This is a genomic window from Allobosea sp. GW821-FHT03A12 (assembly GCF_058986765.1).
The window spans coordinates 1-55,672 of the sequence record NZ_JBYSVZ010000010.1 but is presented as its reverse complement, the minus strand read 5'-3'; the positions used below and the strand labels follow the sequence as shown (position 1 = coordinate 55,672).

General features: G+C 64.7%; 54 protein-coding genes and 1 tRNA gene (1 of these 55 cut by a window edge). 20 read left to right on the top strand and 35 right to left on the bottom strand.

The annotated features are described in order from the left end of the window. The 3 genes from AC3WLC_RS29770 to AC3WLC_RS29760 form a co-directional block, all read right to left on the bottom strand. Positions 1–569: the 5' end (the start) of an aldehyde dehydrogenase gene (locus tag AC3WLC_RS29770; RefSeq protein WP_493687512.1), read on the bottom strand. 943 nt of this gene lie to the left of the window's left edge; the window shows 569 of its 1,512 coding nt (coding positions 1–569); its start codon is at positions 567–569; the stop codon falls past the left edge of the window. After that, positions 566–1,567 (bottom strand): flavin reductase, encoded by a 1,002-nt coding sequence (locus tag AC3WLC_RS29765; RefSeq protein ID WP_493687511.1) that lies wholly within the window; start codon positions 1,565–1,567, stop codon positions 566–568. The genes AC3WLC_RS29770 and AC3WLC_RS29765 overlap by 4 nt, the downstream gene beginning before the upstream one ends. A 110-nt stretch (positions 1,568–1,677) precedes the next feature. Continuing rightward, positions 1,678–3,480, bottom strand: a complete 1,803-nt coding sequence (locus AC3WLC_RS29760; protein ID WP_493687510.1) for a helix-turn-helix domain-containing protein — start codon at positions 3,478–3,480, stop codon at positions 1,678–1,680. A 136-nt stretch (positions 3,481–3,616) separates the two neighbouring features. Between AC3WLC_RS29760 and AC3WLC_RS29755 the strand changes: the two genes are divergently transcribed. Then, the gene (locus AC3WLC_RS29755; protein WP_493687509.1) at positions 3,617–4,222 is read left to right on the top strand and encodes an amino acid synthesis family protein; all 606 of its coding nucleotides are present in this window, start codon (positions 3,617–3,619) and stop codon (positions 4,220–4,222) included. A 147-nt stretch (positions 4,223–4,369) separates the two neighbouring features. Here the strand turns inward: AC3WLC_RS29755 and AC3WLC_RS29750 are convergent, their stop codons facing one another. From AC3WLC_RS29750 to AC3WLC_RS29740, 3 genes are read right to left on the bottom strand one after another with little or no spacing between them, the layout of a single operon-like run. Beyond that, positions 4,370–5,599, bottom strand: coding sequence for an MFS transporter (locus tag AC3WLC_RS29750; RefSeq protein WP_493687508.1), 1,230 nt, complete (start codon positions 5,597–5,599; stop codon positions 4,370–4,372). Then, positions 5,596–6,993 carry an FAD-dependent oxidoreductase gene (locus AC3WLC_RS29745; RefSeq protein WP_493687507.1) on the bottom strand — a complete coding sequence of 466 codons (1,398 nt, stop codon included), beginning with the start codon at positions 6,991–6,993 and terminating at the stop codon, positions 5,596–5,598. The genes AC3WLC_RS29750 and AC3WLC_RS29745 overlap by 4 nt, the downstream gene beginning before the upstream one ends. 56 nt (positions 6,994–7,049) lie before the next feature. Further along, entirely contained in the window at positions 7,050–7,364 is a 315-nt protein-coding gene (locus tag AC3WLC_RS29740) for an ArsR/SmtB family transcription factor (protein WP_493687506.1), read from the bottom strand. 141 nt (positions 7,365–7,505) lie between these two features. On the opposite strand from AC3WLC_RS29740, the gene AC3WLC_RS29735 reads away from it, so the two are divergent. Beyond that, the gene (locus AC3WLC_RS29735) at positions 7,506–7,865 is read left to right on the top strand and encodes a lamin tail domain-containing protein (RefSeq protein WP_493687505.1); all 360 of its coding nucleotides are present in this window, start codon (positions 7,506–7,508) and stop codon (positions 7,863–7,865) included. A 10-nt stretch (positions 7,866–7,875) separates the two neighbouring features. On the opposite strand, the gene arsB is transcribed toward AC3WLC_RS29735, so the two are convergent. Genes arsB through AC3WLC_RS29715 form a run of 4 tightly spaced genes read right to left on the bottom strand, consistent with a single transcriptional unit; the run spans position 7,876 to position 10,237 of the window. Continuing rightward, positions 7,876–8,928, bottom strand: a complete 1,053-nt coding sequence (gene arsB / locus AC3WLC_RS29730; RefSeq protein WP_493687504.1) for an ACR3 family arsenite efflux transporter — start codon at positions 8,926–8,928, stop codon at positions 7,876–7,878. Positions 8,929–8,935: 7 nt separating this feature from the next. Continuing rightward, positions 8,936–9,361: an arsenate reductase (glutaredoxin) gene (arsC, locus tag AC3WLC_RS29725; RefSeq protein ID WP_493687503.1), complete on the bottom strand. Its 426-nt coding sequence runs from the start codon at positions 9,359–9,361 to the stop codon at positions 8,936–8,938. Beyond that, positions 9,361–9,888, bottom strand: coding sequence for an arsenate reductase ArsC (locus AC3WLC_RS29720; protein WP_493687502.1), 528 nt, complete (start codon positions 9,886–9,888; stop codon positions 9,361–9,363). Before AC3WLC_RS29720 ends, arsC begins: the two co-directional genes overlap by 1 nt. Continuing rightward, on the bottom strand, positions 9,881–10,237 hold the full coding sequence (locus tag AC3WLC_RS29715) for an ArsR/SmtB family transcription factor (protein WP_493687501.1): 357 nt from the start codon (positions 10,235–10,237) through the stop codon (positions 9,881–9,883). The genes AC3WLC_RS29720 and AC3WLC_RS29715 overlap by 8 nt, the downstream gene beginning before the upstream one ends. 254 nt (positions 10,238–10,491) lie before the next feature. Between AC3WLC_RS29715 and AC3WLC_RS29710 the strand changes: the two genes are divergently transcribed. Then, a complete protein-coding gene (locus AC3WLC_RS29710) occupies positions 10,492–11,457 on the top strand; it encodes an MBL fold metallo-hydrolase (RefSeq protein WP_493687500.1) in 966 nt (321 codons plus the stop codon). Between the two features lie 73 nt (positions 11,458–11,530). Here the strand turns inward: AC3WLC_RS29710 and AC3WLC_RS29705 are convergent, their stop codons facing one another. The 6 genes from AC3WLC_RS29705 to AC3WLC_RS29680 all read right to left on the bottom strand — a co-directional run bounded on the left by AC3WLC_RS29705 (position 11,531) and on the right by AC3WLC_RS29680 (position 15,197). Beyond that, positions 11,531–12,106, bottom strand: coding sequence for a TetR/AcrR family transcriptional regulator (locus AC3WLC_RS29705; RefSeq protein ID WP_493687499.1), 576 nt, complete (start codon positions 12,104–12,106; stop codon positions 11,531–11,533). Between the two features lie 391 nt (positions 12,107–12,497). Further along, positions 12,498–12,785: a hypothetical protein gene (locus tag AC3WLC_RS29700; protein ID WP_493687498.1), complete on the bottom strand. Its 288-nt coding sequence runs from the start codon at positions 12,783–12,785 to the stop codon at positions 12,498–12,500. 142 nt (positions 12,786–12,927) lie between these two features. Further along, entirely contained in the window at positions 12,928–13,719 is a 792-nt protein-coding gene (gene ppk2, locus AC3WLC_RS29695; RefSeq protein WP_493687497.1) for a polyphosphate kinase 2, read from the bottom strand. A gap of 18 nt (positions 13,720–13,737) precedes the next feature. Continuing rightward, a complete protein-coding gene (locus AC3WLC_RS29690) occupies positions 13,738–14,226 on the bottom strand; it encodes a hypothetical protein (protein ID WP_493687559.1) in 489 nt (162 codons plus the stop codon). Positions 14,227–14,302: 76 nt separating this feature from the next. After that, positions 14,303–15,001 carry a hypothetical protein gene (locus AC3WLC_RS29685; protein WP_493687496.1) on the bottom strand — a complete coding sequence of 233 codons (699 nt, stop codon included), beginning with the start codon at positions 14,999–15,001 and terminating at the stop codon, positions 14,303–14,305. Beyond that, positions 14,958–15,197 (bottom strand): hypothetical protein, encoded by a 240-nt coding sequence (locus AC3WLC_RS29680; protein ID WP_493687495.1) that lies wholly within the window; start codon positions 15,195–15,197, stop codon positions 14,958–14,960. Before AC3WLC_RS29680 ends, AC3WLC_RS29685 begins: the two co-directional genes overlap by 44 nt. Positions 15,198–15,333: 136 nt before the next feature. On the opposite strand from AC3WLC_RS29680, the gene AC3WLC_RS29675 reads away from it, so the two are divergent. From AC3WLC_RS29675 to AC3WLC_RS29660, 4 genes are all read left to right on the top strand, one after another. After that, positions 15,334–17,178, top strand: coding sequence for an adenylate cyclase (locus AC3WLC_RS29675; RefSeq protein WP_493687494.1), 1,845 nt, complete (start codon positions 15,334–15,336; stop codon positions 17,176–17,178). A gap of 249 nt (positions 17,179–17,427) precedes the next feature. Beyond that, complete coding sequence (locus tag AC3WLC_RS29670) at positions 17,428–17,895, top strand: hypothetical protein (protein WP_493687493.1); 468 nt, start codon at positions 17,428–17,430, stop codon at positions 17,893–17,895. A 53-nt stretch (positions 17,896–17,948) separates the two neighbouring features. Next, the gene (locus AC3WLC_RS29665) at positions 17,949–18,569 is read left to right on the top strand and encodes a response regulator transcription factor (protein ID WP_493687492.1); all 621 of its coding nucleotides are present in this window, start codon (positions 17,949–17,951) and stop codon (positions 18,567–18,569) included. Positions 18,570–18,609: 40 nt separating this feature from the next. Next, on the top strand, positions 18,610–19,263 hold the full coding sequence (locus AC3WLC_RS29660; RefSeq protein ID WP_493687491.1) for a hypothetical protein: 654 nt from the start codon (positions 18,610–18,612) through the stop codon (positions 19,261–19,263). Positions 19,264–19,277: 14 nt separating this feature from the next. On the opposite strand, the gene AC3WLC_RS29655 is transcribed toward AC3WLC_RS29660, so the two are convergent. The 6 genes from AC3WLC_RS29655 to AC3WLC_RS29630 form a co-directional block, all read right to left on the bottom strand. After that, on the bottom strand, positions 19,278–20,948 hold the full coding sequence (locus tag AC3WLC_RS29655) for a SulP family inorganic anion transporter (protein ID WP_493687490.1): 1,671 nt from the start codon (positions 20,946–20,948) through the stop codon (positions 19,278–19,280). A gap of 79 nt (positions 20,949–21,027) precedes the next feature. Next, positions 21,028–21,318, bottom strand: a complete 291-nt coding sequence (locus AC3WLC_RS29650; protein ID WP_493687489.1) for an HdeA/HdeB family chaperone — start codon at positions 21,316–21,318, stop codon at positions 21,028–21,030. 20 nt (positions 21,319–21,338) lie between these two features. Continuing rightward, positions 21,339–21,629 (bottom strand): HdeA/HdeB family chaperone, encoded by a 291-nt coding sequence (locus AC3WLC_RS29645; protein ID WP_493687488.1) that lies wholly within the window; start codon positions 21,627–21,629, stop codon positions 21,339–21,341. A 37-nt stretch (positions 21,630–21,666) separates the two neighbouring features. Beyond that, positions 21,667–22,629, bottom strand: a complete 963-nt coding sequence (locus AC3WLC_RS29640) for a DUF2950 domain-containing protein (protein WP_493687487.1) — start codon at positions 22,627–22,629, stop codon at positions 21,667–21,669. A 49-nt stretch (positions 22,630–22,678) separates the two neighbouring features. Then, positions 22,679–24,220, bottom strand: a complete 1,542-nt coding sequence (locus tag AC3WLC_RS29635; RefSeq protein ID WP_493687486.1) for a DUF3300 domain-containing protein — start codon at positions 24,218–24,220, stop codon at positions 22,679–22,681. Positions 24,221–24,435: 215 nt separating this feature from the next. Then, on the bottom strand, positions 24,436–24,696 hold the full coding sequence (locus tag AC3WLC_RS29630) for a hypothetical protein (RefSeq protein ID WP_493687485.1): 261 nt from the start codon (positions 24,694–24,696) through the stop codon (positions 24,436–24,438). Positions 24,697–24,981: 285 nt separating this feature from the next. On the opposite strand from AC3WLC_RS29630, the gene AC3WLC_RS29625 reads away from it, so the two are divergent. From AC3WLC_RS29625 to AC3WLC_RS29605, 5 genes are all read left to right on the top strand, one after another. Beyond that, positions 24,982–27,744 carry a decarboxylase gene (locus AC3WLC_RS29625; RefSeq protein ID WP_493687484.1) on the top strand — a complete coding sequence of 921 codons (2,763 nt, stop codon included), beginning with the start codon at positions 24,982–24,984 and terminating at the stop codon, positions 27,742–27,744. A gap of 39 nt (positions 27,745–27,783) precedes the next feature. Continuing rightward, positions 27,784–29,475 (top strand): aspartate-alanine antiporter, encoded by a 1,692-nt coding sequence (gene aspT, locus AC3WLC_RS29620; RefSeq protein ID WP_493687483.1) that lies wholly within the window; start codon positions 27,784–27,786, stop codon positions 29,473–29,475. A gap of 49 nt (positions 29,476–29,524) precedes the next feature. Further along, positions 29,525–31,150 (top strand): bifunctional aspartate transaminase/aspartate 4-decarboxylase, encoded by a 1,626-nt coding sequence (locus AC3WLC_RS29615; protein ID WP_493687482.1) that lies wholly within the window; start codon positions 29,525–29,527, stop codon positions 31,148–31,150. Positions 31,151–31,269: 119 nt separating this feature from the next. Then, the gene (gene aspT, locus AC3WLC_RS29610; RefSeq protein WP_493687481.1) at positions 31,270–32,952 is read left to right on the top strand and encodes an aspartate-alanine antiporter; all 1,683 of its coding nucleotides are present in this window, start codon (positions 31,270–31,272) and stop codon (positions 32,950–32,952) included. Between the two features lie 243 nt (positions 32,953–33,195). Beyond that, positions 33,196–34,938 (top strand): adenylate cyclase, encoded by a 1,743-nt coding sequence (locus AC3WLC_RS29605; protein ID WP_493687479.1) that lies wholly within the window; start codon positions 33,196–33,198, stop codon positions 34,936–34,938. Between the two features lie 66 nt (positions 34,939–35,004). On the opposite strand, the gene AC3WLC_RS29600 is transcribed toward AC3WLC_RS29605, so the two are convergent. Next, the gene (locus AC3WLC_RS29600) at positions 35,005–35,259 is read right to left on the bottom strand and encodes a hypothetical protein (protein WP_493687478.1); all 255 of its coding nucleotides are present in this window, start codon (positions 35,257–35,259) and stop codon (positions 35,005–35,007) included. 795 nt (positions 35,260–36,054) lie between these two features. On the opposite strand from AC3WLC_RS29600, the gene AC3WLC_RS29595 reads away from it, so the two are divergent. Beyond that, positions 36,055–36,633, top strand: coding sequence for a DUF3489 domain-containing protein (locus AC3WLC_RS29595; protein WP_493687477.1), 579 nt, complete (start codon positions 36,055–36,057; stop codon positions 36,631–36,633). Continuing rightward, entirely contained in the window at positions 36,630–36,854 is a 225-nt protein-coding gene (locus tag AC3WLC_RS29590; protein ID WP_493687476.1) for a hypothetical protein, read from the top strand. Before AC3WLC_RS29595 ends, AC3WLC_RS29590 begins: the two co-directional genes overlap by 4 nt. A gap of 283 nt (positions 36,855–37,137) precedes the next feature. Here the strand turns inward: AC3WLC_RS29590 and AC3WLC_RS29585 are convergent. Both AC3WLC_RS29585 and glpK read right to left on the bottom strand, forming a co-directional pair. Continuing rightward, positions 37,138–37,211 (bottom strand) — tRNA-Gln (locus AC3WLC_RS29585). 170 nt (positions 37,212–37,381) lie between these two features. Further along, on the bottom strand, positions 37,382–38,884 hold the full coding sequence (gene glpK / locus AC3WLC_RS29580; protein ID WP_493687475.1) for a glycerol kinase GlpK: 1,503 nt from the start codon (positions 38,882–38,884) through the stop codon (positions 37,382–37,384). 230 nt (positions 38,885–39,114) lie between these two features. Between glpK and AC3WLC_RS29575 the strand changes: the two genes are divergently transcribed. Both AC3WLC_RS29575 and AC3WLC_RS29570 read left to right on the top strand, forming a co-directional pair. Further along, complete coding sequence (locus tag AC3WLC_RS29575; RefSeq protein ID WP_493687474.1) at positions 39,115–40,215, top strand: Ppx/GppA phosphatase family protein; 1,101 nt, start codon at positions 39,115–39,117, stop codon at positions 40,213–40,215. Next, a complete protein-coding gene (locus AC3WLC_RS29570; RefSeq protein WP_493687473.1) occupies positions 40,212–40,934 on the top strand; it encodes an RlmE family RNA methyltransferase in 723 nt (240 codons plus the stop codon). Before AC3WLC_RS29575 ends, AC3WLC_RS29570 begins: the two co-directional genes overlap by 4 nt. Before the next feature lie 5 nt (positions 40,935–40,939). Here AC3WLC_RS29570 and AC3WLC_RS29565 read toward each other — a convergent pair whose 3' ends face one another. Genes AC3WLC_RS29565 through AC3WLC_RS29555 form a run of 3 tightly spaced genes read right to left on the bottom strand, consistent with a single transcriptional unit; the run spans position 40,940 to position 43,863 of the window. Beyond that, positions 40,940–41,617 (bottom strand): ABC transporter ATP-binding protein, encoded by a 678-nt coding sequence (locus tag AC3WLC_RS29565; RefSeq protein WP_493687472.1) that lies wholly within the window; start codon positions 41,615–41,617, stop codon positions 40,940–40,942. After that, positions 41,614–42,861, bottom strand: coding sequence for an ABC transporter permease (locus tag AC3WLC_RS29560; RefSeq protein WP_493687471.1), 1,248 nt, complete (start codon positions 42,859–42,861; stop codon positions 41,614–41,616). The genes AC3WLC_RS29565 and AC3WLC_RS29560 overlap by 4 nt, the downstream gene beginning before the upstream one ends. 3 nt (positions 42,862–42,864) lie before the next feature. After that, complete coding sequence (locus tag AC3WLC_RS29555) at positions 42,865–43,863, bottom strand: efflux RND transporter periplasmic adaptor subunit (RefSeq protein ID WP_493687470.1); 999 nt, start codon at positions 43,861–43,863, stop codon at positions 42,865–42,867. A 159-nt stretch (positions 43,864–44,022) separates the two neighbouring features. On the opposite strand from AC3WLC_RS29555, the gene AC3WLC_RS29550 reads away from it, so the two are divergent. Further along, complete coding sequence (locus AC3WLC_RS29550) at positions 44,023–44,712, top strand: TetR/AcrR family transcriptional regulator (protein ID WP_493687469.1); 690 nt, start codon at positions 44,023–44,025, stop codon at positions 44,710–44,712. Positions 44,713–44,739: 27 nt separating this feature from the next. On the opposite strand, the gene glpX is transcribed toward AC3WLC_RS29550, so the two are convergent. Together glpX and AC3WLC_RS29540 are read right to left on the bottom strand one after the other, a co-directional pair. Then, positions 44,740–45,738, bottom strand: a complete 999-nt coding sequence (glpX, locus tag AC3WLC_RS29545) for a class II fructose-bisphosphatase (protein ID WP_493687468.1) — start codon at positions 45,736–45,738, stop codon at positions 44,740–44,742. Between the two features lie 95 nt (positions 45,739–45,833). Next, positions 45,834–47,174, bottom strand: coding sequence for a homoserine dehydrogenase (locus tag AC3WLC_RS29540; protein WP_493687558.1), 1,341 nt, complete (start codon positions 47,172–47,174; stop codon positions 45,834–45,836). Between the two features lie 108 nt (positions 47,175–47,282). Here AC3WLC_RS29540 and AC3WLC_RS29535 point away from each other — a divergent pair, with 108 nt between their 5' ends. Then, positions 47,283–47,630, top strand: a complete 348-nt coding sequence (locus AC3WLC_RS29535) for a VOC family protein (protein WP_493687467.1) — start codon at positions 47,283–47,285, stop codon at positions 47,628–47,630. Here AC3WLC_RS29535 and AC3WLC_RS29530 read toward each other — a convergent pair. The 5 genes from AC3WLC_RS29530 to AC3WLC_RS29510 all read right to left on the bottom strand — a co-directional run bounded on the left by AC3WLC_RS29530 (position 47,617) and on the right by AC3WLC_RS29510 (position 51,079). After that, the gene (locus tag AC3WLC_RS29530; protein ID WP_493687466.1) at positions 47,617–47,943 is read right to left on the bottom strand and encodes a DUF6881 domain-containing protein; all 327 of its coding nucleotides are present in this window, start codon (positions 47,941–47,943) and stop codon (positions 47,617–47,619) included. The two genes, AC3WLC_RS29535 and AC3WLC_RS29530, sit on opposite strands and share 14 nt — an antisense overlap. 3 nt (positions 47,944–47,946) lie before the next feature. Continuing rightward, complete coding sequence (locus AC3WLC_RS29525) at positions 47,947–48,378, bottom strand: hypothetical protein (protein ID WP_493687465.1); 432 nt, start codon at positions 48,376–48,378, stop codon at positions 47,947–47,949. Positions 48,379–48,649: 271 nt separating this feature from the next. Further along, complete coding sequence (locus AC3WLC_RS29520; RefSeq protein WP_493687464.1) at positions 48,650–49,870, bottom strand: LL-diaminopimelate aminotransferase; 1,221 nt, start codon at positions 49,868–49,870, stop codon at positions 48,650–48,652. Between the two features lie 150 nt (positions 49,871–50,020). Continuing rightward, positions 50,021–50,647, bottom strand: coding sequence for a glutathione S-transferase family protein (locus AC3WLC_RS29515; protein WP_493687463.1), 627 nt, complete (start codon positions 50,645–50,647; stop codon positions 50,021–50,023). Between the two features lie 78 nt (positions 50,648–50,725). Further along, a complete protein-coding gene (locus tag AC3WLC_RS29510; protein WP_493687462.1) occupies positions 50,726–51,079 on the bottom strand; it encodes a hypothetical protein in 354 nt (117 codons plus the stop codon). 200 nt (positions 51,080–51,279) lie between these two features. Here AC3WLC_RS29510 and AC3WLC_RS29505 point away from each other — a divergent pair, with 200 nt between their 5' ends. Further along, entirely contained in the window at positions 51,280–53,028 is a 1,749-nt protein-coding gene (locus tag AC3WLC_RS29505) for a PHA/PHB synthase family protein (RefSeq protein ID WP_493687557.1), read from the top strand. Positions 53,029–53,195: 167 nt separating this feature from the next. Then, positions 53,196–55,672, top strand: a 2,477-nt coding sequence (locus tag AC3WLC_RS29500) for an autotransporter-associated beta strand repeat-containing protein (RefSeq protein WP_493687461.1), incomplete at its 3' end; no start/stop codon positions are given.

The window sequence follows — 55,672 nt, the reverse complement described above, 5'->3', positions numbered from 1 at the left end:
GTCGCGTGCTCGGAGGGCTTGACCACAATCGTGTTGCCGATGGCCAGGCACGGCGCCAGCGTGCCGGTCAGCATCATCAGCGGCGAGTTCCACGGGATGATCATCCCGACTACGCCGATCGGCTCACGCAGGTTGAAGTTGAGCGTGTCGAGCTTGTTGACCGGGATCGTATCGCCCTGGAGCTTGTCGGCCATGCCGGCAAAATAGCCGTAGGAATCCGGGATCGCCCGCATCTGGGCGCGCATTTCCTTGATCAACTTGCCGTTGTCGCGGCATTCGAGCTGAGCCAGCTCCTCGGCATGAGCGAGCACCAGCTCGCCGAGCCGGCGCACCAGCTTGCCGCGGTCGGTCTGCGTCAGCCGCCGCCAGGCCGGGTTGAGCAGCGCCGCCTTCGCCGAGCGCACCGCCGCATCGACATCACGCGCATCGCCCTGCGCGAACTCGTACCACGGCTCCGCCGTGGTCGGGTCGTAGCTCGGCGCATAGACGCCGCCTTGCGGCGCGACGAAAGCGCCATCGATGAAATGCCCGATGCGCGAGCCCTGGAGGGTCTGGACCGTCGTCTTCATGCTGCGCCACCGCGCTCCCATTGTTGCGGTACCCCGTCCCAGGGCTGCGTGTCCTCGACCATCGCAAAGCGCCCGCCATCATGGGAATCGACGTAGATTCCAAAGCGCCGCCGGCTGCTTTCGCTGACATAGCGGCGCAGCATCGTGCGGGTTTCGCGGGTGAGGATCTGCTCGTAGGGCAATTCGTCGAAGGCGAAGAAGCGCACCCCGTCCGGCAATGCCAGGCCGGCAGCGTCGCCTGCGAGCCGCGCCCGGTAGACCAGATGGCCGGGGTCGCCGTCGGCGATGTCGAAGACCGAGTAGAGGAAGGTCGTTTCCGGCAGCAGCGGCAGCCCTTCGCCGCCGGGAACCGGCAGCCGACCATCGACGATCCGGCGTGCCGCGTGCGGCAGCGCCCAGCCGCCATCCTCGTTGCGGCAGAGCAGGAGCCTTCCGTCGCTCTCGACCAGATAGTTGACGATCATGCTGCTGGAGGCGAGCCAACCAGGCGGCAGCGGGTCCTTAACGGCCGCATAGCGTCCACGGCAGAAGGCGAGCGGGGCGGACGGGCTCGTGCCGAAGGCCCTGACCCGGCCAATCAGGATGAGGTGGTCGCCTGCTTCGACACGGTTGTGCACCGTGCAATCGAACCAGCTCAGGCAATCGGCCAGGACCGGCGCGCCGGTATGGACGCTGTCATGCGGCGTGTCGGTGAACTTGTCGGTCGCTTTCGAGGCGAACAGCCCGGAGACCGCCTTCTGCCCTTCATGAAGCAGGTTGACGGCGAAGGCCTGCCCTTCCGCGAAGGCGGGATAGCTTGAGGCGCCCTTGCCGACGCAGACCAGCAGCAGCGGCGGGTCGAGCGAGACCGAGGTGAAGGAGTTCGCCGTCATGCCGCGCGGCCGGCCTTCGGCATCGCGGGTCGTGATCACGGTGACGCCGGTCGGGAAGGTGCCGAAGGCCCGGCGCAACGCGACGGGATCGATCGAAACCGGCTCCTGGGGTGCTGTCGCCAGCATGGCTGGTCCTCCGATGGCCTGCGCCACTTCGGAGTCAGGCTATGAAGGCGACAGCCCGCACGCTTCCTATGAAATAAAGGAACCGTTCGGGAAATTTTCCGCGATTTCGTTCAGGCCTCGGGCGTCGCTCCCTCGATGAGGCCGTGCATCTTGAGCGCCAGTTCCAAAGCGAAGCGCGTATCGGGCGGTTCGGGATCGATGCCGAACAGCTCCTTTATCCGCGTCAAACGATAGCGCAGCGTGGTGACGTGCAGGCCCATGGCATCGGCACAGGCCTGGCTGCGGCAGCCATGGCGCAGATAGGTGGCGAGCGTGTCGAGATAGGGCGTGCCATGCTCCCGGTCATGGGTCGCAACGCGCCCGATGCTGCCGTCCACGAACCGGCGCACCTCGGCCGCATCGGCCGCGCCGATCAGCATCGGCAACGGCCCGAAATCGAGCGCCGAGAGCACGCCGGTCCGCTTGAAGCCACGTGCGATACGCACCATGCGCCAGACCCGCTCCCACTCGCCGGCATAGTCGTCGAGTTCCTGGCACAGCCCGCCGATCACTACGATCGGCTCGCCTTGAAGATCATGGCGCAGGACATCGGCGATGCGCTTGGCAAAGCGTTCGGAGGCTTCGCGCCGCGGCCCTTCCTGTTCCGGCTCGAGGCAGACGAGCCCGGCGCCGACAGCGACGATGTGGCAGCCCAGACCGAACTGGCTGGCAAGGCGCGCGACACTCTGATGCGCCTGCTGCGTACGGTCACGCTCGCCATGGGCGGCAGCGGGCAGGTCCACCACGATCATCCGCAGTGGCCGGGACAGCGAGACGCCGAGATGGCGCGCCCGGCGCAGGATGTCGTCAGGATCGCGCCAGCGCCGCTCGACTATCTCGAAGAACAGCTCCGTCAGCGTCCGCGTCTCGAAACGGAAGCGGATCACGCTGCGCATCATCTGCACGCTCAAGGCAAATTTAGCGCTGTCGACGGTCAGCCGCCGCAGATCGCCGCCCTGCTCCTGGCCGAACAGCACGAGAGCGCCGACCTTTTCCGCCTCGACAGCGAGCGGCTCGATCGCTGCCGTGAGCCGCAGCATGCGCCCGCCATAGGCGATGGGCAGTTCGATCCGGCCTGCCTCCACGCGCGCGACGCCTTGTCTGAGCTGCGCGATCAGCCGGTCAGCCTCGCCCTCGGCGAGCAGCTTACGCCAGGCCGCGGCGTCGAGCACCTCCGGCACGGGGGAGCCGTTGGCGACGAGCGTGTTCGCGGAGAAATCGATCACCAGAACGGCACATTGCAGGAATTCGCCGAGGCGCTCCGCTAGGGCTTCGATCGAGCCACCGGCCAGAACCTCTTGCAGCAGGTCGCTTTGCGCCACCAATGCGTGACGCAAATCCACCGCGACCGCACGTGCGGCCTGCAGGCGGTGCTCACGCTCGACCGCAATGGTGCCGAGGTGCGCGATCATCGCCATGAAGGCGAGATCCTCGGAGGGCACGGGTTTCAGCGCCCGGCAGACCAGGCTCAGCACCATCGGGCGCCCCTGTGCATCGGCGCTGCCGAGCGGCAGGACGATGACGGAGCGGTAGTCGCGCTCGAATGCCTCGCGCCGATATCCGGGGAACTCTTCGGATGTCCTAGCGTCCTCGATGTAGACCGGCTCGCCGGTCCGCAAAGCGAGCAGCGCCGGGCTCGTCGCGAGCTCCCAGCGATCCTCGAGACGCCGGCGTAGCAAGGTCGGATCGTGCCGCGCGACCACGTTGGCGTGGCCGTGCGTCAGGTCGACCGCCATGATCGAGCCCATCGTCCAGCCGCCATGCTCGCAGGCGACCTTGACCAGGTCGAGCAGCAGACCGTCGAGGTCGGAGCCGGAATTGATCCGGCTGGCAACATCGCGCAGCGAAGCGATCTGGGAAACCGGGTCGAGCATCGCGTCTGATCCTGGCTGATGAACTGCGCAGGCTCGCAGCATTGCTCCGCCAGTTCTTCCTAGCAACCGGAGGAAGACAGGCACGCACCGGCAACTAGCTTGGCCAGCGACGACATTTCAAACGCCGGAGGCGAGCATGGATATCGGGCTGCGCAAGATCGCGACCTTCACGGAAGAGACCATGCTCGAGGGCGGCAAGGCCGCGTCGCGGCCGGTCACCATGGTCGTCGTCGCCGCCGTGGTGAAGAACCCCTGGGCCGGCCAGGGCTTCGTCGAGAACCTGCGCCCGGAAATCCTGCGGATCGCCCGCCCGCTGGGCCTGGAGATGACGCGCAGGCTTGTGGCGGCGATGCCGGGAGACCGCGTCGAGGCCTATGGCAAGGCAGCGATCGTCGGCGTCGGCGGTGAGATCGAGCACGCTTCCGCTTTGATTCACACGCTGCGCTTCGGCAACGTCTTCCGCGAGGCCGTCTCGGGCACCGCTTTCCTGAGTTTCACCAACACCCGTACCGCTCCTGGCGCCCTGATCTCCCTGCCGATGATCCACAAGAGCGAGACCGGCAAACGCTCGCACTTCATCACCGCGACCTTCCAGATCGCCGACGCGCCGGGACCGGACGAGATCCTGGTGGCGATCGGCGCATCCGATGGCGGCCGCCTCCATCCGCGCATCGCCGATCGCTTCGAGGACATGAAGGACATGGACAGCGAGGAGGCGGCAGGCGAGGCGGTTTCTGCGTAGCAGGTGCATAGGCCCAAGCCTTGAGCGGCTTAATGCGCCAGGAGCCGACATTGGCATGCTGCCCGGGAGCGGACAACGGAACTCTGTTGATTGGAGTTAGCTCCAAGCTCCAAACTGCCCTGTGCTCGCAAAGGCCAGCGCAGTCGCCTAGCCGTCTGCTGTAGCCGCTCGGGCAAGTAGGAGCAGAGCCAAGGCGGCGATACCGGAGAGTGCGACCAGCACTGCGGCACTGGCTGAAAGCCCGGCACGTTCCATCATCACGGTGAATGCGAGCGGCGCTGCAGCGCGGATTGCGAGCCCCGGCGCTGACAGCTTGCCGAGCATCGCCCCATAGCCCGCGGGGCCGAAGAGCTGGAGCGGGACTGTGCCACGCACGATCGAACTCAGGCCCATGCTGACGCCGTAGGCGATCGCAAATAGCCCAGCCAGGGCAGCCGTCCCGCCGCCGAAGACCAGCAGTGCGAACCCGAGCGGCATGAGGGCGCCGGAGACCCATGCCGTGGTCACTGGAGGCACATTGGTGCCGAACAGCATCTCGATGAGGCGCCCGGTCACTTGCGATGGGCCGACCATGGCTCCGAACGTGACTGCCAGCGCCGCGCTGAAGCCGAAGCCCTGCAGGAGCGTCAGCATATGCACGGACATGGCCGAGACGACGAAGCCCTGCAGCGAGAAGGCCACCGCCAGCAGGACGAAGGCGCGTTGGCGTGCGGAGCCGACGAGGTAGCTGTCACCAGTTGTCGCCACGGTCGATTGAGCGGGCTTGGCGGCATGCCACGATGCGCCGCGAGGCAACAGCAAAGCGTGCAGTGGCAGAGCCAAAAGCAGGTACCCTAGGGCATAGATCTGATAGATCGCGCGCCAGTCCGCCTGCGCCAGCAATGCGGTCGTGAGGGGCCAGAACAAGGTCGAGGCGAAGCCACCGATCAGCGTCAACTTGCTGATGGCGCGCCTGGCGCTCGCGCCATGGGCCTGAGTGAGAGCCGTGAAGGCGGCATCGTACAGAACAAGCGTCGACACGACCTCCAGCACGATCATCGCCGCGTAGTAGCTGATCAGCCCCTCTGCTTTGGACAGAGCAAAGAGCGACAGGCTCGCCAGCACGCTACCGATGCTCATCATCCAACGTGTGCCATACTTGTCGATCAGGCGCCCCGCGAACGGCGCAGCCAGCCCCCCGGCGAGCAGTCCAACGGCGAAGCCGCCATAGGTCCATTCAGGCACCCAGCCGAAGCTTTTGGTCATCTCAGGCGCAAGGACGGCGAACGCGTAGTACAGCGCGCCATAGCCGGCGACCTGGGTGACGCCGAGGGCAAGGATGAGCCCGATCCCCGCATTGGGGACCGGGCTGGTTTCCGAGCGGACAGGTTTCGTCATTGGGCGTGAGCGGTCTCGTCGATCTTGGACGTGCTACCACAGCCGCAGCCAGCCTTGCCCTGTGCCTTGGCGGATGCGTCGTCAGCGCAGCAGGCATCCTCGCTGCTCGGAGCCGGACCGCCACAGCAACCACCAGTGCTTTCAGGTGCGGCCGTGCATACGCCGGTTTCAGGCAAAACGAGCTGGACATCGTCAGCCGCAGCCACGTCGCCAGCGATTGCAGCAACCACCGAACGGACCTGCTCATAGCCCGTCAGCATCAGGAAGGTGGGCGCGCGGCCATAGCTCTTGATGCCGACGGTATAGAAGCCGGGCTCGGGATGGGACAGCTCGCGATGGCCGTGCGGAGGCACCGAGCCGCAGGAATGCAGGTTCGGATCGATCATCGGCCCCAGTGCCTTGGCGCTCTCCAGCCAGGGATCGAGCTCGATGCGCAGCTCGCGGGTCAAGGAGAGGTCAGGCCGCTGGCCCGTGCAAACCACGATCCGATCGATAGCGGAAATTGAGCGCAGACCGTCAGGCGTTTCGCCGTCGAGTGCGAGCTGGCCATTCACCTCCCCCACCGCAGTGGCCGCGAAACTGGTGACGAGCTCGATGCTGCCAGCTTCGACGAGCTGCCGCAGCCTCTGGCCGAGATCGCCGCGGGCCGCGAGCTGGTCGTTGGCGCCGCCGCCATAGACACGGGACAGGTTGGTGCTGCGCGTCAGCCAGATCGCCCTGGTGGCGGGTTCGGTGGTGGCGAGCTCGGCCAGGTCGAGCAGCACATTCGCTGCAGAGTGGCCGGCGCCGACGACGACCGTGGTCCGCCCGCCATGGGTCGCGCGGTCACGGCCGAGGACGTCGGGAATGTTGTAGGCGATCCGGCTGGCATAGGCTTCCTCGCCTTCGGCGGCCACGCCACCCGCCCCGAGCGGGTTTGGCGACGTCCATGTTCCCGAGGCGTCGATCACCGCCCGCGCGAGCTCGCGGCGGACACGGCCGGCACGGTCGACGATCGTCAGTTGGAAGGGGCGTAGCTCGCGGTCACGGCTGACGACCTTGTCGACGCCGCGCCGCCCGATCGCCTTGACGCGTGCGCCATACTCGATCGCCGGCGCCAGCTCGGGCGTTTGCGATAGCGGAGCAAGATAGGCGCTGACGAGGTCGCTGCCGGTTGGATAGGCCGCCTCATCGGGAGCCTGCCATCCCGCCTTTTCCAGCAACGATCGTGCTGCCGGATCGACGTTGTAAGCCCAGGGCGAGAACAGCCGAACATGGCCCCAATCGCTGATGCTCGCGCCAGCCGCAGCGCCGGCTTCGTAGACTTTCACGGAAAGGCCGCGTGCAACGAGATTGGCAGCGGCGGCGAGGCCGACCGGCCCAGCGCCGATGACGGAAATCGGTAGCTCCATCATGATCGTATCTCCAATTCTTCTAGAAGGATGGAATTAGTGGGCAAATAAAAGGGCGGCTATGCCGCCTGATTGGAGGTAGCGCACGCTTCGTCAGCGCAGCACTCATCCGCGAGGAAGCCCACAAGGGCGGCCATGGCGGGATAAACCGCCCGGCAGATTAGGGTGGTGGCCTGGCGCTCTTGCGAGACCAGCCCGTTCTGCACGAGGCGCTGCATGTGGTGCGAGAGGGTCGAGGCTGGAATGCCCAGACGCTCCTGCACCTGATTGACAGGGAGCCCGCTGTGACCGGCGCGAACCAGTACCCGGTAGAGCTCAAGGCGCGTCGCATTGCCCAAGGCCTCAAGCTGAGTAGCGGCTAATTCGATGTTCATGGAAATAGCATGAGCTTGGCTTGGCAGTGGGTCAAGCTTTATTTCCATGATCGCGGAAATATGCCCGCACCGTTAAATGCAGCTGGCATCTTCTAACGTCACTTCACTATCCCCATATCCGCTGCTCAACCTGGGGGGTGCATGGTGAAACTGAAGATTCTTTCGGTCAACGAAAAGGGCAATGCGAGCAAGGAATATGTCTGGCTCGAAGTCGTGGATGATTGCGACGTTGGCAGGTACGCGATCGCCGATTCAACATTTACTGCCGAAGGCAAAATTTCGAACAAGCTGCGTCATTTCTTCTGGTTCCCCGATAAGGCGGTAAAGAAGGGAGAACGTGTCGTTGTCCGTACCGGCACCGGGAAGGATGATGAGTATACTGCGGACTCCGGCAAGAAGGTTCACCGTTTCTTCTGGGGTTTGAAGTCTTCCATCTGGAATGATGACGGGGACGCCGCTGTTCTCCTCGAGCTTGCTACCTGGAAAATCACAAAAGCCTGATCGCACCTATTTACTCGGCCGGGCGTGCTCCCGGCCGAGTAGCCCCGCGCTCGTACCAGCTCTTTGAGCCGTTCACGATCCACACCACGGTCAGCATCACGGGAACTTCGATCAGCACGCCGACGACGGTCGCGAGCGCCGCACCGGAGTTGAAACCGAACAGGCTGATTGCGGCAGCCACAGCGAGCTCGAAGAAGTTCGAGGCGCCGATCAGAGCCGAGGGGCCGGCGACGCAGTGCTGCTCGCCGGCAATGCGGTTCAGCAGATAAGCGAGGCCGGCGTTGAAATAGACCTGGATCAGGATCGGCACGGCCAGGAGCGCGATCACCATCGGCTGCGCCAGGATCTGCTCACCCTGGAAGCCGAAGAGCAGCACGAGCGTCGCGAGGAGTGCGACGAGGGAGGCCGGACCAAGCCGGCCGAGCAGGCGGTCCAGCGCTGCCTGCCCGCCGCTCGCCCGAACGCGGCTGCGGAGGAACTGAGCGACGATCACCGGGATGACGATGTAGAGCACGACCGAGAGGACCAGCGTTCCCCAGGGCACCGTGATCGCCGACAGGCCAAGCAGCAGGCCGACGATCGGTGCGAAGGCGACGACCATGATCGCGTCATTGAGCGCAACCTGGCTCAGGGTGAAATGCGGCTCGCCTTTCGTCAGGTTCGACCAGACGAAGACCATGGCCGTGCAGGGCGCGGTCGCCAGGATGATGAGCCCAGCGATATAGCTGTTGATCTGCTCGGCCGGCAGCCACGGCCGGAACAGCCATGCGATGAAGAACCAGCCCAAAGCCGCCATCGAGAATGGCTTCACCGCCCAGTTGATGAAGAGCGTCACGCCGATGCCGCGCCAATGCCGGCCGACCTGCCCGAGCGCCGTGAAGTCGATCTTCAGCAGCATCGGAATGACCATCAGCCAGATCAGCACGGCGACCGGCAGGTTGACCTTGGCAATCTCGGCCGCGCCGATGGCTTGAAAGACACCGGGTATGACATGGCCGAGCGCGATGCCAACAACGATGCACAAGGCGACCCAGAGGGTGAGGTAGCGTTCGAAAGTGGACATTAGCGCCTCAGGCGGAAGTGACGGGGTGACCGGCGGCGTCGATGACGAGTTCGCCGTCTTCCTTGCGGAATTCGCCCAGTTGCGGCGGCAACAAGGGCAGCACGGCCTCGGAGGGGCGACAGAGCCTCACACCTTTTGGCGAGACGACGAGCGGCCGGTTGATGAGAATTGGGTGGGCCTCGACGGCATCGAGCAAAGCATCGTCAGATAGTTCGGGGGCATTCAGGCCGAGTTCGGCAAAGGGCGTGCCCTTCTCCCGCAGGATGTCTCGCACCGTCAGCTCAGCACGGGCCAGGAGCTGCAGCAGCAGCGCCCTTGACGGAGGCGTTTTCAAGTACTCGATCACATGCGGCTCGACGCCTGCATTGCGGATCAGGCCGAGCGTGTTCCGCGACGTCCCGCACGACGGATTGTGGTAGATGATGACGTCCATCACGCCACCTCGGGGCGACGGCCAGTCGTGCCTTCGAGCGATCCGATTTGCCGGACACGCTGCGCCAGCGCCATCTCGTCAAGGCTGGCAACTGGCAGCGACAACAACACATTGATGCGATTGCGCAGGTAGCGCAGCGCCGTCACGAAGGCCCGCTCGCGCTCGATATCGCTGCCTTCCACATTCGAGGGGTCTTCAATCCCCCAATGTGCAGTAATCGGTTGACCCGGCCAAAGCGGGCAGGCTTCGCCGGCCGCCTGGTCGCAAACCGTGATGACAATGTCCATGACCGGGGCACCTGGCGCTGCGAACACATCCCAGGTCTTCGAAGAGAGCCCCGTGACCGGGATGCCCTCGGCCTCGAGCACTTTCAGCGCCATCGGCTTTGGGCCGGCGCCGCCTTCGCTACCGGCCGAGAAGGCGCAAAAGCGGCCTTCGCCGAGATGATTGAGCAGGGCCTCGGCCATGATCGAACGGGCCGAGTTGTGGGTGCAGAGAAACAGCACGTTGTGGACGCGATCAGGCATCGGTCGTGACCTTCGGAGGGCAACAGGGGGTGAATTCGGCCAACAGTGGCGCGCAGATCTCGGCGCGGCCGCCGCAGCAATCCGTGATGAGGAAGCTGACGACCGAAGCCAGGGCGGTGAGATCAGCGCGGTAGACGATCGAGCGGCTGAAGCGCTCGGAACGGACGAGCCCGGCCCGGCTGAGGATGCCGAGATGCGACGACATCGTGTTGTGGGGCACGTCCAGGCGCCGGGCGATCTCGCCGGCAGGCAGGCCCCCCGGCTCTGCTGTCACCAGCAGCCGAAAGACGTCGAGGCGGGTGCTCTGCGCCAGCGCCGCAAGAGAGAGGATGACTTGTTCGTTTTCCATATGTCGAGACTTACAGACATATTTGAGCTAGCGCAAGGCTCCCACTCTCATCCGGGCCGGCCGCCCAGTATCCCCAATGGAGAGCCTCCTGCCGATCGCATCAGGTCATGCGATGCACAGCAATCCGACCAAGCGACGAGTTGACATTTTTTGATTGCGATCACATTCATTAATTATTGATTGCAGTCGCAATCTCAAATTGCCGACAGAGGTCATCGACCTCGGGCTCCGCAAAACGCCAAATGAGGTTACCGATGCCTGGTTCTGGAAAATCCCAAATCTCAGCCAGCTTGGAGGTCGACCGTCGACACTTAGTGATGGCAATCGCTGCGGGCGTCAGCGTTAGTGCGGCAAGCATTCGCGTTGCCCAGGCCGCAGGTGCGGGCGCGCAAGCAAAACGCGGCGATATCAGCACCCGCGATTTCGGCTCCATCAAGATCCACAGCTACCTCAGCGGGCCGGACGGCTTGACGGTCAACTCCCACATTGTTGAAGGCCCCACCAAGCTCGTTGTCTTCGATGGCCAACTCTTGTTGTCGTACGCGAACGAGTTTGCCGACTACATCCAACGTTTGGATAAGCCGGTAGAGCGCATCATCCTATCGCACGGCCACCCAGACCACTGGTCGGGCTTAGAGGCGCTTCGCAAAAGATTTCCAGATTGCACCATTCAAGCGCTAAGCGGCGTTGCGGAAGCGGTTCAGGCGCGCGGAAACCTCATGCTAGGGCTGATGAGCAAACTGCTCAGCACCGACGTTGCTAAATCCCCTACGGTACCTACGCATATCCTGGCTGAAGGGTCAGAAACGATCGATGGCGTCAGATACGAATTCAAGCGGATCGTAGATGCCGAATACGATTTGCAGTTGCTGGCCCTTCTGCCTGATCAGAAGGTGATGATTGCATTCGACGTGGTGTTCTCGCCGAACGATCACGCGTTCACGGTCGCCAATCATTTCCAGCATTGGATCAGCGTCCTCGAGGATCTCGATCGGTTGACGGGGTATGAGACAATTATCATCGGGCACAGCCGGCCGACGGAACGCCCCGCCATCCGCTCGACGATTGAATACCTCGAGAAGGCGAAAGCGGCCTTCGCCGCGTGCCCGACGCCAGAAGAGTATAGCGCGCGCCTAAAAGCCGAGTTCCCCGGCCGCAGCCATCCCGAGTGGGCCGACTTCTCATCGAAGGTTCTCTACCTCAGCAGGCAAAGGAAATAGCGGAGGTTCGCTCTTTGGGGGCTGTCATCGGCCAACGATCGCTTCGATGACGTTGAAGCCGGTCGGCCCCCAATCATTTGCTGCGTGGTTCAAGCAGCCTCTTCATAGCGTCTAGAACCTGGTTAGCGAGCTCCGGATCAACGTCTCTGACGCCCCGTGCCACAGCTACTGCGCCAATCATCGCAGAAACAACGGCGAAGGCGTCCTCCCGTCGGGGCTTCTCATCACCGCTCTGAGAATTGTTCGCTACGGTATCGGCAAGCTCCACAAATCGCCGAGCGAAATGGTCACGAACAGCCTCGTCCTGCCGAGCGATTTCGCTGGCTGAAGCCGCCATTGCGCAGCCCCCTTCGATGTTCGTCACATGGTCTTGCGAAAGGTAGTAGTCGACGACATGGGCCGCTCCACGGGGGGCCGAGGCCAGTTGCTCCATGGCCGCATTGGCGCCCTGCAGCGCATAATCCAGTGCGGCAGCAGCCAATTCCTGTTTCGACTCGAACTGCGCATACAGGGCGCCATGCGTCAGCTCGGCCGCCTTGCTGATATCAGCGACCCCGACTCCGTCGATCCCCCGCTGTCTAAACAAGCTAGCCGCAGCTTTGATGAGAGCGAGCCGATTCTCAGCAGATTTCTCTTTCGTAACCTTCACGCAGTTCACCAGCCAGCAAACAACCAATCGTCGAAGATAAATCTAATGTATTAATGGCGATCAGTCTCATTAATTTGTGGGCTTCTGGGAAGAAGCTGGGCCGTCGAACCAGTAGCGCAAATTGTGCAGCGAGACATCTGAATGCCGGCGGCCACAGCGGAGGACGGCGGCCTATCGATTCGCGTCAAATTGCGCCAACTGCGGACATTGGGTTGTCGCCAGGAAGCGGACATTGCGCGAAGAATGCAAAGGCACTTCAGCCGGTCCGTGAAGGTCTTCGGGACTCAAGATCTAGGGGCTATTCAGGGCGCCATCTCCGCACAGCGCTCTCTCTCGGGAGAGCGGATAGTCGCGAAAGGCGCAGTTCCGGGGCGCGAGTCCGATCCGCTGGTCAGGCTCGATCGTCCGTGCTGTCTCGATCGCGCCGGGCAGCACGGATTTTCGGCCAGAACGCCGCCAGTGCGATAATTGCGGTGACGAGAAGAAGCGCTGCACTCAATTGGACGAGACCAAACTGCTGATGGCCGGCGGGCAGGAACCATTCCGCGACAACGCCCGCCGCTCGCAACACGCGGTGAACGAACCAATCAAGCACCGTGCCCTCCTCGTTGCGGTCCTCGACTACGTCCTGCGCTAGCTGCTTTTGCGACGGGCCATGAAACGCCTCTGGATCAGGCAAGCTTCAGTGGCCGCAAAAGACGAGCGTCTGGATGGGTAAAATCAGCGCCTGAATGTGTGGCGGCATAGCGTGAAGCAAGCTGATCGCATCGACGGCCTGGCATATGTCCATCCTCGCAACCGAGCGTTCGGAATGCGCAGCTTCAGGCCAGGTCCGGCACCCAGTTCCTGGCGAAATCGGGCTCCTCGTATCCGTTCGACTTCTGTCTCTTCGGAAGCCTGATCTTCTCGCGGGGCGGCGCTTCGTAGGGAATCGAGGCGAGGATGTGCGAGATGATGTTCAGGCGTGCAGCGCGCTTGTCGTCGGAGTGGACGGCATGCCATCGCGCCCAGGCGGCGTCGGTCTTCTGGAACATATCGTCCCGTGCGCGCGAGTAATCGTACCATCGCGAGTAGGATTTCAGATCCATCGGCGACAGCTTCCAGATTTTTCGTGGATCGTTGATCCGCTCCTCCATGCGCTTGGTCTGTTCCTTCTGGCCGACCTCAAGCCAGTATTTCAGCAGGATCGTGCCGGATTCGACGATCGCTTTCTCGACGCTTGGAACGACCGCGAGAAAGCTCGTGACCTGCTCTTCGCTGCAAAAGCCCATGACCCGCTCGACGCCGGCGCGATTGTACCAGCTGCGATCGAAGATCACGATTTCACCCGCCGCTGGCAGATGCGGCAGGTAGCGCTGGATATACATTTGCGATTTTTCGCGCTCGGTCGGCGGGGGGAGAGCCACCACCCGGAAGACTCTGGGACTGACGCGTTCAGTCAGCGCCTTGATGACACCACCCTTTCCGGCGCCGTCGCGTCCCTCGAAGACGATACAGATCTTGGCGCCGGCGTGCTTTACCCACTCCTGGAGTTTCACCAACTCGGCGTGCAGATCCCGGAGCTTTCGTTCGTAGCGCTTACGGTTCAGCGGCTCGTCGGCGTGCGCTTCCATGGCAAACCCTCCCCGCCATCAGGACCAGCTCAGGAAGAAGGCGACATCCCCCGGCAAGCCTCCCGGCCAGTCGATGATCATTGCGCGCAGCTTGTACTTTGCCGGCTGCAGGTGCTCCTTCCAGAATTCATAGGCCTGCCGTGGCCTGCCCGTGAGGGTTGTTGGCCAATCCGGCTCCATATTGTTGATCGCTCTGCCCTTGTCCGTGCAGAGTGCGCTCGGGAAGCGCATGACCAGGACCTCCTGCTCGCCCCGTTCGGCTGCCGCACGCGTCTTCGTCGCGAGGCTCTGCTTGATCTCGGCGATCTTGGCGGGCGTGACCGCGATCTCTTCTTGCAGGGAGGCGACGAGTTTCTTTCGTGCCTCCTCCGCCTTGTCCATGCCCGCCGCCATCTTGGAGGCCTTGGCCATCTCCAGCTCGGTCATGTAGGAGCGCAGATCATCCGCCGACATGAAGCTTTCGTCGGCGAGGGTGGCCGCCTTGGCCGGATCGCTGACTGTCGACATGGCCCTCGTCTCCTTCATTGTTGGTGATCGCAATGCCGGTGCGGCGCCTGCCATCGCCCGGCGGCACCGGCGCGTTTCAGTTCAGCGTGATGTAGAAGGCCTCGGCGAAGGTGAGATCGACCATGTCGCCGCGCCTGAAGGTCTGCAGTTCCGCCTTCACGGCTGGATCGACGACGGTGCGCGAGCGTGGGCCGAGGGGGCCGTCATAGTTCACGATGCTGCTGGCAGGATCGAAGCTCTCGAACCGGGCCGTCAGGGTCACGGCGCGCACAACGTATTTATCCGGCAAGTTTTGGAATGGCGTGCCGCTGACCGCTTCCGTGTAGGTGATGCCCGGACGGTCGCCGCGCCGGCTGCGCCGGACATCGACGGCAGCGCCTTCGATCCGGCTGATTTCCACCATGTCTCCTGCGCGAACCCGGCGCAGATCGCCGAATACCGGGGGAACGCTGACCAGCCATTCGCGCCGCCCCTGCGCGACCACCACCGAGCGAGCGGCCCGGTCGACCGACACCACCCTGACATTGAGGCGCTCAACCTCCACCGGGCCGACACCGGCGACGACCACGGTCTCGCTGCTGACCAACGGATACGGAGCGCAGCCGGAAGCCGCCGTCACGATAGCTAGGGCGAAGATCCAATTGACGTGTTTCGACATGGCGAGAATCTCCAGTTCGCAAATCTCACGCGGAAAATACTTCAGATCAGCATCGAAATCCAAGGATAACAGGTTACCGCTCGCGGATCGTCTGCCGAATTTCAGCTTCGAGACCAACGATGATGAGCCTGTATTCAGCGCAATGCGCCTCCTTTTCTGGCAATCTCGATTGCTCCCAACGCTCAAGCGCAAATTCTGCTTCAGCGAGATCCACGCACAACGCGCGGAAATTTTCGCTTCGGAGCATCAATTCCTGGATCGACTTCTTGTGGTTCGGCAGAAGCCGAATGGCAGCCAGAATGCCTCGATCCATGGGAAGGCACCCCCTTGAAAGAGGCACAATTATGTGGCGCACCGAGCGAGAGGGGAGTAAATAACAGGATGTTACGCGCCATTACCTTTCGAAAAGAAAGCTAATTACGTGGATTTTCGACCAGGAAGTCGGTTCCATGAGGCAGTTCAAGACAGAGCTTAGCGTAAATGTAGTGCCCGGAAATTTGCCAGTGCTTGAGCCTAGCGAAGCAGATATTCGAGCTCAACTAGATCGTATTTTAGAGAACGTCGAGTTCAGCGTTCCTGAACGCTTGCGGCGGTTTTTGTCGTACGTGGTCGAACAGGCGCTCGCGGGCCATGCGGACCGTATCAAGGCCTACTCCATTGCGGTTGAGGTTTTTGGCAGGGGTATCAACTTCGACATTCAGAACGATCCCGTCGTGCGTATTGAAGCCGGCCGGCTGAGGCGCGCGCTAGAACGCTACTATCTGCTGGCGGGCGATCTCGACCCGATCCTGATCGAGATTCCAAAGGGTGGTTACGTGCCCCAATTCTGCTGGCGGGTGAACCACCCAGGCGACGCGGAGCTGCTGCCGCCGAGTCAGCTGGAGCCGGTTCCTCGGCCTTTGCCCGTCGCGCAGCGGGCTATGCAACTCCTCGCCTTCGTTGTCGACTGGCAGAAGCGCCACTGGCTTCTCAGCGCCGCGACCGCGCTGATCATCGGCCTGGGCCTGATTTCCGTCCGGACATCAGAGCTGACGATTGCGCCGATGGCCCGAAAGGAACGAATGGCGATGACCGGCCCGTCCATCATCGTCAGACCCTTCATCAACCTCTCCGGTGATCCGGAAGGGGATGTCTATGCAGCCGGCCTCTCCGAAGAGATCCTCGCACAGCTGGCTCGCTTCAAGGAATTGACCGTTTTCGGGCGTGAGACGTCCGGCGCGATACCTGCCGGCGTGCCCGCGCCGGAGATTCGGCGCAAATTCGGCAACCGTTTTACCCTTGAAGGCAGTGTCCGCCTTTCCGACGGCAGGCTCAGAATCACCAGCCGCGTCCTAGATGGCGAGACCGCAACGATCATCTGGTCCGATGCCTATGATGCCGATCCGCGGACCAGCAGCAGCGTCGACATCGAAATGAACGTGGCTTCCAAGGTTGCCACCGCCGTCGCTCAACCCTACGGCATCCTCTTCAAGCAGGCGGCTTCCTCGCCTGAGAGCCGTCTACCGGGCTTCGAAGCCTACCAATGCTCGTTCCGCTTCTACCGCTATCGCAACACTCTGGACCCACGCGAACATCTTCCGACGCGCGATTGCCTCGAGCGGATGACGACGCTCTATCCGGACTACGCTACGGGCTGGGCGATGCTGTCCTATCTCTTTCTCGACGAGGATCGCTTCGAGCTGAACCGAAGACCGGGCTTGCCTTCGCCGGTCGAGCGGGCTCGTGAGGCGGCGCAGCAGGCCGTACGTCTGGAGCCTCAGAACGTCCGTGCCTTGCAGGCGCTGATGACCGTTCTGTTTCTCCTCAGGGAGCCCGTCGCAGCAGTTCGCATCGGCAACCAGGCGCTTGCGATCAATCCGAACGACACCGAGCTGCTCGGCGAATTCGGCAGCCGGATCGCTCAGGCCGGAGAGTGGCAACGTGGTGCCGCACTGATCGAGGAAGCCATGGCCCGCAACCCCGGCCATGCCGACTACTATGTCGGGATTCTGGCCTTCGCGGCCTATATGCAGAATGACGACAAGCGGGCTGTCGACCTGATCCGCCGGGCCGATTTGCGGCGCTTTCCAATTTACTATCTGGTGGCGGCCTTGATTTTTTCGCGTGCCGGGCTGCACGACGAGGCAGAGGATAACCGCGTGCGGTTTCTCAAGTTGCGCCCGGCATTCTTTGATAATTTCGAGGCTGAGCTCGACAAGCGCAACTTCAACCCAAGGGACCGCATCATCCTGTTCCGAGCCGCCGCGCTCGCCGGGTTCCCGGTCAAGCCGCGTATCGCCGATGTGAAAAAATAGCCCGCCGCAGCGACCTGCAGTCTGTCATCGGGCGCGACTCCCGACCGCGTAGCGTACCGTAAGATACTACCTGCAAGGCGCGATGCGGCCTTGATTGCTGCCGAACGCACCAGTCGGGGGAACAGCCGGTCGTGTGTGACCGGATGGCGGCGCGATGATCTTTCGCGGAGGCCCGACCCGCATTGAGGAGATGCTCGCCGGTACAGGGCATCGCAACCGGGCGATGCCGCAGCCGGCGCGGAGGGGTCCATGATCGCAAGACTTCGCCGAGCGGCGCCGTACCTGCTTCCGATCGCCATGCTTGCACCGATGCCTGGCGCCCTGTCGCAGACGCGCGATCTTCAGGGAGCCTGGCTCGACAGCGACCTCGCCTGCGCCAGCGTTTTTGCCTCCACGCGCAACGCCATTGGCTTCAAGCGGCCGGCGAATGCCTTCATCCCGGCCTTCATCATCACCGGCCGGCGACTGTCGACCTCGCTTGCGACGTGCCGGATCGTCAAGATCCTGGCGACTGGCGATCGGCAGACCCTGACGCTCCACTGCACGACGTCCATCGCGAGCGACACGGCCCGGGCCATTCTCGCCCCGGCCGCGGACGGAATGCTTTATCGCTACTTCGCGTCCGACGGCGGCGTCGCCGCGAAGTACAAGCGCTGTGGTCCGCAGGACCTGACCACAAGCACGGACCAGCAGATTTCGCTCAAGCGAGCGCCATGATGGTGGCGTCGGTTCGGCGCCCGGCAACCAGCGCGAGGAATAAGGGGGATACGATGGCCCTTGTACATCTCGTCGACAATGATGCGGCATTCCAGGCGTCGATTGGCCCGGTTCTCGAGGCGTCAGGATATCGGATCCAGGCCTATCGCAGCGCGGATGAAATTCTGAGCCGGCTTCCCGACAGCAGCGTCGACAGCTGCATCGTCATCGACGTGCAGATCCCGGGCGTCGGTGGCCCCGGTCTCCGCGATCGCCTGATCGCAGCCGGCTCGAGCCTGCCGGTAATCTTCCTGGCGGGCGACAGCGATATCCGCACGACCGTCCGGGCAATCAGGGCCGGCGCCGAAGACTTCCTGCCGAAGCCGGTGGAGTATGACGAGTTCATCGAGGCCATCGACCGGGTCATCACGCGCCACCGCCTCCTCAGCGAGCAGGAATGCTGGGCAAGGCAGCGTCTGGCGCGGCTGAATCAGTTGACACCGCGAGAGCGCGAGGCCTTCGACCTCGTAGTCCGCGGCAAGATGAACAAGCAAATCGCCTTCGAGCTCGGCACCACCGAGCGGACCGTGAAGGCCCACCGCCACAAGGTGATGGAGAAGATGGAAGCCCGCTCTGTGGCCGAGCTGGTTTCCTGTGCCGAACGGCTCGGCTTGCTGCGAACCGTGGGCGTATGACGCAAGAGCCCGTGGGCGGTGGCACTAACAGGAGCGCGCCGTGTCGTTTCAGAGTGCACCTGCGGGACTGAAGACGCCGCGAGCTGCCGCAGTGGCCGGAATTCTGTTTTCGATCCTGCTGCTGACGTCGATCTTTCTGATCCTGCAGACCTTGCGGGTGGACCCGCGCGATCCTGGTGACTGGCTACGAGCGCCGGCGTGGAAAGTGACGCTGGCGCTGAATCTGATCCCTTTCGCCGGTATCGCCTTTCTGTGGTTCATGGGGGTTTTGCGCGACAAGCTCGGAGTGCAGGAACACAAGCTGTTCGCCACGGTGTTTCTTGGCAGCGGATTGCTCTTCGTCGCGCTGCTCTTCACTGCAGCCTCTGCCATCGGAGCGATCCTGATCGCCCATGTGGCCTTGCCACGGGAGCTTGCCGGCTCGGTCAGCTTCATATTGGCGAGGTCTTTCGCCTATAATCTGGCGAGCATCTATGCAGTGAAGATGGCTGGGGTTTTCCTGCTCACGGCCTCGACGATCCTGTTGCGCACCGGGATCACGGCCCGGTGGACGGCGTTGGCCGGATACGTCGCGGCGGGCTTCATCCTGTTCGGCAGCCATGTCGTGGACTGGAGTTTTCTGATTTTTCCGCTGTGGGCGCTGATCGTCAGCACCGATATGCTCTTCAGCGAGCGCGACCCGCAGATGGATTGAACCGCACGGATCCGTCAGGGAGCCCTGGCCTCGAATGCGCGGCAGGCGTCCTCCAGATCCTCGAAGACCATGCCGGCTCGCTCGGGTTCGAGCGCGCCAGCTCGCACGAGAATATCGCAGGGATCGGAATGGAGCTCGGCAAAGGCTAACAACAGGCCCTTCTCGGCCAGCGCGCGGTTCAATTCCCGGAACATGACGGCGCCGGTCGAGTCGATCCGCGCGATCGTGCTCGCATCGAGGACGAGCCACTTCGTGCCAGGCGGCGCTTGATCCGCGATGCTCTGGATCCGCGACCTGACATAGTCGGCGTTGAAGAACAGCACGCTCCCCTGAATCATGTAGAGAACCATGCCGGGTACCGGACGGGCATCTTTCGACCGGTGCAGCTTGTAAAAGCCGCTCCGGCCGGGAATTCGCCCCAGCATGGCTTCGCGAGGACGCATTTCGTTCAGCAGGACATAGAGCAGCGTGCCCGCGATCGCGATCACGACACCACTGAGCACGCCGAGGCTGATCGCCCCCCACATGCTGATGAACGCGAAGACGAATTCCATGCGGCTGATGCGCCAGGTTTCGCGGAGCCCCTGCAGATCGATCAGGCTGAGCGCGGCAAAGGCCAGGATCGCCCCGAGAGCGGGGGTCGGCAGGAGGCGCAGCGCATTTCCAAGATAGAGCAGCAGTATCGTCAGCGCGGCGGCGGCCACCAGCGCCGAGAGTTGCGAGCGGCCTCCTGCGGACATGTTGATGGCCGTGCGTGAATCGGTGACCGTCACGGGGAAGCCGCTGAACAGGCCGGAGAGGAGATTGGCCGCCCCGATGCCGTCGAGCTCCCGGTTCGCGTTGACGTCGAACCGGTCGCGCGCGCCAAAGCTGCGCGCTGCGACGAGGCCGGAGCTAACGCCCACCAGCCAGATCGCTCCGGCGCCGAGGAGAAGCTCCCTGTATGGCAATTGCGAGACGTCCGGAAAGCTGAGGGTCGGGAGCGTTTCCGGCAGGCTGCCGATGACCTTCATCCCCCTGCCTTCGAGATCGAACAGAGCCGATGCCAACCCGGCGACCGCGACCACGACCAAGGGGCCGGGGATCGGCGAGCGTAGCTGCGCCAACACTGCGAGAAGCGCGAGCATGGCTACAGCAAAGCCAACGGAGAGCCAGTGAATCTGCGCCGCCTTGCGGATGATCTCCAGTATCGGCGGCAGCAGGCCGTCGGATTCGATCCGCACGCCAGTGAAGCGCCCGATCTGCCCGACCAGGATCGAGATCGAAATGCCGCTGATGAAGCCGATCAGGATGGGGCGCGACAGGAACGCCGCAACCACGCCGAGGCTGAGCTTGCTGGCGACAAGGCAGAACAGGCCGACGAGCAGTGCCAGCGTCGCCGCGGCACCGACGCGCCCGGCTGGATCGTGCAGCGGCAGGCTCGCGAGCGCTGCGGCAAGGACGGTCATGGTCGCGGCGTCCGGGCCGACGATCAGTTTGCGTGAGGGGCCGAGCAAGGCGTAGCCGACGAGCGGCAGGATGCTGGCGTAGAGACCGGTTTCAGCCGGCAGCCCGGCAATGGCCGGATAGGCGACGGCGCTGGGGATGGCGACCGCGGCGACGGCGAGGCCGGCGGTGATATCGAACCGCAGCCACCTGCGCTGATAGCCCGCCAACCCGGCCAGGATCGGAATGCCACCAATCACCGGAGCCTCCCATGAAGGAGCGCGATATGTGTGCGCCGCCGGCAGCGCTTCCTGTCCACCGTCGCTCGGCGCGCAGGTGCTAGCGGGCGTTCTTCTCGACCGCCGTCATCAAGGTCTCGTTCCGGTGAGACTTGCAGTAGCCTGAGATCTTCTTCACGTTCCGCTCGATATAGCGAAAGTCGACCATGTTGATATCCTTCGACGCGCTGAAATAACCGCTCATCCAGGCTCCGAGGAGCTCGGCCTGGTCGCGGCTGGCGGCGGTATACTGCTTGCAGGTCACGACGCTCATATCGAAGATGACCTGAGCGCTCGCGGGCAGGCCGAGGCCGACAACCAGGGCAGCTGCAGCGAAGGGCGTCTTGAGCATAGCCGATCTCCTCATCGCGTTCAGGGCAGGGACTTCTCGATCGCGGACATCAGCGTCGCGCCCGAATTGAAGTTGCAGTACCGCTCGACTGCAGCGACGTTCTGCGGATGTGCCGTCAGATCGACCTTGTTGAAGCCGCGTTTTTGATTGGCCCAGCCGCTCATCCAGGCCGTCACGACCTTCGCCGTGTGGGGTGGAAGCTTGCGATAATCCCCACATGTCATCTTGGACATGTCGACCATGACCTGTGCTTGGACTGCGCTCGTTCCGCAGCAGAGGACAGCTGCGAGAGCCAGAGGCGCTACTTTCATCTTCATTCTCCTCAGCTGATCTGGATTGAACCGCGAGTTAAGGCCGGTTACCCGCTGCATCGGTGCCGTTTGGTTTGAGATTATCGGGCGAGACCTTGTCCCAGCCCTTTCCGGGGTCGAAACGGGTCATACGCGCTGCCGCGTATCGGGTGCCCGGACCCAAATCCTTCTGGTAGATCGCGCCGGCGTGGCTGGCGATGAAGCTCATCACTCCGGACCGGCCGTATTCGGCCGGATAGGCGAGCAGCGCGAAGCCGCCGATCATCTTGCCGCCAACGACGTAATCGATCGCGCCGCCGGGAGCCGCACTCCCCTGACGCTTGAGGATCTTGTAGAAATAGCCATGGAAGGGCTGAGGCCGCTGGCTCGCCCGATAGCCCTCGGCAGCGGCATCTGCTGCGAGCCTGCCGAGGGGGCTTTCCTCTTCGCCGGGAGACGTCTCCCAGTACAGGCCGTCCTTCGCCTTGTCGCCGCTGACGATCCGTTGTGCGTAGGTGCCGGCGCCCTGGCCGCGGTCCTTCGCAGCATAGTCCTGCTGGGCGTCGATGAAGGCGAGCGTGGTCTGGATCGCATCGAGCTCATTTCGGCCGATCCGTCGCAGCCTGACCTCGCGGTATCCCGCCTGCGTGTCGAACTTCCAGTGGCCCAAGGCGCGCACCAGCGGGATCGCGAACGGGAAATCGTCCTGGCCGATGAGGAGCGTCGCCGAATTGCCCTGCTGGTTGATTGAATGGCGGTTGTCATAGGCCGAGGCGAAGCGCTGGCGGTCGGCGGCGTCCATTACCTGGTCGCCGGACGACACGATCTTGGGACCACTGGCTCCGAGAATCGAATGCAGGCGCCGCAGATTGCTGTCGCGTGCGGCAGAGACCAGCGCGGAGGCTGCGTCTTCGGGCGTCTTGAAGAGCTCCTGCGCCCCTGCTATCACGACCGAAGCGAGGAGGCTCGCCAGCGTCGGGCATAGGAGGCGCTGGGCGGAACGGGCTGCAAACCTCAGCATATTATCGGCCTCCTTCCTTCATTCACGGGTCGGTCCCGACAGCCTGCGATCAGTGCGATGTCGTCGCTGCCGGCAGAGAGCCGCCTGACGCTCGCCATGTCTCGAATGTCTGAAACCGGACTCCGATCCGGCGATAGTCGACGCGCAGATAGCCGTCCGCCCCGCGCCACACAGCTTGCGGCACCACGCTTTGGACCTCCTGGGCGATGACGCCCACGTAAGTTCTGTCGGAGCCATGATAGGCGAAGCGATAGAGGCCGATCCCGTTCGCAAACCGGCCCAGCAGCTCAATGTCGGTTTTCAGCGCGAGATCGGACCGGCGACCTCCGCCTGCTCGTGCTCCGCCACCCGCCCTTGCGCCGCCTCCCATGCGCGCTCCGCCGCCCATATGTCCTCCACCCATGCGGGCTCCGCCGCCGCTGAAGCCTCCCCGCCCGCCCGAAGGCCTGGGGCCAGCCATGCCGCGGGCGGCGCCGGAATTGGCGTAGCTCGCCCGCCCGCGTTGCGATTGCAGGTTCGCGGCACGACCGGACTGCACATTGCCGAAGGCGCCATCACGCCTGGGCTGGGCGGGGCGCTGTGCGGGCCGTCCCGCTGCACCGCCGCCAGGCCGGGACTGGCCGGGGCCGGTGCGATCGCCGGCTCGCCGATCGCCGACATTGGCGCCAGCGCCCGGGCGCCCGCTGGCATCGGCCCGCCCACCTGGCCGCTGCTCGGGACGCGGGCGGGACCCGATGTCGCCCGGCCCACGGTCGCCGCCGCCCGGCCGCAGGACCTGGTCGCCGCCACGGCCCCGGAAGTCCATCCGCCCGTCGCTACCCGCCCGGATAGTGTTGTTGCCAAAGCGCTGCTGAACGGCGTTGTTGCGATATTGAACACCGTGGCGGTGCTGCGGATTATGCTGCCAATGCGTCACTCGGTTGCGGTCGACATTGATGTTGTTGTTGTTCCAATTGATGTTTCCACCCCAGTAGTTGCCGTTCGAGGCCCAGCGGCCCAAGCCGTACGCGGCGCCGAAGGCAAGTCCGGTCGCGATCACGCCCGTGGCAATGTAGCCGGGAGCGGGAAAGTAGTAGGGTTGGGTATCGACATAGGGCCACGTGCCGTAGACGACGGCCGGATCGTATTGGGGCACATAGATCGTCTCGGAAGATGTCGGCTCGATCGCGATGATCTGCCTGTCGTTCTCCTGGCGGACCACCACCGTCTGCTGCGAGCCGGACGACAGCTTCTTGCCTTCGTGCGCGCGGGCACGAAGGCGTTGGATGCCGTCCATCAGGTCGGCCTGCTGGGCCAGGACCGCGTCGCCGAGCTTCTGGGTCCAGTCGAGATTCTTGCTCAACCTTTCGAGCACCTCGGGCGTCGCGACGAGCGCCTTGACGCTGGTGTCCCATGGCTGCTGTTCGGCCGCCGCGGCGAGCTGGTCCCCCTTGAGCTGCTTGTTGGCGGCGACCCAGCGCTCTGCCTGGATCACTTCGAGCGGATAGGTCGAGGCCATCAGGATTTGGGCTACCAGTATGTCGGGATAAAGCGCTATCGGGGCGACGAGCGCGTCGAGCTGGGCCTTGCTCAGCCCCTGATCGCTCGGCACGGCGGTTGCCGTCGCTGACGTCGCAGGGGAAGGCTGAGGCGCTTGTGCCTGAGCAAGTGCGCGAGGGCTCAATCCGGTCGCGACGAGACAAGCCAGAACTATGCGAAGGTACATCGCCTCTCTCCGTCGGGATACAGGCAAGGCGCCAAGAATGTGCGGGAGGTCGAAAGAAATTAGCTAGAATTCAAAAGTCTTCAGAATGCGATTTATTTTCCTCACCGCTTTCCCCCGCCCGAGCTCGTGCCGAGTCCGCGCTCGGCTTCCTGCAACCGGCGGAACGCATCGATATTGTCTTTTCCTGCGGCCATAGCATCACTCATCTTGCCGTTCTGCATCATTGCATGATTTTCCCACAAATTATCCATGATGCATCCAGCAATCCTATTGCAAGCCGAGGCCGGTCGTAGGCTCATCACGCCAGCAGCGACGTTCAGGCCAAGGAACAAGGCTGATCCGATCGCGATGCTTTTGATCATGACTTGAACTCCCTGGAACAAGACCATCTCGATAGGGTAGCCGCGATCGCGTCCGGAGGGCCCGCCGGGGCTCAACTACCGGAGACATCCCTGCCGAGACTGAGAGCCAATACTAACCGATCCTGCGCGGCGAGAACCTGTACCTAAGGACAATACGCCAGCGGCGGTTCTTATGTTGAGTTTTCCTGAGAATTAACTGCGCGCAGCAGCCCGGGTGTTGGGGCAGCTCCTCGACGCGATGCGGTTGCGACTTCGGAATCTCGCCGGTCAAGGAAAGGGCTTGAAATGGCCTCCACCCTCCAGGAAGCGCGCTCGATCGATCACTTCTTCTCGGCCCCTTCGGGGCGTACCGACCGCTGGCGCGATCTGCATGCGATCGCGCGCTCATGGGCAAAGGGCGCGCAACCGAAGCAGGCCGTGGCAGCCGCGCTGGACGAGCTGGGCGCGATCGAGGAATTCCACGCTTTTCCCGGCGGCGACCTGATCGCTGCGCTGCGCGAGCGGCTGAAGAACGAGGACGCAAACGGCTTCCTCGCTCTGGCCAAGCGGATATCGCTGGCGATCATCACCGGCAACTACAAGCACGACTCCAAGGAATGGCAGGCAATCGACCTGTCTCTCGCCGAGCCGATCGATGTGTTGCCGGCGGGCCTCGGGGACGGGGGCTCCCACCGCCCTTACTTCGAGATGCTGACCGTCACACCCGCCCCGACCGGGCGCTGGCCGAGCATGGCCGCCGAATTTCGGCGGCTGCGGCGTGCAGAAGATGCGTTCGTCTACGAGACGATCCTGGTCGGCAGCCTCGAGGACGCGATCTGCGCGGCCGTGCTGAATCCGGACATCGCCGCCGTCGCAATCTACGAAGGCTTTGCCCTACGCTCAGCCCATGATGCGCCGGTGCTGCGCAACGTGCTCGCGGCGCAGCAGCCGCTGCTCGACAAGGTCGACGAAGCCGATCTGGCCTTGCGACTCGCGGCAGGCTTGAAGGCGATTCGGCCGGAGCTCGACATCTATCTGCTCTCGGATCGGCGCGTCGAGAAGCTGGCCGGTGATCCGCGAGCGGCGATGATCCGTCGCGTGATGTACCAGATCGAGGAGCCGCTCGAGCTTCACCTCTCGGTACTGGAGGGCATCAAGGCCCGCTTCGAAACGCCCTTCTTCGACAATCTGAAGCTCTATGCGCAGAGGCCGATCGGCACCTTCCACGCGCTGCCGATCGCACGCGGCAAGTCGGTGTTCCGCTCGCCCTGGATCCGCGACATGGGGCAGTTCTACGGCATCAACCTCTTCCTGGCGGAAAGCAGCGCGACCACCGGCGGTCTCGACAGCCTGCTGGAGCCGACCGGCAACATCAAACGGGCGCAGGATATGGCGGCGCGCGCCTTCGGCGCCGAGCACGTGTTCTTCGTCACCAACGGCACGAGCACCTCGAACAAGATGGTGCTGCAGGCGCTGATCGGGCCCGGCGACATCGTGATCCTCGACCGCAATTGCCACAAATCGCACCATTACGGGCTGGTGTTGAGCGGGGCTCAACCCTTCTACGTCGAGGCGTTCCCGATGGTGGAATTCTCGATGTACGGCGCCGTGCCGCTGCGCACGATCAAGAAGGCGCTGCTCGACCTCGAGGCCGAAGGCCGGCTCGACCGGGTCAAGATGGTCGACCTGACCAACTGCACTTTCGATGGCCACATCTACAACACCCGGCGCGTGATGGAGGAATGCCTTGCCATCAAGCCCGACCTGATCTTCCTGTGGGACGAGGCCTGGTTCGGCTTCGCACGCTGGTCGCCCTTCCTGCGGCCACGGACCGCGATGGGCGCGGCTGCCGATATCGAGGCTTGGATCCGCGATCCCGCTTCGGTCGTCCAATACGAGCGGCAACGCAAGGAACTCGGCGGCAAGCCGTCGATCGACAAGTTGCTGGACACCCGCCTCGCGCCCGATCCGCGCGCGGTGCGCCTGCGCGTCTACCAGACCAATTCGACCCATAAGTCGATGTCGGCGATCCGGCAGGGCTCGATGGTCCTGGTCAAGGATGTCGATTTTCACAAGGTCGAGGCGCAGTTCCATGAGGCGGTGTTCACTCATGCCTCGACGAGCCCGAACCAGCAGCTCATCGCCAGCCTCGATGTCGCCCGTCGCCAGATGGAGCTCGAGGGCTACGGCCTGGTCATGAACGCGATCGAGGTGGCGCTCGACATCCGGCGCGAGGTTGCCACCCACCCGCTCATCTCGAAATATTTCCGGATCGTCGGCGCCGACGGGATGGTGCCGAAGGAATACCGCAGCAGCGGCTTCGTCGATTTCCTCGCCCCCGATACACGCTGGGACGATCAGTTGCGCAGCATGCGGGAGGACGAGTTCTGCCTCGACCCGACCCGCATGACGCTGGTCTGCGGCACCGCGGGCTTCGACGGGACGAGCTTCAAGGGGCTGCTCGCCGCCCAGTACAACATCCAGGTCAACAAGACCTCGCGAAACTCGGTCCTGCTGCAGTCGAACATCAACAACACGCGCAGCGACGTCGCCCTGCTGATCAGCGTCCTGCTCAAGATCAGCAACGAGATCGAGGCGAGGCTGCAGCGCGGCGGAGAGTCGGAGCAGAAGGCGTTCGCGGCCCGCGTCCACGCGCTGATGAACGAAGTGCCGGATCTGCCGGACTTCAGTCACTTCCACGATGCCTTCCGCGCCGATGCCGGCGAGACGACGCCTGAAGGCGATATCCGAAGCGCCTTCTTCGCCGCCTATGCCGAGGAGCAGTGCGAATATCTGCGCATCGATAGCCCGGACTGCGACCGCCGGATCGACAAGGGGCCGGCACTGATCTCGGCGAACTTCGTGATCCCCTATCCACCGGGCTTCCCCATCCTGGTGCCGGGGCAGGTGGTTACACACGAAACGATCACCTTCATGCGCAAGCTCGATGTGAAGGAGATCCACGGCTACGAGAAGTCAAAAGGTCTCAAATTGCTCAAGCCGGATGCGCTGCTCAGCAAGAAAAGCCGCGTTACCGGCAACGGCCGAAAGAAATCGCAGGCGGCATAGTCAGCGCGTAGGCCCTGAACACTAAAATGAGGGATCGTCATGTTCGACTGGTTCGTCAGCACGCTGCGCACTTACCCTGAGATTGCGCTCTTCCTGTCCCTCGCCATCGGCTATTACGTCGGCGGCTTCGCCTATAAGGGCTTCAGCCTCGGCGCGGTGACATCGACGCTCATCGCCGCGGTGATCATCGGTCAGCTCGGCATCACCATCTCCGGGAACGTCAAGTCGACTTTCTTCCTGATGTTCCTGTTCGCGGTCGGCTATGGCGTCGGGCCGCAATTCGTCCGCGGCATCGCCAAGGACGGCGCCCCCCAGGCGGTGTTCGCGGTCCTCGTGACTGTGTTCTGCCTTGCGATTCCCGTCATCATCGCAAAATTCGCGGGCTATCATCCAGGCTATGCCGCCGGCCTCTATGCCGGCACGCAGACGATCTCTGCCTCGATGGGTCTGGCGACCGACGCGATCAACCGCCTGGGGCTCTCTCCCGAACAGACCAAGGAATATCTCGACGCCATGCCGGTCGCCTATGCGGTGACCTATATCTTCGGCACCGTCGGCTCTGCCATGGTACTGGCACTGTTGGGGCCGAAACTCCTGGGCATCGATCTCGTCCAGGCCTGCAAGGACTATGAGGCGAGGCTCGGCGGCGGCAAGGAGATCGGCGGGCCGGGCTCTGCCTGGCGCCGCTTCGAGTTGCGCGCCTTCCGCCTTCGCTCCGGGGCGAAGGTCGCCGGCATGCGGGCCGCGGAGGCCGAGGCGCTGGTGCCAGACGCCCGCGTCTTCGTCGAGCGCATCCGCCGCAACGGCGCGATCGAAGACGCCACCGCCGACACGGTCCTGCAGGAAGGGGATGTCATCGCACTGGCCGGGCCGCGCGAGACCCTCGTCAACCTGATCGGCCAGAACGCCGACGAGGTCGAGGATCCCGAACTGCTCGATCTGAAGGCCGAGGGCATCGACATCTACGTCACCAGCAAGGATGTCGATGGCAAGACCCTGACGGAGCTGTCGCACTTGCCGACGGCGCGCGGCGTCTTCCTCCGCAAGATCGTCCGTGGTGCGACCGCGGTCAGCATCCCGATCCTGCCAGAGACGGTGATCCACCGCGGCGACATCCTCACCGTCGTCGGCCGCACCCAGGACATCGCCGCGGTCTCCAAGGCTCTTGGGCATGCCGATCGCCCGAGCGATGTGGCGGATGTGGCCTTCATCGGCGGCGCCATCGTGCTCGGCGCCCTAATCGGCGCGATTGTCTTCAAGGTCTCGGGCGTCCCGTTGACACTGTCGACGGCCGGGGGCGCGCTGATCTCCGGCCTGGTCTTCGGCTGGCTGCGCTCGGTGCGCCCATTCTTCGGCCGCATCCCGAGCTCGACCGTCTGGTTCATGAATTCGGTCGGCCTCAACATGTTCATCGCGGTCGTCGGCATCTCGGCCGGTCCGGGCTTCGTCAAGGGCCTGCAGACCCAGGGTGTCGGTCTCTTCCTATGGGGCGCGGTCGCCACGGCGATCCCGCTGATCCTTGCGATGTTCGTCGGCAAATTCATCTTCCGCTTCGACCCGGCGATCCTGCTCGGTGCCTGTGCCGGCGCCCGCACGACGACAGCCGCACTCGGCATGATCTGCGAGACCGCCAAGAGTCAGGTGCCCGCCCTCGGCTACACGGTGACCTATGCCGTCGGAAACACGCTGCTCACGATCTGGGGCATGGTGATCATCATGCTCATGACCTAGTCGACCACGTCATAACTCTTTGAAACGACACATATTTCGGAGACATGTCATGGACCCCGTCACTCTGCGCAGCTTCGAGAAGCTCAGCCCCTTCGAGATCAAGGACGAGCTGATCCGCCTCGCCAAGCTGACTGCCCAGAATTCCTCGATCGCGATGCTCAATGCCGGACGCGGCAATCCGAACTGGGTCGCGATGACGCCGCGCGAAGGCTTCTTCCTGCTCGGCCAGTTCGCGATCACCGAAAGCCGGCGCACGATGAGCAAGCCCGCTGGAATTGGCGGCATGCCAAAGGCTGACGGCATCGCCGCGCGGCTCGACGGTTGGCTCGCGGACCACAAGGACGCGCCCGGAGCCGGCTTCCTCAAGAACATGGTCGCCTTCGCGGTCAAGAAGTTCGACTTCAAGCCCGATGCCTTTGTCCATGAACTTGTCGACTCGATCATCGGCGACAACTATCCGGTGCCGGACCGCATGCTCGTCCACAACGAGCGCGTCGTGCACGAATACCTGATGTGGGCGATGTGCGGCGAGCCGCGCCCGTCCGGCCAGTTCGATCTCTACGCAGTCGAGGGCGGCACGGCGGCGATGTGCTACCTCTTCAAGTCGCTGAAGGCCAACCGCCTGCTCAACGCCGGCGACACCATCGCGCTGGCGACGCCGATCTTCACCCCCTATCTCGAAATGCCCCATCTCGAGGATTACGGCCTCGACGTGATCTCGATCGCGGCACCGCAGGAAAACCGCTTCCAATTCACCGACGAGGAGTTGAAGAAGCTCGAAGACCGGAAGGTTAAGGCCTTCTTCGTGGTCAACCCGGGCAATCCCTATGCGGTCGCGCTCAGCGAACAGACCATCGCCAAGATCGTCAAACTGGTCGAGACCAAGCGTCCCGATCTCCTGATCCTGACCGACGACGTCTACGGGACGTTCGTCCCGGGCTTCCGCAGCCTGCTCGGTGCCCTGCCGCGCAACACCATCGGCGTCTATTCCTATTCGAAGTATTTCGGCTGCACCGGCTGGCGGCTGGGCGTCATCGCGATCCATCGCGAGAACATCTTCGACAAAGCCATTGCTAACCACCCGGAGAAGACACTGGCAGTACTCGACAAGCGCTATGGACCGCTGACACTCAAGCCGCGCGAGATGAAGCTGATCGACCGTATTGTGGCCGACAGCCGCGACATCGCGCTCAATCACACTGCCGGCCTCTCTTTGCCGCAGCAGGTGATGATGACGTTGTTCTCACTGTCCGAACTGATGGATGAGGCCAAGCTGTACCAGAAGACCTGCATGGAGATCGTCAATAGCCGGGCGCAGAAGATGATCGAAGGGCTCGGCATAGAGGTGCCGGAGAACGTCCTGCACGACCGCTACTACGGCCTGGTCGATTTTGAGTTCTGGGCCAACAAATATGTCGGCCCCGAAGTCGTCGCGTATATGAAGAAGAACATCCACCCGCTCGACATCGTCTTCCGCCTTGCGGAAGACCACGGCATCGTCCTGCTCAACGGTGGCGGCTTCCATGCGCCGGACTGGTCGGTCCGCGTCTCCTTCGCCAACCTCGATGACGAGGTCTATGGCCAGATCGGCCGGGCGACGCGCGCAGTTGCGCGCGGCTATCGCCAGGCTTTCGAAGCCTACAAGCAGGCCCTGTCGGAGAAGGCCAAGGCCTGAGCCTGCAAAGCCGTCGAAGGCGCGTGGACCGGGGCGGATCAGCGGCGGAGCCGCCCCGGCAACGATAGAGGCAGGACCGGCTCCGGTCCGGGGTTCGCCCGCTTCACTGCGAGGGGCCAATGAGCTACGTCGCCTACGCGCTCCGTGAAAGCCCCGATCTCGCAATCTTCCTGACCGTGGCTCTCGGTTTTCTGATCGGGCGGTTGAAGTTTGGCAGCTTCAGCCTCGGCATCGTCGTCGGCTGTCTGCTCGCCGGCGTCCTGATCGGACAGCTCGACATCAAGGTTTCACCGCTGGTCAAGGCGGTCTTCTTCGATCTCTTCCTGTTCACCACCGGGTACAAGGTCGGCCCGCAATTCTTCCGTGCCCTGAAGCGGGACGCACTGCCACAGGTGGCGCTCACCGTGGTCCTCTGCGTCACCTGCCTGCTGACGGCGCTGATGTTCGCAAAGCTGCTGAGCTACGACATCGGCACCGCAGCCGGCCTGCTCGCCGGAGCCTTCTCTGAATCGACGGTGATTGGCACGGCCGGCGAAGCGATCCAGCGCCTTCCCTTGCCGGAGGCGGAGCGGACAGCGCTCATCAACAACATCCCGGTGGCCTATGCCGTCACCTATCTCGTCGGCACCGCTTCGCTGGTCTGGTTCCTTCCCAAGATCGGCCCCAAACTGATGGGCGTCGACCTGAAGAAGGTCGCCGCCATGCGGGCGCAGTCGACGGCTTCGGCGGCCGAAACTGAAGGGGTGGTCTCAGCCGCAAGGGTTTTCGATGTCCGGGCCTATCGCGTTGCCAACAGCCAGCTCTTCGGGCGAACGGTCGCCGAGCTGGAGGCAATGCCCAAGGCAGGGCGCGCCTACCTCCTGCGCATTCGTCGCGGAGAGGCGCTGCTGGAGCCGTCCGCCGACCTCGTTCTTCGCCAGGACGACATCATCGCCGTGATGGCACGGCAGGAAATCCACACCGAGCGTGGCGACGCGATTGGCATGGAGGTCAGCGACCCGGCTCTCCTCGATATCCCGATCGAGTCGCTCGACGTGGTCCTCAGCAACCGCGCGCTCGATGGGCGACCGCTGGCCGAGCTGGCGAAAGGGCAATTCGCCCGCGGCGTCTTTCTGTCGCGATTGACGCGCTCGGGCGTCGACATGCCGATCGGCGCCGAGAGCAGGGTCGATCGCGGCGACGTGCTGTCGATCGTCGGCCCGCTGCCCAGCGTCGAGCGGGCTGCAGCCGAACTGGGTTATCCGGACCGGCGCACCTCGGCGACCGACATGGTCTTCGTCGGCTTCGGCATCTTTCTCGGCGGGCTCGTCGGCCTGCTGACTGTCGTTGTCGGCAATGTACCGCTGACGCTGACCACCAGCGGCGGCGCCCTGATCATGGGTCTCGTCTTCGGGTGGCTGAGGTCGGCCTACCCGTTTTTTGGCCGCATCCCCGAGCCGGCGATCTGGATCTTCGATACGCTCGGACTATGCATGTTCATCGGCATCGTCGGCCTGAGCGCCGGCCCGAGCTTCGTATCGGGGCTGAGCACGACCGGGCTCAGCCTCGTCGTGGTCGGCCTGGTGTCCGCGCTGCTGCCGCACACGATCGGCATCCTGTTCGGCCGGTACGTCCTGAAGATGGATCCGCTCATCGTCTTGGGCGCTTGCGCCGGAGCTGGTACGATCACTGCCGCGCTGCGAGCCGTTCAGGACGAGGCGCAGAGCAGTGTTCCAGCGCTCGGCTACACGGTTCCCTATGCGATCGGCAATATCCTGCTGACGGCCTGGGGGCCGGTTCTCGTTGCGCTGATGTCGATCTGACCGAAGTGATCACGGATCCGCGAGCGGAGCGCCCTCGCTCGATTTTTTGATATCGATCAATGCCCGAATGTTGACGGCTGTTCATATTCGTCCGGTGCCTGCTGGCCGACATGCCCGTCCGAGACGGAATAATCCTATTACTCATCCCAATTAGCTAAAATACATACTTGTTTGATTGAGATATTCGAGTTGGCCAAATCTTGCGTCAGAAATACTATTTCTCTCGCATGAGGGTGCGACATCATGAGGAGTTCCAGAGCGCACCGCGACGACCATGACGGCGTAGACGCCGACGCGGTTCGAAGACAGGTCGACCGGATTCTGAAGAGCGCAGATTTCGCGGCGACAGGGCGGCTGCGGAATTTCCTGAGCTTTGTCGTCGAAGAAGCGCTGGCGGGGCGAGGCAATCGCCTCAAGGCGTATGTGATCGCCAAGGAGGTGTTCGGTCGCGGCGATAATTTTGACACGATGAACGATCCGGTGGTGCGCATCGAAGCGGGGCGCCTCCGGCGCGCGTTGGAGCGGTATTACCTGCTGTCCGGCCGCGAAGATCCGATCCGGATCGATATCCCCAAGGGAACGTATATTCCCACGCTGCAATGGACCGGTCGCGAGGTCCCTGTGGAGGTCGATGCCGATTCTGAGGGCATGCCGGCTCCGCTGACGCAGACGCTCTGGGCGCGACGCCGGCGCCTCGGTCAATTTGCGGGCGTCCTGTCGATTGCGTTGCTGCTCATCCTGGCCGTGGTTGGAGGTCGGACCGGCTTGCCGAAAAAGCTTGCTAGTCCGGAAATCACGATCGAGGTCCTCCCGTTCGCGAACCTGTCCGGCGCACCGGGAGCGCTCTACGCATCCGGTATCTCCGACGAATTGCTCACCCAGCTGGCACGGTTCAGGGATCTGAAGGTGGTCGGCGGCCTTCCGAACGCTCCGGGCCAGGGGGCGAATGCTACTGATCTGTTCGCGGGCCCCCGGTATCTGCTCGCTGGCGGGGTTCGTGTCGCAAGCGAGCAGCTGCGTGTGTCGGCCAGGCTCATCGACCGGCAGAGCTGGAGAATCGTCTGGAGCCAAATCTATGACCGAACCCTGAGGGGAGCAGGGAGCTTCGAGATCGAGGCCGACATTGCGGCGAAGGTGGCGGCGGCGGTCGCGCAGCCTTATGGCGCGATCTTCGCGCCCGCTTCGCAGAACTCTTTGACGCAAATCGCGGGGAATGCGGAGGCCTATCTGTGTGCCCTGCGCTTCTACCATTATCGCAAGGTGCTCGACCGCGAGGAGCACTCCGCAACGCGCGATTGCCTGGAAAGGACGGTCGCTGACTACCCCGCCTATTCGACTGGCTGGGCCATGCTGGCGTATCTGTACTTGGACGAGGATCGTTTCGACCTGAATAGACGCGGGCCGTCGCCGGCTGGAACGGATCGTGCGCGTCAGGCCGCGGAGCGCGCGGTCGAGCTCGATGGCACCAACGCCCGAGCGCTCCAGGCACTCATGACAGTGCTGTTCTTCAGCCGGATGCCGGACGCTGCCCTTGAGATCGGCGCGAAAGCGCTGGCACTCAACCCGAACGATACCGAGATATTGGCCGAATTCGGCAGCCGGATTGCTCAGGCTGGTGCTTGGAAACGTGGTGCAGCGATGATGGAAGACGCCTTGGCGAGGAACCCGAGCCAGGCAAGCTATTACATGGGCCTTGTCGCCCTTGCATACTACATGATGGGAAACGATCAGCTTGCCGTTGAATGGATCAAGCGCGCAGATCTTCCGCGTTTTTCATTCTATCATTTCGTTGCCGCCCTCATCTTCACTCGGGCCGGATTGGAGAAAGAGCGCGCTGAAAGCGTCGATCAGTTCCTGAGGATGCGGCCGCGGTTCTTCGACAATTTCGCGGCCGAGCTGACGATGCGGAATTTTACCGCCAGTGATCGAGAGAAACTGACCGAAGCGGCGCGGCGAGCAGGGTTCCCGGTCGGGAAAAGCAACTGAACGCGGACGCCCGACACGTTGGATTGCCAGGTTCGGCGGAAGGTCGAGCGTGCAACGTTCGCGACCTCAGCGGCGCCCAGCGCGATTGACCGGGCCGCCGCGGTTCATCGGGGTTCCCGGCCGCACGCCGACGCCTGGTGCGCCAATGCCCGGCGTGGCCACGGCGCGGGCGACCGGCCGGGGGCGCAGGACAACGCCCGGGGCGGCGATGCAGCCGACCGGATAGTTGATGTACTGACAGTAGACCACGGCGCGAACCTCGCCGGCGCCTCCCATGACCAAGCCAATCAGCACCGCCAACAGAGTGATCGAGAGCCTCATGCGTGCCTCCATCGATCGAGGTGTTATGAGCTTCAGGCGTGAACTGGAATTGCCTGCCGCACCGCTTCAATTTGGCTGACAGGTCAATGAATTTGGCGACGTACGCTTTTTGCGGAAAATCGGTTTGTCGAGGCGGGCACCTAACGCTTTCCAGCCTATCCAAGGCCGTTGGAACTCTGCACCACAGCATCATGCGTGACGCATACCGAGGTTAGACGTGCGAAGAGCGTCAACGGGATGCAATCCCGAAGCACATGACCTTTGCGGGCCGAGGCATCCTCGCGCCAAGCAATGGCTTTCCGGCCCGCTCGCCGGAGTGGCCTATAGACCCTTGTCCGAAGTCAATTTCTATTGACCTTTGGGGCAAGATGTTTCCCGCGGTAGTTCCAATGCTGCTTCTGCCAAGAGAAAGCGCGCCGCAGCCGGGGGGCAAGAGCATTCAGGTGTCGTTCTGCCCTGGTCATGGTTCGTATCCAGGGAGAAGGCCCCCCTCGAAACGGACGTGCTGAATGTCCGAAATGGGCCAGCTCCGGCTGATAATCTGCCGGTCTCAGTAGATTGCCCGGAAGCAGACATTTCGGACGTCAGCAAAGGGCCACCAGCAGAAGCTCCGTTCGTTCTGCTCGACAATCTTCCAGAACCGACTGGACTTCGTGGCCAGCGCAAGCATTGCTGTGAGCGTGGCGGCGCCGAGTTCGTGACGCCGATCTTCCGAAGAACCCTGCCGGCTATGCGCCCTGGCGGGGTCGCGCTGGTGACGGGGATGATCCCGTCGGCAACGCAAGGAAGACCGTCATGGCCCGAAAGAGCGCCCGCAAAAATCAAATCTCGGCTCCCGCCCCTGAAGGAACAGTGCCCCCGCTGACGAATGAGGCCCAAAGCTCGCCGACCGTAGGTAGTCCTGACAGTGCCGACTCGGCGCAGGTCGCCGATGTTGATAGCCACGCTCCCGCTCAGAACGGCGTCACGGTAACGGCCGCGTCCCGCCCGAAGCCGAGCAGCAAGCTCGGCATCATGCTGGGACTACTGGAAGCGGCCGAGGGCGCGACGCTGAACAAGCTGGTCGAGGTCACCGGTTGGTTGCCGCATACCACGTGTGCAGCGCTGACCGGGCTGCGCAAGCGCGGCTATGCCGTAACCAGCGAAAAGCAGCTCCAGCCCAACGGCCGCAATCTCAGCGTCTATCGGATCGCCTGGTCATCGTGCTCAACAGTGAACCGGAGTCGGCGGCGGCAACGTTGGTCGTGCCATTCGCCTGGCAATCGGCCGGCCGCCGCCAAGGCATTGCCCATGAGCCTGCGAGCCGCCCGCGGATCGATCCGACCTCAGCCCAAGCCCTTCTGGCTGGCATCGCCCGCTCACGCCGCTGGATGACCGAACTGCTCGCCGGCAGCGGCGGCATTGCAGCGCTCGCCGAGCAGTCCAGTGTCGAACAGCGCCATCTGCGCCGGCTTCTGCCGCTCGCCTGTCTCTCGCCGCGCATCGTCGAGGCGATCGCTGAGGGCACCGCCCCGGCCAATCTCACGCTGAGCACTCTCTCCAGCGCCCTGCCTCATGACTGGGCTCAGCAGGAGCAGCGCCTTCTGATCGGCTGAGGGCGCGAGCGTCTCAGGCTCTCGCCTGCTAGGCTCGATAGACCCCAATCATCAAACGCCGCTTGCGCAGGATGGAGTCGTCTTGCCGGATTCGAACCGGTCTCCCAGGATAACGAAACGGTCTCAGCAACTTAGCGCCGGACATTCCAAAGTGGTCGGCCCAGACCAAGGCCGAAATCGCACTGAAGTAGATCGCCAGCGCAGCGCCCAGAGACCACCGGGAATCACGTAAGTCTTTGAAATTGCCGGGTAGCCACCGAAACGTCCGAGAAACGGAGCTGAGTGGCTGGGGGACTAGGATTCGAACCTAGACAACCAGAGTCAGAGTCTGGGGTCCTACCGTTAGACGATCCCCCAACGGGCGCGTTGTCTGCGACGCGTCGGATGGGGGCGATCTAAACAACCTCGCGCCCGGTTGCAAGCCTTCTGTGACGATTTCGACATGCGAGCCGTTCACGACGCCTTGCATGACACTCCGGAGGGCACATCGACCTCGTAGAACGCCCGCACCAGCCGCCAAAAACGCGTCAGCCACCACTCAGCGTGCGCCTGACCGAGTCGCGCCAGCCGGCAACATGGTTGCGGCGGGTCTCCTCGGCGAGGCCCGGCGAGAACCGCCGCTCCAGCCGCCAGCGGTCGGCGAACTGCGTCGGTTCGGGCAGCAGGCCGGCATCGAGGCCGGCGAGATAGGCAGCGCCGAGCGCCGTCGTCTCCAGCACCTGCGGCCGGTCGACCGGGGCGGCGAGGATGTCGGCGAGCCGCTGCATGGTCCAGTCGGAGGCGACCATGCCGCCATCGACGCGCAGCACCGTTTCGGCGCCGTCCGCCTCCGGCCAGTCGGAACGCATCGCTTCAAGCAAATCGAGCGTCTGGAAGCAGACCGAATCGAGCGCGGCGCGGGCGAATTCGCGCGGGCCGGTGTTGCGGGTCAGGCCGAACATGGCGCCGCGGGCATTGGCGTCCCAATGCGGCGCGCCAAGGCCGGTAAAGGCCGGCACCAGGTAGACTTGCTGGCCAGGATCGGCATTGGCCGCGAGCGGGCCGCTGTCGGAGGCCTTCTCGATGATACCGAGCCCGTCGCGCAGCCATTGCACCGCGGCGCCGGCGATGAAGATCGAGCCCTCCAGCGCGTAGTGACGCACGCCCTTGAGCTGGTAGGCGATGGTCGAGAGCAGGCGATTCTGCGAAGTGACCGCCTTGGTGCCGGTGTTGAGCAAGGCGAAGCAGCCGGTGCCATAGGTCGATTTCAGCATGCCCGGCTCGAAGCAGGCCTGGCCGACGGTCGCCGCCTGCTGGTCGCCGGCGATACCGCGAATCGCGATCGGCCCGCCGAGCAGGCCGGGCTCGCTGTCGCCGAAATGCGCGGCGCAGTCGCGCACCTGCGGCAGCATCGCTGAGGGAATGTCGAGCAGCGCCAGCAGTTCCTCGTCCCACTGCCCTTTATGGATATCGAACAGCATGGTGCGCGAGGCATTGGTCGCGTCGGTGGCGTGGACGCGACCGCCGGTCAGACGCCAGAGCAGGAAGCAGTCGACGGTACCGAAGGCGAGTTCGCCGCGCCGCGCCCGCTCGCGGGCGCCGGGGACATGGTCGAGGATCCAGGCGATCTTGGTGCCGGAGAAATAGGGGTCGATGCGCAGGCCGGTGCGCTCGGCGACGAGCTTGCCATGGCCATCCGCTTCCAATGCCGCGCAGCGCTCGGCGGTGCGCCTGTCCTGCCAGACGATGGCGCGGTGGATCGCCTGACCGGTCTTGCGGTCCCAGACCAGCGTGGTCTCGCGCTGATTGGTAATGCCGATCGCCGCAACCTCCCCTGCCCGCGCCTCAGCGCGAGCGAGCGCCTGGCGGCAGACCGAGAGCGTGCTCTCCCAGAGGTCCTCCGCCTCATGCTCGACCCAGCCGGAGGCAGGATAGTGCTGCGGGAACTCCTGCTGGGCGCTGGCGACCGGCTGCAGATTCTCGTCGAACAGAATGGCGCGGGAGGACGTCGTGCCCTGGTCGATCGCCAGAATCATGCGCCGCGCCGCCATACCGTTTCTCCCGATTGGTCGCCGCCGGGTTCAAGAAGGCCGGCCGGCGCCGAGCTTTGCCGCGAAGGCCGGGCGCAGGCAAGCGGAAGCCGCGCCGCAGTTTCGCCACAGGTTCCGCTTGGCAGGGGATGCGTGCTGTTGTTACGCTGGCCATCGAATGGAAACGTTCCAGCGTCATGCTGGACTCCGGCAGGCCACCATGACGGTCCTGACCGGCGAAGGGTTAGCAAGTGACGGTCGAAGACCGCCAGGATTCCGACCGCCCCCTCGTGGCGGCGGTCCCCCTACCGGGCGAGCGGCCCGCGCCGCCGGACGCTGTTCGGTTCGCTCCGGCCCCGTCCCAGCGCCCTCACCCCACCACCTATGCCGCGCTCGATCTTGGCACCAATAATTGCCGCCTGCTGATCGCCCGGCCGGCGCAGCACGGCTTCCGCGTCGTCGACGCCTTCTCGCGGATCGTGCGGCTGGGCGAAGGCCTCACCGCCAGCGGCCGGCTCTGCGACGATGCGATGGACCGCGCCGTCGAGGCGCTCAAGGTCTGCAAGAGCAAGATGGACCATCGCGGCGTCACCCGCGCCCGCCTGATCACCACCGAGGCCTGCCGCGCGGCGACCAATGGCGTCGAGTTCGTCCGCCGCGTCGGCGAGGAAGCCAGGCTGAACCTCGAGATCGTCGATCAGCGTACTGAAGCCTCGCTTGCCGTCACCGGCTGCGCCGCGCTGGCGGCGCCCGAGGCCGGGGCCGTCATCGTCTTCGACATCGGCGGCGGCTCGACCGAGATCGTCTGGCTCGGCGGGCGCGAGGCCGGGCGCGATCCGGCCCAGCGCATCCGCGAATGGGCCTCGCTGCCGATCGGTGTCGTCTCGGTGGCCGAGCGCTATGGCGGCGTCGAGGTCGGGCGCGAAAAGTTCGAGCGCATGGTCACCGATTGCAGCGAGGCGCTGGCGCCCTTCGCGGCGAAGGCGGCGGCGGCCCGGAACGCGCCCAATTTCCATCTGCTCGGCACCTCCGGCACCGTCACCACGGTGGCCGGCATTCATCTGCGGCTGCCGCGCTACGATCGGCGCCAGGTCGACGGGCTGTGGATGCAGGATGGCGACATCTGCAGCGTCATCGACGAGCTCGTCGCGATGGACTATGCCCAGCGCCAGGCCAATGCCTGCATCGGCCGCGAGCGGGCCGATCTGGTGCTCGCCGGCTGCGCTATCTTCGAGGCGATCCGGCGCGCTTTCCCGAGCCCGAAGGTGCGCATCGCCGATCGCGGCCTGCGCGAGGGCATCCTGCTCAGGATGATGCATGAGGACCGCGCCTGGTGGCGCCGAAGGCAATGACGACAACGAAATCCGGCAGCGGCGGCGGCGCGCGCGACCTGCGCATCAAGGTCAAGAAGCCCGCCAAGCGCAGCCATTCCTCGCAGCTCTGGCTCGAACGCCAACTCAACGACCCCTATGTGAAGCGGGCGCGCGAGATGGGCTATCGCTCGCGCGCGGCGTTCAAGCTCGCCGAAATGGATGAGCGCTACAAGTTCCTTAAAGCCGGCCAGAAGCTGGTCGATCTCGGCTGCGCGCCGGGCGGCTGGTGCCAGGTCGCGGGCGCCAAGGTCGGGCTCGACAAGGGCAAGGGCAAGATCATCGGCATCGACCTGCTCCCGGTCGACCCGATTCCGCATGTCGAATTGATCCAGCTCGACTTCATGGCCGAGGAAGCCCCTGCCCTGCTGATGGAGAAGCTCGGCGGCAAGGCTGACGGCGTCATGTCCGACATGGCCGCCAACACCACCGGCCACAAGAAGACCGACCACCTTCGGATCATCGGCCTCGCCGAGGCGGCGGTCGAGTTCGCCAACGACGTGCTGGCGCCGGGCGGCTTCTTCCTGGCCAAGCTCTTCCAGGGCGGCGAGTCGGCCGGGCTGCTGGCGCAGCTCAAGCGCGACTTCACGCTGGTGCGCAACATCAAGCCAGCGGCGAGCCGCGCCGATTCCTCCGAGCTCTACGTGCTGGCGACCGGGTTCAGGCGGAAGGCCGAACCGGAGCCGGACGCGGAAGACTGAACGCCTCAGCTTTCCGCTAGCCGGCCGTCGACCAGATGGATGCGCCGGCTCGCTTTCGCCGCCATCTCGGTATCGTGCGTCACGGCGATCACCGTCTTGCCGCGCTCGCGCACCAGCGCATCGAGAATCAAAAAGACCTGCTCGGAATTCCTGCTGTCGAGGCTGCCGGTCGGCTCGTCGGCGAGGATCAGCGGCGGATCATTGGCGAGGGAGCGGGCGACGGCGACGCGCTGACGTTGGCCGCCCGAGAGCTGGTCCGGCCGCTTGTCGAGATGGTCGACGAGGCCGAGCGCGCTCAGCAGCTCAGTCGAGCGCTCGCGCATGGCGGCCGCACCGAGCTTGCCGAGGCGGCGCATCGGGATCTCGACATTCTCGCGCACCGTGAATTCCGGCAGAAGGAAGTGGAACTGAAAGACGAAGCCGAGCGTCGCCAGCCTGATTCCAGCGCGTTCGCGCTCACTGAGCCCAGCCGTATCCCTGCCCTCGATGGCGAGCGTGCCGCCGGTCGGCTTGTCGAGCAGCCCGAGCAGATAGAGCAGCGAGGACTTGCCCGAGCCGGACGGGCCGGTGATCGCGACGAACTCGCCCGCCCCGATCACCAGCGTGATGTCCTTGACCAGCGTCGCCGGCACGGCGGCGGGCAGCACGCGGGTCAGCCCCTTGGTCTCGATCAGCGGGCTCATGTCGCGCCCCGGATGATGTCGACCGGGTTGAGCCGCGCCGCCTGCCTTGCCGGCAGGTAGCCGGCGACGCCGGCCGAGACCAGCGCGAAGCCGGCGGCGATCAGATAGTGCCAGATGCTCCAGGCCAGCGGCAGGCGCGTGATCTCCTGGGCGACGCTGGCGCCCGACAATTCGAAGCGGACCAGCGAGAGCGCGAAGCAGAGCAAGAAGCCGACCGCCCAGCCGATCAGCGAGCCGCCGGCGCCGAGCGCCACTCCTTCGAGCAGGAAGAGACGGCGCATATCGGTCTCGGTGAAACCCAGCGACTTCAGGATGGCGATGTCGCGCGCCTTCTCATGAGTGATGGTCGAGATGATGTTGAAGATGCCGAAGCCGGCCACCAGCAGGATCGCGCCGACGACCGTGTACATGATGACATTGCGGATCACGAGCGCCTGCAGCAGCGACTCGTTCGCCTCCTGCCAGGCCATCGCCTTGTAGCCGAGCTGCGCCTCGGCCCGGCGCGCCACCTGCGGCGCGGCATTGGGATTGTCGAGCTTCAACCTGATCTCGTTGATCGCATTCGGGCGCTCACTGAGGATCTGGGCGTTCTTGAGCAGGACATAGCCCTCGCCCTCGTCGCGGGCGGTAGTGCCGGTGTGGAAGAGGCCGACGATCTTGAAGGCGCGGCTCTGGCCGGTCGAGGAGACGACCGTCACGGTCGTGCCGAGCTCGGCGCCGAGGCGCTGCGCCAGCTTGTCGCCGACGACGATGTTGTTGCCTCCGGCGATCAGCGAGGTGAAGCTGCCCTGGCGGAAATCCTTGGCGAGCGAGGAGACCTTCATCTCGCCCTGCGGCTCGATGCCGATGATGGCGATGCCGACATCGCGACCGGAATAGCGCACCACCCCTTGCGTCTTCAGACTGAGCGCCAGCCGCCCCGGCACCCAGGCCTTGAGCATAGCGACTGCCTCGGTCGGGTTGAGAATGCCGCGCCGGTCGTCCTTCGGCCGCAGGCCGGCGATGTGGACCGCGGCAAAGGCGTCCTGCGCCGGCTGGCGGCGGGCGTTGCGGTATTCATCGGTGATGTCGACATGCGGCATGGTGTCGACCAGCCTCGCGACGAAATCGTCCTCGCCGCCCTGCATCAGCGACGCCATGGCTATCGAGAAGCCGACGCCGAGCGCGACGCCGATGATCGCGACCAGGGTCTGCCGGCCGCGGCCGCGGATATGCGTCAGCGCCAGGGCCAGGATCAGCCGCATGGTTCAGCCGCCCTGCGCGGCGACGCGGGCGCCATCCGCAAGCTTGTCCGGAAAGGGCGAGATGACGCGGGCCTGCTCCGGCAATCCCGAGAGCACCTCGACATCGCCGGTGCCGCGAGTGCCGATCGACAGCTCGTGGCGGCGCGCGCGGTCGCCCTCGACGACGAAGACCGCATTGCCCTGCACGGCGGCGACCGGCAGCAGCAGCGCGTCCTTCGACACCCGCGCGATGATGTTGAGCTCGACAGTCATGCCGATCAGCAATGGCGTGTCGTCAGGCAGAGCAAGATAGACGCGATAGGTCTTGGCGACGGGATCGCCCTTGGGCGTGATGCTGTCGACCGTCGCTTCCAACGTCTTCCCCGGAAACGCATCGGCCCGGATCAAGGCGCGCTGGCCTGCCTTGACCTGGGGAATGTCCTCCTCATTGACCTCGGCGACGACGCGCAACGGCCTGGCCTCGCCGATCCAGAACAGCACGGTGCCGGGCTCGGCGATCTCGCCGACCTCGCCGTCGCGGCGCAGCACGGTGCCACGCATCGGGGCGCGCAGCAGATAGTTCTCCAGGCGCGCGGTCTGGCCGGCGATCAGCGCCGAGGCCTGCCCCATCTCGCTGCGGGCGCGGTCGAGCGCCTGCTGGCTCCCCACATTGCGCTCGACCAGCACGGCGAGCCGGTCATGCTCGGCGGTGGCGAGCTTCTGGCGGGCCTTGAGCTCGGCCAAGGTCGCCTCGGCCTGGACGCTGTCCAGCCGGGCGAGGACATGCCCCTGCTCGACGCGCTGGCCTTCGCAATCGCAGCGCTCGACGATGCGCTCGCGCACCAGCGCCGTGACCTTGGCCCAGTTGCGCGGCTCGACCGTTCCGGTGGCGTAGACAATCTCGGCGGCGTCACCGCGCTTGGGCGCGACGGTGGCGACCGCCGTCGGCTTCGTCAGGAACCAATAGCCGCCGCCAGCAGCGGCGATGGCCGCGACGGCGAGAAAGCTGCGAGCGAACTTCACGGCACCCTCCGCAGGAGGCGTAGCACCGGCCCTTCCCTCTTCGCGATCACCACGATCCGGGAACGTTGCACCGGCAGCGTCTTGCGCGCACAATTACGAAAGACCGACCGTCGGTCATTATACAGACCGACGGTCGGTCGTCAAACAAGAGCGAGCCGTATGCCCCGTATCGTGAAGTCCGCGGATGATCGCAGGAACGAGATCCTCGACGGCGCCCAGGCGCTATTTTTCGAGCGCGGCTATGAGCGAACGACGGTCAATGACGTGATCGCCAGGATCGGCATCTCGAAGGGCGGCTTCTACCACCACTTCACTGCCAAGGAGGATCTGCTGGAGGGGATCACTGCCCGGCTGGCGCAGGATGCCGTCGCGCGCGTCCGCGATATCCTGGACGATCCCGCGCTCACTGCCCTGGAGCGGCTGAACGGCTTCATGGCGCGCTCACGCAGCATGAAGCTGGCGGATGCACCGAAATTCCGGGCTGCTTTCGACGTGGTCTTCCGGCCGGAGAACCTCGTGCTCTATCACCGGATCAACGCCGCCTCGATCGCGGTGATGCGGCCGGTGCTGACGAGGATCATCGCCCAGGGCAAGGCCGAGGGCGCCTTCACCGTGCCCGATCCGGAGGCCGCGGCGGAAATCCTCCTGCACCTCAACGCCAGCACGCACGACGCCGTCGCGCGTACCATCGAGGCGATGGGAACAGCCGAGGAGGACGCTGCGATCGTGGCGCTGGATCAGCGCTTCCAGCTCCAGGGCATCGCGATGGACCGCATCCTCGGCCTGCCGGACGGCAGCCTGACCATCGTCGAACCCGGTTTCACCCGCGCAGTGATGACGGCGCGCTGAGCGCGCCGTCTGCGGGCTGGTCTAGGATCAGTCGAGCTTGAACTTCGAGAGCTCGCGGTGCTCGCCATAGATGCGACGGACCGTGCCGGTGATCGAGCGGTAGACGATCGTCTCGGTCTCGATCACCTCAGGCCCGAAGCGCACGCCCGAGAGCATGCCGCCATCGGTGACGCCGGTGGCGCAGACGATGACGTCGCCCGAGGCCATCTCGGCCATGTCGTACTTCTTGTTCGGGTCCTTGACGCCCATGGTCAAGGCGCGAGCCCGCTTCTCCTCGGTGTCGAGGATCAGGCGGCCCTGCATCTGGCCGCCGACGCAGCGTAGCGCCGCCGCGGCAAGTACGCCCTCAGGCGCACCGCCGATGCCGAGATAGAGGTCGATGCCGGTCTTCTCCGGCTCGGTGCAGAAGATCACGCCGGCGACGTCGCCATCGGTGATCAGGCGGATCGAGGCGCCGGTCTTGCGGACCTCGGCGATCAGCTTCTCGTGGCGCGGCCGATCCATGATCAGCGTGTTGATCTCATGCGGCTTGACGCCCTTGGCCCGGGCCAGCGCGTTGATGTTGTCGGCAGCCGAGGCGTCGAGATCGACGATCCCCTGCGGATAGCCGGGGCCGATCGCGATCTTGTTCATGTAGACGTCGGGGGCGTAGAGCAGCTGGCCGGCGCCGGCCATCGCCATAACCGCGATCGAGCCCGGCATGTCCTTGGCGCAAAGCGTCGTGCCCTCGAGCGGGTCGACGGCGATGTGGACCTTGGGGCCCTGCTTGTTGCCGACCTTCTCGCCGATGAAGAGCATCGGCGCCTCGTCGCGCTCGCCCTCGCCGATGACGATCTCGCCGTCGATCGGCAGGCGGTTGAGCTCGCGCCGCATCGCATCGACCGCGGCCTGGTCGGCCGCCTTCTCGTCGCCATGGCCGCGCAGGCGGGCGGCGGCGACGGCGGCGCGCTCGGTGACGCGTACCAGTTCCATCGAGAGGTAGCGCTCGATGATCTGGTCGGGCGAGATGCGGAGATCGACGGACATGGGGACTCCCTAGCGCGATGAGCGGATGGCGGAGGTAAATAGCGACCGGGTTGGCGAGGATATGGCGAAACGGTGAGCGATCCCGCCTTTCACCATCATTCCCGCTCGATACGGATGACTTGTGGCGCTTCCGCGATGTGGCCGTCAGCGCTCACCTTCTCCAGCGCGTCGCGGATCGCGTGCTCGCTGGTGGCATAGGTGATCAGAACGACCGGGACCGGAGCGCCGGAGCGCCCGCCAGGATCCTGCTGGGCGGCGATCTCGGAGCGGCGCTGGACGATGCTCTCCAGCGAGATATCGGCCTCGGCCATCCGGGTCGCGATCGCAGCCGCAGCGCCGGGACGGTCGGCGACGGCGAGGCGGATATAGTAGCCGCCCTCATGGCGCTGCATCGGCGCGCGCGTCGGCTGCTCCAGCCGGGCGACCGGCATGCCGAAGGGCTGGCCGGCGGTGCCACGGGCGACGTCAGCGATGTCGGCGATCACGGCGGAGGCGGTCGGGCCGCCGCCGGCGCCGGGGCCGACCAAAGTGATCTCGCGGACCGCATCGGCGTCGATGGTCACCGCATTGGTGACGCCCATCACCTGCGCGATCGCGGAGGATTTCGGCACCATGGTCGGGTGCACGCGCTGCTCGATGCCGGTCTTGGTGCGCTCGGCGACGCCGAGCAGCTTGATCCGGTAACCAAGCTCGTCGGCCATCTTCAGGTCGAGCGGCGTGATCGAGGAAATGCCTTCGACATGAATCGCTTCGGCGTCGATCTTCGTACCGAAGGCGAGGCTGGTCAGGATGGCAAGCTTGTGGGCGGTGTCGAAGCCCTCGACATCGAAGGTCGGGTCGGCCTCGGCATAGCCGAGGCGCTGGGCGTCCTTCAGGCAGGCCTCGAAGGTCAAGCCCTCGAGCTCCATGCGCGAGAGGATGTAATTGCAGGTGCCGTTGAGGATGCCATAGAGCCGGCTGACATTGTTGCCCGAGAGTGCCTCGCGCAGCGTCTTCACCACCGGGATGCCGCCGGCCGAGGAGGCCTCGAAGGCGAGCGCGGCGCCATTGGCCTCGGCCAGTTCGGCGAGCGCGACGCCATGGGCCGCGAGCAGCGCCTTGTTGGCGGTGACGACATGCTTGCCGGCGGACAGCGCGGTCTCGACCGCCTTCTTGGCCGGGCCATCCGAGCCGCCGATCAGCTCGACCAGGCAATCGATCTCGGGGGACGCGGCGAGCGCGACGGGATCGTCGAACCAGGCGAAGCCGGAGATGTCGATGCCGCGATCGCGATTGCGGTCACGGGCCGAGACCGCCGTCACGCGGATCGGCCGGCCGCAGCGGGCGGCGAGCGCGTTCTCCTGGCGCTTCAGAATGCCGGCGACCGCAGCGCCGACTGTTCCCAGGCCGGCAATGCCGACGCGCAGGGGCCTGATCTCGGAGGGAGCAGCGTGCATGGTCATGAGCGGCGGGGTCGCATGAGGCGCGCGGGGAGTCAACGGCGAAGGGGTATCGGGAACCTATCCCGGAACGCCGGATTGAGTAGGCAATGCGGAGATATCGCGATGTTGAAGGTCGGATCGATCGTCGGGGGGGTGCGCGACGTGCCGCGCGCCATCGGCTTCTGGACGGAGGCACTCTCATACGAGCCGCTGCGACCGCCCTCGCCCGACTGGGCGATCCTGGTGCCGCGGCAAGGTCCCGGCGTGCAGCTCGCGATCACGCAGGTCTCGTCGGAGGCGGAGAACCACCAGCGCCACCATCTCGACCTCTATGCCAGCGATCGCGAAGCCGAGGTCGAGCGCCTGCTGCGGATAGGCGCGAGGCGGGCCGAGTGGCGCTATCCTGAGGGCGCCGACTACATCGTGCTGGAAGATCCCGACGGAAACAGCTTCTGCGTCATCGAGAAGTGATGGCTTGGGCCTCCCGCCAACGCAGATCGAACTCGGGCTGGGTTATCGTGTAGGGCTCAAATTGCGGATCGGCCGCAATCTCACTAAGTGTGGGCACCGCGATCACGCCGAGCGCAGTGCCGTTGACTTCGCACAACTCGTCGGCGAGGCCGACCCGACCGTCACGAAAATATTCGAGCTTGCGCGTCTCGAAGCGGTCTGCGTCGAGTTCGCTCCACAGCTCAACCGGCTCATTCTGCTTCTCATGGTGCCAAAGCACGCGGATGTAGCTGCGTTCGCGTTCAGTCGATTGCAGCTCTTCCGATCGCCCCATGGCTCACTCGAAGCGGCAAACGACCTCGGCGGCGAGCTTGTGGACCTTGCCGGCCTCGAAGCCGAGATAGATCCGCAGCAGCTGGTTGCCGAAGGCGGTGATCTTGATGGTGCGCAGCGCCTCGACGCTGTCGCCGTCCGCCTGGGTCGAATTCTCGTCGATCGGCTTCCAGAACCAGGGCTTCGGCGCCTTGATCACGGTCTGCGCCAGCAATTGCTCAGCCTCGGCCCGGCCCATGCCGGTCGGGAAGTACTTCGCCGCGATCTCGGTGGCGTCGCGGCCGCATTCCTTGGCGCGCGAAGCGGTCAGCACCTCGGCGATCAGGGGCGAGTCGGTGTCGGTGGTGCGGCCGCGCGAGAAATCATAGGTGGCGAACAGGCAGACCAGCGCGAACAGGCCGAACACGATCCCGATCAACCGACCCTTCGAGACCATGGCGCGCACTTCGTCCTAGCTATCCACCCCGGCCTTGGGTTCCCATGTTTCGACGGCCCGGTCCAGTGCCGGCGCGCAACAGTGACAGCCGTCTTTCCAAGGCGGCTCCCCACGCGTCTGAGCGGCGCCCTCTTCGTCATGGTCGGGCTTGTCCCGACCATCCACCTCTTCGCTTCACTGATCGAACGCAGCGTTCAAGACGTGGATGCTCGCCACAAGGGCGAGCATGACGAGCTGGAACAGCGTGATGGTTGTCGAACGGCCTCCCGCCCTACCCCGCCTTCGGCATCTGGATGACGTTGTGCAGGGTCTGGTCGGCGCTCTTCAGGAAGCGGCCGATATTGCGCGCCGCCTGGCGGATGCGCTGCTCGTTCTCGACGATGGCGATGCGGACATAGTCGTCGCCATGCTCGCCGAAGCCGATGCCCGGCGCGACCGCGACCTCGGCCTTCTCGATCAGCAGCTTGGAGAACTCAAGCGAGCCGAGATGGCGGAACTTCTCGGGAATCGGCACCCAGGCGAACATCGAAGCCTGGGGCGCCGGGAACTCCCAGCCGGCCTTGGTGAAGCTCTCGACCAGCGCGTCGCGGCGCTTGCGATAGACCTCGCGCATCTCGCGGATGCAGTCGTCGGGGCCGTTCAACGCCGCCGCGGCGGCGACCTGGATCGGCGTATAGGCACCATAGTCGAGATAGGACTTCACCCGCGCCAGCGCCGCCAGGAGCTTCTCGTTGCCGACGGCGAAGCCCATGCGCCAGCCGGCCATGGAGAAGGTCTTCGACATCGAGGTGAACTCGACGGCGACGTCCATCGCGCCCGGCACCTGCAGCATCGACGGCGGCGGGTCGTTCTCGTCGAAATAGACCTCGGCATAGGCAAGATCCGACAGCAGGATCAGATCGTGCCGCTTCGCGAAGGCGACGAGGTCGCGATAAAAGTCGAGCGAGGCGGTGTAGGCGGTCGGGTTCGCCGGATAGCAGGTGACGAGCGCGATCGGCTTCGGCACCGAATGCGCCATCGCTCGCTCCACCGCCGGGAAGAAGGCCGGCGTCGGCTCGGCCGGGACCGAGCGGATCACCCCGCCCGCCATCAGGAAGCCGAAGGCGTGGATCGGATAGCTCGGATTGGGCACCAGCACGACGTCGCCGGGGCCGGTGATGGCCTGCGCCATGTTGGCGAAGCCTTCCTTCGAGCCGAGCGTGGCAACGACCTGCGTGTCGGGGTTGAGCGTCACGCCGAAGCGGCGCTGATAGTAATGCGCCTGGGCGCGGCGCAGTCCGGCGATGCCCTTCGAGGCGGAGTAGCGGTCGGTGCGCGGCTTGCCGGCAGTCTCGACCAGCTTCTCGATGACGTGCTTGGGCGCCGGCAGATCGGGATTGCCCATGCCGAGATCGATGATGTCGACGCCCTTGGCGCGCTCGGCTGCCTTGATCTTGTTGACCTGTTCGAAAACGTAGGGCGGCAGGCGCTTGATGCGGTGGAAATCGGTCATATCGAGAACAGGTCCTTGCGGATCGCCACGCTGGAGCGAAGCAAATCACATTCTTGCGTTGCGATGCCTTACCACCGCAGCTTTCGCCCTGACAGGACAAAAAACGCAAGATTCATCGAAACGCAACGCATGCCTCCCTGGCGCAACGCTTCAGGCCGGCGGAATGAAGGGCTGGCTGATCGTCCGGAACACGTCGAGCGCCTCGCAGCGCGCGGAATGAGCTTCCAGCGCCGGATAGTCGCCAAGGATAACGAGATCGGGATGCGCATCGCTGGCGAAGCGCAACGCGCAGGCGAGCGCGATGTCGGCATGGCTGATCCGCTCGCCGAACCACCAGTCGCCGATGCGCTCGGCCCGCTCCCGCTCCAGTGCGGCGAGAGCGCCTGATATCTGGCTGCGGCAGCGCCCGGCCCAGGTTTCGGAGATGCGATCGTGCAGCCTCAACTCATAGAACAGGCTCACCGCCTTTTCGGCGAGCCCCATCGCCAGCGCCGCGACGCGCAAGGCCCGGTGGCGCTCCGGCTCGGCGCGCGGGAACAGGGCAAGCTCTGGAGAGACGAGGCCGTCGAGATAGTCGATGATGGCATGGCTCTCGACCAGCACGAGCCCGTCGTCGAGCTCCAGCGTCGGGACGCGAACCAGCGGATTGAGCGGCGCGATCCTGTCGCCGTCGCCGAAGACCGACCAGGGCCGATGCTCGAAGGGCAGCTCGTAGAGCGTCAGCGCAATACCGACGCGGCGCACGAAGGGCGAATCATACTGGCCGATCAGGATCATCGCTGGCGTTCCACCGAGGAGCTGCCATTGGACTGGTCAGGGCGAGGCAAGGCAAGCGCGGCCCGCTCTCGCCCGTCCTCATTCCTTTGGCATCGGCGGCGGCGCCGGCGGCGGCAGGACCTTGCCGAGCTGCTGTGCCTGCGTGCCCGCCGCCTCGTTCGAGATTCGCTTGGCGTCGAGATCCGCTTCGAGCGCCTTGAACTCATCGACAGTCTTGCGCTTGGCCTCGCGCGAGACGGTGGTGCCGATCGGAATATATTTCGGATCCTGCGGCCGGGTCTCGGTCACGAATGGCTTGGGATCGCCAGGTTTGGTGGCGAGATCGGTGAACTCCGCGACGCCGCGGGCAGCTTCGCAACCTCCGAGCGCCACCCCGACGAGCAGGACGAGTCCGACCGCCTCGAGCGAGATTTCAGTCCGCTTACCAATCATCGCCCCGGTTCCGCAGAATTTCTTTGTCACTCATACTGGTTAGGTCCTTAATGGGTCCAAAATGGGGAGTGCAACTCCTGCGTAAGGCTATCAAGGGGAGCGCCATCATGTGTCCGCCAGCTGACGAGAAGGGCAAGACCGGGCCAAAGCCTGCGGAAACGCCGTTCGGCGAGCTTCCGGCGGTGCCCGATTTCGAGGCGATGGCGCAGAACATGGGCAAGCTGGTCGAGCAGGCCGGCAAGGTGACGGCCGCCTATCTGAAGCCGATCGAACGGGGCGAGGCCAAGACCGGCCAGGCCGACGAAGCCAGCGAGATGGTCAAGGTGCTCGGTCGCGTCGCCGAGCGCTGGGTCAGCGATCCCCAGAAGATCATCGAAGCCCAGGGCGCGATCACCAGCGATTTCCTCTCCTTGTGGAGCTCGACGCTGAAGCGCCTCGGCGGCGAGCAGGTCGAGCCGGTAATCGCGCCCGAGAAGCGCGACGCCCGCTTCGCCGATCCGGAATGGAACAGTCATCCGGTCTTCGACTTCGTCAAACAGGCCTATCTGCTGACGACACGCTGGGCCGAAGGCATGGTCGAGCAGGCGGACGAGCTCGACCCGCATACGCGTGACAAGGCCCGCTTCTACGTCAAGCAGATCGCCGGAGCCCTCTCCCCGTCCAACTTCGTCGCGACCAATCCCGAGCTGCTGCGCGAGACCATGGCGCAGAACGGCGAGAACCTGGTGCGCGGCATGAAGATGCTGGCCGAGGACGTCGAGGCCGGCGGCGGCGAGCTCAAGATCCGGCAATCGGATGCCGGCGCCTTCCAGATCGGCGTCAATATCGCAACGACGCCCGGCAAGGTCATCTACCGCAACGACATCATCGAGCTGATCCAGTACGCGCCCGCGACCGAAACGGTGCTGAAGCGGCCGCTGCTGATCGTGCCGCCCTGGATCAACAAGTTCTACATTCTCGACCTCAACGCCGAGAAGAGCTTCATCCGCTGGTGCGTTTCCCAGGGGCTGACGGTCTTCTGCATCTCCTGGGTCAACCCCGACCACCGCCACGCACTCAAGGATTTCGAGAGCTATATGCGCGAGGGCATCTTCGCCGCGCTGGAGGCGATCGAGCAGGTGACCGGCGAGAAGCAGGTGTCCTCGATCGGCTACTGCGTCGGCGGCACGCTGCTCGGCGTGACGCTGGCCTATATGGCGGCGACCAGGGACAAGCGCATCGCCAGCGCGACCTTCTTCACCACGCAGGTCGACTTCAGCCATGCCGGCGAGCTCTCGGTCTTCGTCGACGAGGAGCAGATCCGCGCCGTCGAGGAACAAATGGCCGAGCGCGGCTATCTCGACGGCTCGCGCATGTCCGGCGCCTTCAACATGCTCAGGCCGAACGACCTGATCTGGTCCTATGCCGTCAACAACTACCTGAAGGGCAAGGCGCCGACCCCGTTCGACCTGCTCTACTGGAATTCGGATTCGACCCGGATGCCGGCGGCGAACCACTCCTTCTACCTGCGCAACTGCTATCTCGAGAACAAGCTGAGCAAGGGCGAGATGCGCCTCGGCGGCAAGCTGCTCGACCTGAAGAAGGTGACGATCCCGATCTATAATCTGGCGACCCGCGAGGACCATATCGCCCCGGCCGTGTCGGTCTTCCTGGGCTCGCAGACCTTCGGCGGCCCGGTCGACTACGTCATGGCCGGCTCCGGCCACATCGCCGGCGTGGTCAACCCGCCGACCAAGGTAAAGTACCAGTACTGGACCGGGCCGAAGCCCGAAGGCGCCTTCGAGGATTGGATGAAGACGACGCAGGAGCATCCAGGCTCCTGGTGGCCGCACTGGTTCGCCTGGGTGGAGAAGCAGGCGCCCAAGCGCGTCAAGCCGCGCATTCCCGGCGAGGGGCCCCTGCCCGCGCTGGAGGACGCGCCGGGAAGCTATGTGAAGATCAAGGCGTAACGCACCGGCAGAGCAGCGGATTCGCCACACTCCATCGATTTGGTTGGATGTGAACGGCCGTTCATTGCCTTACGCGCGAAGCCGCCTAGCCTGCGGATAGAGCTGGGCTGGGGATTCCCGTGACGTTCGTCTTCGTTCCGATGGCTGTGCGCGTTCGGCAGCAGCGCATGTCGCGCCTGTTGGATGCCGCAGCGCTGCCGACCTGTGCTCGCCCGGTCCGCGCCGCGCCGTTGCCGAAACACTGCAGATCGCTCAAGGCGTCGACCGCTCTTATCGGCCTGACCCTTATCTTTGCCGGTATCGGGCTGCTCGGCATGACAAGCGCCGTGATGGCTGAAGGTGGTACCGGCGGTGTTGGCGGCGGCCCCGGCGGCAACGACCAAGCGACTGCCCCCGGCGGCCCTGGCATTAGTGGCAGTCCCGGCGGCGGCGGCGGCGGCGGCGCCGGTCAGACCGGCGGCGTCGGTGGGGCCAGCCCTGTCGCCTCAGGCGGCACGGGTGGAGCAAGCCCAGGTGCCGCCGGCAGCGATGGCGGAAGCAGTAGCTTTCCCGGGGCAGGCGCGGGCGGCGCGGGCGGCGGCGCCCACGGCTATGTCGACACTACGGCTCCCACTGTCGCCACGACCGGCGGCAAAGGGGGCAACGGCGGTGAAGGCATGTTCGGCGGCGGGGGCGGCGGCGGCGCTGGCGGCTGGGGCGCCGTCATGGCCGATACGGGTGGGCTCGGCACGCTCTCCTCTGCGGCGACGGGTGGAAACGGCGGCAATGGCGGCGACGGCGATAGCGGCGCGGGTGGTGGCGGCAGCGGCGGCCATGGCGGGGCAGTAATCGGTGATGCCACGACGAGACTAGAGACCAGCGCGGACCTTCGCGGCGGGCATGGCGGAAAGGGCGGCAATATCACCGGCTTCGGCGGCGTCGGCGGCGCTGGCGGCGCCGGCGGGCATGGCCTGCTCGTGACAGGCGCCTCGACGGTCGAGCTCTATCAGAACGTCATTGGTGGCAATGGCGGCGCAGGCGGCACGAGCGGCAGCAGCATTCATAGCCGCGGCGGCGCCGGTGGCGCTGGCGGTGCCGGCGTGTCCGCGACCAACGGCGCTGTGATCATCGTCTATGATGGCGTCACTGGCGGCAATGGCGGTGTCGGTGGTTCCGGTTCCATACCCGGCGCCAGCGGTGCCGGTGGCGCGGGCATCGCCGGCAACAACGTCACCATCGTCCTGGATGGCGGCGGGATCGCGGGCGGCCTGAACGGCGACGGTAGCCGCGCCTATGCCCTCTCGCTGTCTGGCGACAGCAAGCTGACCATCGCGCGAACCGGGACCGCCAATCTGTTCGGTGGCATCCAGCTGGTCTCGGGCACGCTGACGCTCGACCAGGCTGTTGGCATCGACGTCACCATCGCCAATGCGATCAGCGGTGCTGGCGGTTTGCGCAAGACCAGCGCCGGCACGGTGACGCTCACTGAAAGCAACACCTATACCGGCGGGACGACGATATCGGGCGGAACGCTCCAGATTGGCGACGGTGGCACGACCGGCTCGATCGTCGGTGACATCGTCAATAATGGCCGGCTCGTCTTCAACCGCAGCAATTCGATCAGCTTCAATGGCGCCATCACCGGCACCGGTGGCCTGACCAAAGCCGGCGCCGGCACACTGACCCTGACCGGCAACAACACCTATTCTGGCGCAACCACGGTCGAGGCCGGCGCGCTCCTGATCGACGCTGCGCCAGCGATGTCGGCCGCCTCGGACTACAAGGTCGCATCGGGCGCGACGCTGCAGGTCAGCGATGGGCTCGGCCCGGTGAGCGCTGCATCGATCGCCGGCGCGGGCACGATCCAGATCGGCAATGGCACAACACTGAAGGCCGGCAGCAGCAACGCCTCGACGACATTCTACGGTACGATCAGCGGCAATGGCGCGCTCGACAAGACCGGCACGGGCACTCTGACTCTGACGGGCACGAACACCTACACCGGCGGCACCACGGTTTCGGGCGGCAAGCTCGTGGTGAACGGCTCGATCACCGGCGCGGTGACGCTGAGTGGCGGCGCGCTCGGCGGCTCCGGCACGGTCGGAACGCTCTCGGTCGCGAGCGGTGCCACGGTCGCGCCGGGCAATTCGATCGGAACCCTGAAAGTCTCGGGCAACGTCGCCTTCGCCTCAGGCTCGACCTATCAGGTCGAGGTCAACGCCGCCGGCCAGAGCGACAGGATCATCGCCTCGGGTAGCGCGGCGATCTCGGGTGGGACCGTGCAGGTCCTGGCGGAGAACGGCAATTACGCGGCGGCGACGAGCTACACGATCCTGACCGCCACGGCCGGGGTCAGCGGCCGGTTCTCGACGGTGACCTCGAACCTCGCCTTCCTGACGCCCTCGCTTGGCTATGATGCAAGCAATGTCACGCTGACGATGACCCGCAACGACACCTCCTTCGGTCCCGATAACGGTGGCGGCATGTCCGGCGGCGGAACTGATACGAGCAGCACGAGCACGTCCGGCACTTACATCGCCGCCACCCGCAACCAGGGCTTCATCGCGATCGCGGCCGAGCGGCTGGGGGTCGGCAATCCGATCTATGACACGCTGATCTCGGCGACGGCGGCCGAGGCGCGGGGCAGCTTCGACCTGCTTTCGGG

Bases quoted from the DNA above. Each gene is read 5' to 3' on its own strand.
- AC3WLC_RS29765 (WP_493687511.1), bottom strand. From the start codon at position 1,567: ATGCTGGCGACAGCACCCCAGGAGCCGGTTTCGATCGATCCCGTCGCG.
- AC3WLC_RS29715 (WP_493687501.1), bottom strand. From the start codon at position 10,237: ATGGAAAACGAACAAGTCATCCTCTCTCTTGCGGCGCTGGCGCAGAGC.
- AC3WLC_RS29665 (WP_493687492.1), top strand. From the start codon at position 17,949: ATGGCCCTTGTACATCTCGTCGACAATGATGCGGCATTCCAGGCGTCG.
- AC3WLC_RS29735 (WP_493687505.1), top strand. From the start codon at position 7,506: ATGGTGAAACTGAAGATTCTTTCGGTCAACGAAAAGGGCAATGCGAGC.
- AC3WLC_RS29690 (WP_493687559.1), bottom strand. From the start codon at position 14,226: ATGTCGACAGTCAGCGATCCGGCCAAGGCGGCCACCCTCGCCGACGAA.
- arsB (WP_493687504.1), bottom strand. From the start codon at position 8,928: ATGTCCACTTTCGAACGCTACCTCACCCTCTGGGTCGCCTTGTGCATC.
- AC3WLC_RS29615 (WP_493687482.1), top strand. From the start codon at position 29,525: ATGGACCCCGTCACTCTGCGCAGCTTCGAGAAGCTCAGCCCCTTCGAG.
- AC3WLC_RS29650 (WP_493687489.1), bottom strand. From the start codon at position 21,318: ATGCTCAAGACGCCCTTCGCTGCAGCTGCCCTGGTTGTCGGCCTCGGC.
- aspT (WP_493687483.1), top strand. From the start codon at position 27,784: ATGTTCGACTGGTTCGTCAGCACGCTGCGCACTTACCCTGAGATTGCG.
- AC3WLC_RS29720 (WP_493687502.1), bottom strand. From the start codon at position 9,888: ATGCCTGATCGCGTCCACAACGTGCTGTTTCTCTGCACCCACAACTCG.
- AC3WLC_RS29630 (WP_493687485.1), bottom strand. From the start codon at position 24,696: ATGATCAAAAGCATCGCGATCGGATCAGCCTTGTTCCTTGGCCTGAAC.
- AC3WLC_RS29670 (WP_493687493.1), top strand. From the start codon at position 17,428: ATGATCGCAAGACTTCGCCGAGCGGCGCCGTACCTGCTTCCGATCGCC.
- AC3WLC_RS29710 (WP_493687500.1), top strand. From the start codon at position 10,492: ATGCCTGGTTCTGGAAAATCCCAAATCTCAGCCAGCTTGGAGGTCGAC.
- glpK (WP_493687475.1), bottom strand. From the start codon at position 38,884: ATGGCGGCGCGGCGCATGATTCTGGCGATCGACCAGGGCACGACGTCC.
- AC3WLC_RS29510 (WP_493687462.1), bottom strand. From the start codon at position 51,079: ATGATTGGTAAGCGGACTGAAATCTCGCTCGAGGCGGTCGGACTCGTC.
- AC3WLC_RS29605 (WP_493687479.1), top strand. From the start codon at position 33,196: ATGAGGAGTTCCAGAGCGCACCGCGACGACCATGACGGCGTAGACGCC.
- AC3WLC_RS29680 (WP_493687495.1), bottom strand. From the start codon at position 15,197: ATGGATCGAGGCATTCTGGCTGCCATTCGGCTTCTGCCGAACCACAAG.
- AC3WLC_RS29560 (WP_493687471.1), bottom strand. From the start codon at position 42,861: ATGCGGCTGATCCTGGCCCTGGCGCTGACGCATATCCGCGGCCGCGGC.
- AC3WLC_RS29535 (WP_493687467.1), top strand. From the start codon at position 47,283: ATGTTGAAGGTCGGATCGATCGTCGGGGGGGTGCGCGACGTGCCGCGC.
- arsC (WP_493687503.1), bottom strand. From the start codon at position 9,361: ATGGACGTCATCATCTACCACAATCCGTCGTGCGGGACGTCGCGGAAC.
- AC3WLC_RS29600 (WP_493687478.1), bottom strand. From the start codon at position 35,259: ATGAGGCTCTCGATCACTCTGTTGGCGGTGCTGATTGGCTTGGTCATG.
- AC3WLC_RS29740 (WP_493687506.1), bottom strand. From the start codon at position 7,364: ATGAACATCGAATTAGCCGCTACTCAGCTTGAGGCCTTGGGCAATGCG.
- aspT (WP_493687481.1), top strand. From the start codon at position 31,270: ATGAGCTACGTCGCCTACGCGCTCCGTGAAAGCCCCGATCTCGCAATC.
- glpX (WP_493687468.1), bottom strand. From the start codon at position 45,738: ATGTCCGTCGATCTCCGCATCTCGCCCGACCAGATCATCGAGCGCTAC.
- AC3WLC_RS29505 (WP_493687557.1), top strand. From the start codon at position 51,280: ATGGCGCAGAACATGGGCAAGCTGGTCGAGCAGGCCGGCAAGGTGACG.
- AC3WLC_RS29515 (WP_493687463.1), bottom strand. From the start codon at position 50,647: ATGATCCTGATCGGCCAGTATGATTCGCCCTTCGTGCGCCGCGTCGGT.
- AC3WLC_RS29590 (WP_493687476.1), top strand. From the start codon at position 36,630: ATGACCGAACTGCTCGCCGGCAGCGGCGGCATTGCAGCGCTCGCCGAG.
- AC3WLC_RS29550 (WP_493687469.1), top strand. From the start codon at position 44,023: ATGCCCCGTATCGTGAAGTCCGCGGATGATCGCAGGAACGAGATCCTC.
- AC3WLC_RS29565 (WP_493687472.1), bottom strand. From the start codon at position 41,617: ATGAGCCCGCTGATCGAGACCAAGGGGCTGACCCGCGTGCTGCCCGCC.
- AC3WLC_RS29745 (WP_493687507.1), bottom strand. From the start codon at position 6,993: ATGATGGAGCTACCGATTTCCGTCATCGGCGCTGGGCCGGTCGGCCTC.
- AC3WLC_RS29750 (WP_493687508.1), bottom strand. From the start codon at position 5,599: ATGACGAAACCTGTCCGCTCGGAAACCAGCCCGGTCCCCAATGCGGGG.
- AC3WLC_RS29520 (WP_493687464.1), bottom strand. From the start codon at position 49,870: ATGACCGATTTCCACCGCATCAAGCGCCTGCCGCCCTACGTTTTCGAA.
- AC3WLC_RS29530 (WP_493687466.1), bottom strand. From the start codon at position 47,943: ATGGGGCGATCGGAAGAGCTGCAATCGACTGAACGCGAACGCAGCTAC.
- AC3WLC_RS29645 (WP_493687488.1), bottom strand. From the start codon at position 21,629: ATGAAAGTAGCGCCTCTGGCTCTCGCAGCTGTCCTCTGCTGCGGAACG.
- AC3WLC_RS29525 (WP_493687465.1), bottom strand. From the start codon at position 48,378: ATGGTCTCGAAGGGTCGGTTGATCGGGATCGTGTTCGGCCTGTTCGCG.
- AC3WLC_RS29640 (WP_493687487.1), bottom strand. From the start codon at position 22,629: ATGCTGAGGTTTGCAGCCCGTTCCGCCCAGCGCCTCCTATGCCCGACG.
- AC3WLC_RS29570 (WP_493687473.1), top strand. From the start codon at position 40,212: ATGACGACAACGAAATCCGGCAGCGGCGGCGGCGCGCGCGACCTGCGC.
- AC3WLC_RS29760 (WP_493687510.1), bottom strand. From the start codon at position 3,480: ATGCTCGACCCGGTTTCCCAGATCGCTTCGCTGCGCGATGTTGCCAGC.
- ppk2 (WP_493687497.1), bottom strand. From the start codon at position 13,719: ATGGAAGCGCACGCCGACGAGCCGCTGAACCGTAAGCGCTACGAACGA.
- AC3WLC_RS29755 (WP_493687509.1), top strand. From the start codon at position 3,617: ATGGATATCGGGCTGCGCAAGATCGCGACCTTCACGGAAGAGACCATG.
- AC3WLC_RS29625 (WP_493687484.1), top strand. From the start codon at position 24,982: ATGGCCTCCACCCTCCAGGAAGCGCGCTCGATCGATCACTTCTTCTCG.
- AC3WLC_RS29595 (WP_493687477.1), top strand. From the start codon at position 36,055: ATGGCCCGAAAGAGCGCCCGCAAAAATCAAATCTCGGCTCCCGCCCCT.
- AC3WLC_RS29675 (WP_493687494.1), top strand. From the start codon at position 15,334: ATGAGGCAGTTCAAGACAGAGCTTAGCGTAAATGTAGTGCCCGGAAAT.
- AC3WLC_RS29540 (WP_493687558.1), bottom strand. From the start codon at position 47,174: ATGCACGCTGCTCCCTCCGAGATCAGGCCCCTGCGCGTCGGCATTGCC.